At 71.1% G+C, this 55,079-nt stretch carries 53 protein-coding genes and 2 pseudogenes (1 of these 55 running past the window's edge); 36 read left to right on the top strand and 19 right to left on the bottom strand.

Annotation, left to right across the window (positions count from 1 at the left end; genetic code table 11):
* The 7 genes in view from ACFVYL_RS30140 to ACFVYL_RS30110 are tightly spaced (at most 56 nt apart) and all read left to right on the top strand, a layout consistent with a single transcriptional unit that may run on beyond the window.
* On the top strand, positions 1 to 127 hold the 3' end of the coding sequence (locus tag ACFVYL_RS30140; protein WP_389721472.1) for a phage baseplate assembly protein V. Its footprint begins 569 nt before the window's first position; the window shows 127 of its 696 coding nt (coding positions 570-696); its start codon lies off the left edge, out of view; its stop codon occupies positions 125 to 127.
* A gap of 4 nt (positions 128 to 131) precedes the next feature.
* Complete coding sequence (locus ACFVYL_RS30135; protein WP_389721470.1) at positions 132 to 620, top strand: hypothetical protein; 489 nt, start codon at positions 132 to 134, stop codon at positions 618 to 620.
* A gap of 39 nt (positions 621 to 659) precedes the next feature.
* The gene (locus tag ACFVYL_RS30130) at positions 660 to 1,022 is read left to right on the top strand and encodes a GPW/gp25 family protein (protein WP_389721468.1); all 363 of its coding nucleotides are present in this window, start codon (positions 660 to 662) and stop codon (positions 1,020 to 1,022) included.
* 33 nt (positions 1,023 to 1,055) lie between these two features.
* Positions 1,056 to 2,630 (top strand): baseplate J/gp47 family protein, encoded by a 1,575-nt coding sequence (locus ACFVYL_RS30125; protein ID WP_389721466.1) that lies wholly within the window; start codon positions 1,056 to 1,058, stop codon positions 2,628 to 2,630.
* A 6-nt stretch (positions 2,631 to 2,636) separates the two neighbouring features.
* Entirely contained in the window at positions 2,637 to 4,676 is a 2,040-nt protein-coding gene (locus ACFVYL_RS30120; RefSeq protein WP_389721464.1) for a hypothetical protein, read from the top strand.
* 56 nt (positions 4,677 to 4,732) lie between these two features.
* A complete protein-coding gene (locus ACFVYL_RS30115; protein ID WP_389721462.1) occupies positions 4,733 to 6,280 on the top strand; it encodes an IPT/TIG domain-containing protein in 1,548 nt (515 codons plus the stop codon).
* Positions 6,281 to 6,293: 13 nt separating this feature from the next.
* The gene (locus ACFVYL_RS30110) at positions 6,294 to 9,473 is read left to right on the top strand and encodes a hypothetical protein (RefSeq protein WP_389721460.1); all 3,180 of its coding nucleotides are present in this window, start codon (positions 6,294 to 6,296) and stop codon (positions 9,471 to 9,473) included.
* A 44-nt stretch (positions 9,474 to 9,517) separates the two neighbouring features.
* On the opposite strand, the pseudogene ACFVYL_RS30105 reads toward ACFVYL_RS30110, so the two are convergent.
* Positions 9,518 to 9,705, bottom strand: a pseudogene (locus ACFVYL_RS30105) (SAM-dependent methyltransferase); the annotation flags it as partial.
* A gap of 152 nt (positions 9,706 to 9,857) precedes the next feature.
* Between ACFVYL_RS30105 and ACFVYL_RS30100 the strand changes: the two are divergent.
* A complete protein-coding gene (locus tag ACFVYL_RS30100) occupies positions 9,858 to 10,691 on the top strand; it encodes a hypothetical protein (protein WP_389721458.1) in 834 nt (277 codons plus the stop codon).
* Between the two features lie 114 nt (positions 10,692 to 10,805).
* Entirely contained in the window at positions 10,806 to 11,651 is an 846-nt protein-coding gene (locus tag ACFVYL_RS30095; RefSeq protein WP_389721456.1) for a slipin family protein, read from the top strand.
* On the opposite strand, the gene ACFVYL_RS30090 is transcribed toward ACFVYL_RS30095, so the two are convergent.
* Both ACFVYL_RS30090 and ACFVYL_RS30085 read right to left on the bottom strand, forming a co-directional pair.
* Positions 11,559 to 12,077, bottom strand: a complete 519-nt coding sequence (locus tag ACFVYL_RS30090; protein WP_389721454.1) for a GNAT family N-acetyltransferase — start codon at positions 12,075 to 12,077, stop codon at positions 11,559 to 11,561. The genes ACFVYL_RS30095 and ACFVYL_RS30090 overlap by 93 nt on opposite strands.
* 139 nt (positions 12,078 to 12,216) lie before the next feature.
* Positions 12,217 to 12,744, bottom strand: coding sequence for an ArsR/SmtB family transcription factor (locus ACFVYL_RS30085; protein WP_389721452.1), 528 nt, complete (start codon positions 12,742 to 12,744; stop codon positions 12,217 to 12,219).
* A 58-nt stretch (positions 12,745 to 12,802) separates the two neighbouring features.
* On the opposite strand from ACFVYL_RS30085, the gene ACFVYL_RS30080 reads away from it, so the two are divergent.
* On the top strand, positions 12,803 to 13,756 hold the full coding sequence (locus ACFVYL_RS30080; RefSeq protein WP_389721450.1) for a S41 family peptidase: 954 nt from the start codon (positions 12,803 to 12,805) through the stop codon (positions 13,754 to 13,756).
* A 68-nt stretch (positions 13,757 to 13,824) separates the two neighbouring features.
* On the opposite strand, the gene ACFVYL_RS30075 is transcribed toward ACFVYL_RS30080, so the two are convergent.
* A complete protein-coding gene (locus tag ACFVYL_RS30075; RefSeq protein WP_389721448.1) occupies positions 13,825 to 16,620 on the bottom strand; it encodes a hypothetical protein in 2,796 nt (931 codons plus the stop codon).
* 205 nt (positions 16,621 to 16,825) lie between these two features.
* Between ACFVYL_RS30075 and ACFVYL_RS30070 the strand changes: the two genes are divergently transcribed.
* The 3 genes from ACFVYL_RS30070 to ACFVYL_RS30060 all read left to right on the top strand — a co-directional run bounded on the left by ACFVYL_RS30070 (position 16,826) and on the right by ACFVYL_RS30060 (position 18,947).
* On the top strand, positions 16,826 to 17,269 hold the full coding sequence (locus ACFVYL_RS30070; RefSeq protein WP_389721446.1) for a DUF3093 family protein: 444 nt from the start codon (positions 16,826 to 16,828) through the stop codon (positions 17,267 to 17,269).
* 75 nt (positions 17,270 to 17,344) lie between these two features.
* Positions 17,345 to 18,262 (top strand): pyridoxal-phosphate dependent enzyme, encoded by a 918-nt coding sequence (locus ACFVYL_RS30065; protein WP_389721444.1) that lies wholly within the window; start codon positions 17,345 to 17,347, stop codon positions 18,260 to 18,262.
* A 244-nt stretch (positions 18,263 to 18,506) separates the two neighbouring features.
* On the top strand, positions 18,507 to 18,947 hold the full coding sequence (locus tag ACFVYL_RS30060) for a subtilase-type protease inhibitor (RefSeq protein ID WP_389721442.1): 441 nt from the start codon (positions 18,507 to 18,509) through the stop codon (positions 18,945 to 18,947).
* 176 nt (positions 18,948 to 19,123) lie between these two features.
* On the opposite strand, the gene ACFVYL_RS30055 is transcribed toward ACFVYL_RS30060, so the two are convergent.
* From ACFVYL_RS30055 to ACFVYL_RS30045, 3 genes are all read right to left on the bottom strand, one after another.
* Positions 19,124 to 19,546, bottom strand: a complete 423-nt coding sequence (locus ACFVYL_RS30055; protein ID WP_389721440.1) for a hypothetical protein — start codon at positions 19,544 to 19,546, stop codon at positions 19,124 to 19,126.
* 192 nt (positions 19,547 to 19,738) lie between these two features.
* Entirely contained in the window at positions 19,739 to 20,614 is an 876-nt protein-coding gene (locus ACFVYL_RS30050; protein WP_389721554.1) for a TauD/TfdA dioxygenase family protein, read from the bottom strand.
* A 302-nt stretch (positions 20,615 to 20,916) separates the two neighbouring features.
* Positions 20,917 to 21,774 carry an SAM-dependent methyltransferase gene (locus ACFVYL_RS30045; RefSeq protein WP_389721438.1) on the bottom strand — a complete coding sequence of 286 codons (858 nt, stop codon included), beginning with the start codon at positions 21,772 to 21,774 and terminating at the stop codon, positions 20,917 to 20,919.
* A 276-nt stretch (positions 21,775 to 22,050) separates the two neighbouring features.
* On the opposite strand from ACFVYL_RS30045, the gene lpdA reads away from it, so the two are divergent.
* From lpdA to ACFVYL_RS30015, 6 genes are all read left to right on the top strand, one after another.
* On the top strand, positions 22,051 to 23,454 hold the full coding sequence (lpdA, locus tag ACFVYL_RS30040; protein WP_389721436.1) for a dihydrolipoyl dehydrogenase: 1,404 nt from the start codon (positions 22,051 to 22,053) through the stop codon (positions 23,452 to 23,454).
* Positions 23,455 to 23,691: 237 nt separating this feature from the next.
* Complete coding sequence (locus ACFVYL_RS30035) at positions 23,692 to 24,036, top strand: hypothetical protein (RefSeq protein ID WP_389721552.1); 345 nt, start codon at positions 23,692 to 23,694, stop codon at positions 24,034 to 24,036.
* Positions 24,037 to 24,300: 264 nt separating this feature from the next.
* On the top strand, positions 24,301 to 25,830 hold the full coding sequence (locus tag ACFVYL_RS30030; protein WP_389721434.1) for an MFS transporter: 1,530 nt from the start codon (positions 24,301 to 24,303) through the stop codon (positions 25,828 to 25,830).
* Positions 25,831 to 26,005: 175 nt separating this feature from the next.
* The gene (locus tag ACFVYL_RS30025; RefSeq protein ID WP_389721432.1) at positions 26,006 to 26,422 is read left to right on the top strand and encodes a YciI family protein; all 417 of its coding nucleotides are present in this window, start codon (positions 26,006 to 26,008) and stop codon (positions 26,420 to 26,422) included.
* Complete coding sequence (locus tag ACFVYL_RS30020) at positions 26,416 to 27,651, top strand: RNA polymerase sigma factor (protein ID WP_389721430.1); 1,236 nt, start codon at positions 26,416 to 26,418, stop codon at positions 27,649 to 27,651. Before ACFVYL_RS30025 ends, ACFVYL_RS30020 begins: the two co-directional genes overlap by 7 nt.
* Positions 27,652 to 27,821: 170 nt before the next feature.
* Positions 27,822 to 28,577 (top strand): sulfite exporter TauE/SafE family protein, encoded by a 756-nt coding sequence (locus tag ACFVYL_RS30015; protein ID WP_389721428.1) that lies wholly within the window; start codon positions 27,822 to 27,824, stop codon positions 28,575 to 28,577.
* Between the two features lie 39 nt (positions 28,578 to 28,616).
* Here ACFVYL_RS30015 and ACFVYL_RS30010 read toward each other — a convergent pair whose 3' ends face one another.
* Together ACFVYL_RS30010 and ACFVYL_RS30005 are read right to left on the bottom strand one after the other, a co-directional pair.
* Entirely contained in the window at positions 28,617 to 29,819 is a 1,203-nt protein-coding gene (locus ACFVYL_RS30010; RefSeq protein ID WP_389721426.1) for a PP2C family protein-serine/threonine phosphatase, read from the bottom strand.
* Positions 29,816 to 31,423: an ATP-binding protein gene (locus tag ACFVYL_RS30005; protein ID WP_389721424.1), complete on the bottom strand. Its 1,608-nt coding sequence runs from the start codon at positions 31,421 to 31,423 to the stop codon at positions 29,816 to 29,818. The genes ACFVYL_RS30010 and ACFVYL_RS30005 overlap by 4 nt, the downstream gene beginning before the upstream one ends.
* A 106-nt stretch (positions 31,424 to 31,529) precedes the next feature.
* Between ACFVYL_RS30005 and ACFVYL_RS30000 the strand changes: the two genes are divergently transcribed.
* Both ACFVYL_RS30000 and ACFVYL_RS29995 read left to right on the top strand, forming a co-directional pair.
* Entirely contained in the window at positions 31,530 to 32,300 is a 771-nt protein-coding gene (locus tag ACFVYL_RS30000) for a response regulator (protein ID WP_389721422.1), read from the top strand.
* Positions 32,301 to 32,521: 221 nt separating this feature from the next.
* Positions 32,522 to 32,800 (top strand): plasmid mobilization protein, encoded by a 279-nt coding sequence (locus tag ACFVYL_RS29995; protein ID WP_389721420.1) that lies wholly within the window; start codon positions 32,522 to 32,524, stop codon positions 32,798 to 32,800.
* A 16-nt stretch (positions 32,801 to 32,816) separates the two neighbouring features.
* Here the strand turns inward: ACFVYL_RS29995 and asnB are convergent, their stop codons facing one another.
* Together asnB and ACFVYL_RS29985 are read right to left on the bottom strand one after the other, a co-directional pair.
* Positions 32,817 to 34,658: an asparagine synthase (glutamine-hydrolyzing) gene (asnB, locus tag ACFVYL_RS29990; protein WP_389721418.1), complete on the bottom strand. Its 1,842-nt coding sequence runs from the start codon at positions 34,656 to 34,658 to the stop codon at positions 32,817 to 32,819.
* 240 nt (positions 34,659 to 34,898) lie between these two features.
* Complete coding sequence (locus ACFVYL_RS29985; protein WP_389721550.1) at positions 34,899 to 35,474, bottom strand: TetR/AcrR family transcriptional regulator; 576 nt, start codon at positions 35,472 to 35,474, stop codon at positions 34,899 to 34,901.
* 164 nt (positions 35,475 to 35,638) lie between these two features.
* Between ACFVYL_RS29985 and ACFVYL_RS29980 the strand changes: the two genes are divergently transcribed.
* On the top strand, positions 35,639 to 36,583 hold the full coding sequence (locus tag ACFVYL_RS29980; RefSeq protein ID WP_389721416.1) for a DMT family transporter: 945 nt from the start codon (positions 35,639 to 35,641) through the stop codon (positions 36,581 to 36,583).
* On the opposite strand, the gene ACFVYL_RS29975 is transcribed toward ACFVYL_RS29980, so the two are convergent.
* A complete protein-coding gene (locus tag ACFVYL_RS29975; protein WP_389721414.1) occupies positions 36,534 to 36,776 on the bottom strand; it encodes a hypothetical protein in 243 nt (80 codons plus the stop codon). The two genes, ACFVYL_RS29980 and ACFVYL_RS29975, sit on opposite strands and share 50 nt — an antisense overlap.
* A 206-nt stretch (positions 36,777 to 36,982) precedes the next feature.
* On the opposite strand from ACFVYL_RS29975, the gene ACFVYL_RS29970 reads away from it, so the two are divergent.
* The 3 genes from ACFVYL_RS29970 (at position 36,983) to ACFVYL_RS29960 (ending at position 40,397) form a co-directional block, all read left to right on the top strand.
* Positions 36,983 to 37,870 (top strand): Gfo/Idh/MocA family protein, encoded by an 888-nt coding sequence (locus ACFVYL_RS29970; protein WP_389721412.1) that lies wholly within the window; start codon positions 36,983 to 36,985, stop codon positions 37,868 to 37,870.
* Between the two features lie 432 nt (positions 37,871 to 38,302).
* Entirely contained in the window at positions 38,303 to 39,124 is an 822-nt protein-coding gene (locus tag ACFVYL_RS29965) for a helix-turn-helix domain-containing protein (protein ID WP_389721410.1), read from the top strand.
* A 226-nt stretch (positions 39,125 to 39,350) separates the two neighbouring features.
* Entirely contained in the window at positions 39,351 to 40,397 is a 1,047-nt protein-coding gene (locus ACFVYL_RS29960) for a PhlD (protein WP_389721408.1), read from the top strand.
* A 60-nt stretch (positions 40,398 to 40,457) separates the two neighbouring features.
* On the opposite strand, the gene ACFVYL_RS29955 is transcribed toward ACFVYL_RS29960, so the two are convergent.
* Positions 40,458 to 40,655, bottom strand: coding sequence for a hypothetical protein (locus tag ACFVYL_RS29955; protein WP_389721406.1), 198 nt, complete (start codon positions 40,653 to 40,655; stop codon positions 40,458 to 40,460).
* A gap of 318 nt (positions 40,656 to 40,973) precedes the next feature.
* Between ACFVYL_RS29955 and ACFVYL_RS29950 the strand changes: the two genes are divergently transcribed.
* The 3 genes and pseudogenes from ACFVYL_RS29950 to ACFVYL_RS29940 all read left to right on the top strand — a co-directional run bounded on the left by ACFVYL_RS29950 (position 40,974) and on the right by ACFVYL_RS29940 (position 42,468).
* Positions 40,974 to 41,291, top strand: a complete 318-nt coding sequence (locus tag ACFVYL_RS29950) for a hypothetical protein (protein WP_389721404.1) — start codon at positions 40,974 to 40,976, stop codon at positions 41,289 to 41,291.
* Positions 41,292 to 41,377: 86 nt separating this feature from the next.
* Positions 41,378 to 41,494, top strand: a pseudogene (locus ACFVYL_RS29945) (IS5/IS1182 family transposase); the annotation flags it as partial.
* A gap of 185 nt (positions 41,495 to 41,679) precedes the next feature.
* Positions 41,680 to 42,468, top strand: a complete 789-nt coding sequence (locus ACFVYL_RS29940) for a GNAT family N-acetyltransferase (protein ID WP_389721402.1) — start codon at positions 41,680 to 41,682, stop codon at positions 42,466 to 42,468.
* A 33-nt stretch (positions 42,469 to 42,501) separates the two neighbouring features.
* On the opposite strand, the gene ACFVYL_RS29935 is transcribed toward ACFVYL_RS29940, so the two are convergent.
* The 4 genes from ACFVYL_RS29935 to ACFVYL_RS29920 form a co-directional block, all read right to left on the bottom strand.
* Complete coding sequence (locus ACFVYL_RS29935) at positions 42,502 to 43,053, bottom strand: isochorismatase family protein (protein ID WP_389721400.1); 552 nt, start codon at positions 43,051 to 43,053, stop codon at positions 42,502 to 42,504.
* A complete protein-coding gene (locus tag ACFVYL_RS29930) occupies positions 43,034 to 44,479 on the bottom strand; it encodes an MFS transporter (protein WP_389721548.1) in 1,446 nt (481 codons plus the stop codon). The genes ACFVYL_RS29935 and ACFVYL_RS29930 overlap by 20 nt, the downstream gene beginning before the upstream one ends.
* Before the next feature lie 122 nt (positions 44,480 to 44,601).
* Positions 44,602 to 45,045, bottom strand: a complete 444-nt coding sequence (locus tag ACFVYL_RS29925) for a MarR family winged helix-turn-helix transcriptional regulator (protein ID WP_389721398.1) — start codon at positions 45,043 to 45,045, stop codon at positions 44,602 to 44,604.
* A 162-nt stretch (positions 45,046 to 45,207) separates the two neighbouring features.
* Positions 45,208 to 46,434 (bottom strand): acyl-CoA dehydrogenase family protein, encoded by a 1,227-nt coding sequence (locus ACFVYL_RS29920; protein ID WP_389721396.1) that lies wholly within the window; start codon positions 46,432 to 46,434, stop codon positions 45,208 to 45,210.
* Between the two features lie 164 nt (positions 46,435 to 46,598).
* Here ACFVYL_RS29920 and ACFVYL_RS29915 point away from each other — a divergent pair, with 164 nt between their 5' ends.
* Positions 46,599 to 47,243 (top strand): TetR family transcriptional regulator, encoded by a 645-nt coding sequence (locus ACFVYL_RS29915; RefSeq protein WP_150164114.1) that lies wholly within the window; start codon positions 46,599 to 46,601, stop codon positions 47,241 to 47,243.
* Between the two features lie 2 nt (positions 47,244 to 47,245).
* Here the strand turns inward: ACFVYL_RS29915 and def are convergent, their stop codons facing one another.
* A complete protein-coding gene (def, locus tag ACFVYL_RS29910) occupies positions 47,246 to 47,785 on the bottom strand; it encodes a peptide deformylase (protein ID WP_389721394.1) in 540 nt (179 codons plus the stop codon).
* Between the two features lie 152 nt (positions 47,786 to 47,937).
* Between def and ACFVYL_RS29905 the strand changes: the two genes are divergently transcribed.
* The 5 genes from ACFVYL_RS29905 (at position 47,938) to ACFVYL_RS29885 (ending at position 52,444) form a co-directional block, all read left to right on the top strand.
* Positions 47,938 to 49,176 (top strand): MurT ligase domain-containing protein, encoded by a 1,239-nt coding sequence (locus tag ACFVYL_RS29905; RefSeq protein ID WP_384252701.1) that lies wholly within the window; start codon positions 47,938 to 47,940, stop codon positions 49,174 to 49,176.
* A gap of 23 nt (positions 49,177 to 49,199) precedes the next feature.
* Positions 49,200 to 49,928: a type 1 glutamine amidotransferase gene (locus ACFVYL_RS29900; protein WP_389721392.1), complete on the top strand. Its 729-nt coding sequence runs from the start codon at positions 49,200 to 49,202 to the stop codon at positions 49,926 to 49,928.
* Between the two features lie 167 nt (positions 49,929 to 50,095).
* A complete protein-coding gene (locus ACFVYL_RS29895) occupies positions 50,096 to 51,121 on the top strand; it encodes a 6-phosphofructokinase (RefSeq protein WP_389721390.1) in 1,026 nt (341 codons plus the stop codon).
* A gap of 123 nt (positions 51,122 to 51,244) precedes the next feature.
* A complete protein-coding gene (locus ACFVYL_RS29890; protein WP_389721388.1) occupies positions 51,245 to 52,195 on the top strand; it encodes a cytochrome c oxidase assembly protein in 951 nt (316 codons plus the stop codon).
* An 87-nt stretch (positions 52,196 to 52,282) separates the two neighbouring features.
* Entirely contained in the window at positions 52,283 to 52,444 is a 162-nt protein-coding gene (locus ACFVYL_RS29885) for a hypothetical protein (protein WP_389721386.1), read from the top strand.
* Between the two features lie 37 nt (positions 52,445 to 52,481).
* On the opposite strand, the gene ACFVYL_RS29880 is transcribed toward ACFVYL_RS29885, so the two are convergent.
* Entirely contained in the window at positions 52,482 to 52,874 is a 393-nt protein-coding gene (locus ACFVYL_RS29880) for an SSI family serine proteinase inhibitor (RefSeq protein ID WP_389721384.1), read from the bottom strand.
* Positions 52,875 to 53,145: 271 nt separating this feature from the next.
* Between ACFVYL_RS29880 and ACFVYL_RS29875 the strand changes: the two genes are divergently transcribed.
* Positions 53,146 to 53,880 carry a lysophospholipid acyltransferase family protein gene (locus ACFVYL_RS29875; RefSeq protein ID WP_389721382.1) on the top strand — a complete coding sequence of 245 codons (735 nt, stop codon included), beginning with the start codon at positions 53,146 to 53,148 and terminating at the stop codon, positions 53,878 to 53,880.
* A 94-nt stretch (positions 53,881 to 53,974) separates the two neighbouring features.
* Entirely contained in the window at positions 53,975 to 54,988 is a 1,014-nt protein-coding gene (locus ACFVYL_RS29870; protein ID WP_389721546.1) for an NAD-dependent epimerase/dehydratase family protein, read from the top strand.
* The last annotated feature ends 91 nt before the right edge of the window (positions 54,989 to 55,079 follow it).

The raw sequence follows: 55,079 nt of genomic DNA, 5'->3' as shown, positions 1-55,079 counted from the left end.
CACCGGCAACTCTCTCCAGATGTCCGCCGACGCCGTCACCCTCACCGCGAAAACGCCCCTCACCATCAACGCCGCCGGCCAGAGCGTGACGGTGGTCGCCGACAGTATCGATCTGAAGAAGGGCTGAATCGATGGCCAAGAGCATCGCCGTCAAGGGCGACAGCGTGCGGGGCACCGACACGCACAAGGTCTCGGGCACCCTCGAAAACGGCACGACGCCCTACGTGGGCCTCGGGAAGTACGCCTACCAGGGCTCGATCACAAAAGGGCTCAGCGACTTCGTACGGATCAACGGCGTGCCGGTGGCCCTGGTCACCAGCGGCAGCACCCTCGACGCGGGCCAGACCGCGCCGGGCCCCCCACCCGGCGGCCACGCCGGGCCCGCCGGCAGCGACTTCGTGCCCGCCGCGCCCAAACCCCTCGCCACCTCGCTGTCGATCCTCGACATCCCGCTCGGCGGCGGCACACCCGGCGCCAGTGCGGGCAGCGGGCTGCTGACCATCGGCGGCGTCAAGGTACTGCTCGACAAGGACGTGATCGACACGTGCAGCGGCCTGCCCACACCCGGCGAGTCGAAGGTCAGCGCACAGCAGCAGTCGCTGGTGGCCTGCTCCCAGTGACCGGCGTACGAGCGGCGAAGCGAGAGGGAGGGGGCGAGCGTGGCGACAGGGTTCGGATTCCCGTTCGACGTCAACGCGGCCGGTGCCATCGTGCCGGAGCCCGACGAGAGCGCGGAGTTACGCGGCAAGGTCATCCAGGTGCTGTTCACGGCCCCCGGGGAGCGGATCAACCAACCGGAGTTCGGGTGCGGCCTTTTCAACCTGGTCTTCGACCCCGCCAACACGATCCTGGCCGCGGCCGTCGAGTTCACCGTCGGCCAGGCGCTGACCCGGTGGCTGGGAGACGACCTCGTGGTCAGCGGAGTGGACGTACAGGCGCAGGAAGAGACGCTGTCCGTCGAGGTGGCCTACGTACGGCGCCAGGACCTCGCCCGGCAGGCGGTCAGGGTGCAGTTCCGGTGAGCGGGAACGGGAACGGACGAGCGGGGACGCAGCATGGCTGAGATCAAGAGGACGGACGACCGGCCGGTCATCGACTACATGGCCCGCGACTACGAGAGCCTGCTCGCGTCCATGCGCGGGCTGATCCCACAGAAACTGCCGGAGTGGAAGGACTTCGCGGACGAGGCCGACTTCGGCAACGTACTGCTGCAACTGTTCGCGCATCTCGGCGACATCATCAGCTACTACCAGGACCGGGTGGCCAACGAGAGTTTCCTCGGCACCGCCCGCACCCGGCGCAGCGTCATCGAACACCTGCGGCTCATCGGCTACGAACTGGGCACCGCGGCCCCCGCGGCGGCCTCGCTGAGCCTGACCGTGCCCGGCACCGTCACCGCGACGGTCACCGTGGCGCGGGGGGACGCGTTCGCGACCAAGAGCCGGCGCGACAAGCCGAGCGTCAGGTTCGAGTACACCCGCGAGGCGCCGCTCGTCATCGACTTCTCGAAGCTGGCGGCCGACCCGGCGAGCGGCCGGAAGGTCTTCGGGCCGGCGCAGGGCGGCATCCCGGTCGAGGAGGGCCGGCTGATCAGGGACGAGCTGCTCGGCACGTCCGACAACTCGCCGAACCAGCGCTTCCCCCTCGCCCACCCCGGGCTGCTCCTGCGGCCGGCGGGCCCCGCCGCGCAGGCGGGCCGGGACGTGGTGGTGGAGAGCCAGCTCGCGTCGGTGCCCTCCGTGTGGACGCTGCGGGAGAGCCTGGCGTTCAGCCAGGCGGGGCAGCGCGACTACCGGGTGGAGATCGACGACGCCGACCGGGCCACCGTCGTCTTCGGCGACGGCACGTTCGGCGCGATCCCCCCGCAGGCCGCGGCGATCCGGGCCACGTACCGCGTCGGCGGCGGCTCGGCGGGCAACGTGCCCGCGGGCGCGGTGACCACCATCGTCGGTGCGCCCCAGCTCGCGCTGCTCGGCGCGACGGTCAGCAACCCGGCCCCCGCGACCGGCGGCGCGGAGCGCGAGGACATCGCGCACGCCGTGCAGCACGCCCCCGCCGTGTTCCGCTCCCTGCGCCGCGCGGTGACCGCCGCCGACTACGAGGCGCTCGCCCTCAGCTTCAAGGGCGTCGGCAAGGTCCGCGCCGAGGCCACCGGCTGGAACCAGGTGACGCTGCACGTCGCGCCGCAGGGCGGCGGCAAGGTCAGCGACGTGCTGGAGGCCGACCTCAAGGGCTTCTTCGAGGACAAGCGGATGCTCAGCCAGCTCATCGAGGTCTCCGACGTCGACTACGTCCCGATTCGCGTGACGGCCGAGCTGGCGGTCGAGAGTTTCTACGTACGGGAAGACGTCGTCGCCCAGGTCCAGCAGGCCGCCGCCCGCCTGCTGGACTTCGAGCGGGTCGACTTCAACCAGACGGTGTACCTCAGCAAGTTCTACGAGGAGACGCAGGACGTTCCCGGCGTCGTCTTCGTGAACATCACCGAGTTCCGGCGCGGGGACCGGACGGGCGCGCCGGTCGAGCCGCACGGCACCCTCGTGCTCGGCTCGAACGAGGTGCCCGTCGTCCCGCTGGAGCCCGATTACCGCCTCGGCCTGAAGGTCATCGTCCTCGAACAGGGAAGGAGGTGACGGACGGTGCGGCTGACGGACATCACGGCCACCGCCCACCCCTTTGGCAACAGGATCGACCTGAGCTGGCACAACCCCGATCCGGGGCGCGCGCCCGGAACCCGCGTGGTGCGCCGGGAGGGCACCCATCCGACCGGCCCCGACGACGGCCGGCTCATCGCCCACACGATCGGCCCCGACACGCGCACCGTCGACACCGGCATCCGGGGCGGGACGGTCTACTACTACACGCTGTTCCCGTTCAGCGGCTCCCCCGTGCCCACGTACGACCCCGACCCGCACAACCACGCGTCCGCCATGGCCACCTCGCGGTACGACTTCGCGAGTCTGCTCTACGGCATGCTGCCGGCGATCTACCGCCGCTACGACGCCGGCCGCACCCCTGTGGCGGGCAGCGGCCTGCCGGCCGACCGCGACAAGGGGCAGCTCCGCCGCTTCCTGGACCTGCCCGGCGGCGAACTCGACCGGATCTACAGCCTCGTCCGCGCCGGCCTCGATCTCGGCGACCTCGACCGGGTCGACGGCCGGCTGCTGCCGCTCCTCGCGCAGTGGATCGGCTGGCAGACCGATTTCGGGCTGCCGGTGGACGCGCAGCGCAACGAGGTCAGGTTCGCGCCGCGCATCTACCGGACCATCGGCGGGGTGCCCACGCTGGACGCCACCGTGGCCCGGGTCACCGGCTGGACCAGCCGTACCAAGGAGTACGTCCACAACGTGGCGCGCACCAACCAGCCGGAGCGGCTGAACCTGTGGTCCGCGCTGCGCGATGCCTCCGGCGTCTTCGCGCCCGCGGCGCTCGCGTCCGTCAACTTCGCCCATGACGGGCGGCCGGTGGCGCTGCGCGAGGCGGACGGTTCGTCGCTGTTCTTCTTCCACACCCGCCGGCCGCACGGCTGGGACATCTGGATGAAACGGTTCGCGGGCGGGAAGTGGGAGCCCAGCGCCCCGCGGGTGGACCGGCCGGGCATCGACAAGCACCCTTCGGTGGCCGTGCAGGGCGCCGGGATCGTGTGGCTGTTCTGGCAGGGGTACGACCCGGAGCAGCCGCCCGCGGACCGCAAGTGGCGGATCTGGTTCAGCGTGCGGACGGGTCCTGCCACCTGGTCGGCGCCCGCCGTGTTCGGGGACACCGCCACCGAGCGGCGGATGCCCACCGCGGTCGCGGACAACGCCGGCGGGCTGTGGCTGTTCTGGCTGGAGGCGGTGGGCGACGGCTGGGAGCTGCGCTACAACCGCAACGTCGGCGGTGCCTGGCTGCCCGCGCCGCTGACCCTGCCGACGGACGGCGGCCGGCCGCCGCGGGTGGAGGACGACTTGTTCGTCCTGTTCCATCCGACGAGCACGACCCAGCGGCTGTGGCTGTTCTGGGCGCGGCACGAGAGCGGCGGCCCGCCGGGCCAGTCCCGCTGGAGCATCGTGCACCGGGTCAAGGCGGGGCTCGACCCGGCGGTCTCGGACTGGTCCCCGATCCGTGCGCTGCCGAAGGCCGGTGCCGACTACCACGACCGGCAGCCCGCCGCGCTGCTGACCGCCGACGGCAACATCGAGGTGTTCTGGAGTTCGACGCAGAACGGCGGCTGGTCCCTGAGCCGCAACGTCCTCGCCGTGACCCCGCTCACGTGGGGGACCAACCAGCGGATCGGAGACGGGCCGTACGCGCGGCGCGGCCCATACGCCGTGGACACACCGTCCGGCACTCTGTTGGTGCACCGCTCCAACGAGAGCCTGGAGTACGCGAGCGCGGACTACGGTGCGACTCGCACCGTGGATCACCGGTACGCGGGGACGACCACCGTCGACGCCACGGGCGCGGCCAAGCTGGGGCTCCGCGGCCGGTTCGAGGACTTCCAGACGTATACGTACGACGCCGGGACCGGCGGCGTGCGCACCAACGACGACCGCATCGGGCGGGACACCGTCGGCCTGTTCCTCGCGCCGCCGGGCACCGCCGATCCGGACCAGGTCAAGGCGATGGTCTCCCGGCTGGCCGGCGTCCTCGCCGACGCCATGCCGGTCACCGCGCGCCCCGTCTTCATCATTCCGTAGCCATCGAGCAGAGCCATCTCGCCGTACCGGAGCAACGCCGCAGAAGGAGGGGAACCGTGGCGGACTATTCGCAGTCACCGCTGGAACTGCTGCTGGCCAACCAGCAGAAGGGGTACGTGGGCATCCACGTCGAGCAGGGTGTGCCGGTCCTGGACCGGGACCTGAACCTGTTGCAGGACCTGATCTCGGCGACGGTCCGCGCGGTCATCAGCCGCTACGTCGGCAACGGGGCCGCGGCCGGGGCCAACGGCTTCGCCGTGCAGGCGCTGCCCACCGGGCAGAACGGTCAGGACTTCCTCATCGCGGCCGGCGATGCCGGAGGGCCCGGCAGCGCGCTGGTCGGCGGCGTCGAGGTGGTCGTCCCGGCGGCGGTGACGTACAAGAGCCAGCCGGGCCTGCCCGCGCTCACGGCGCCCACGGCGGCGCAGCCCGATCCGCGGACGGACACCGTGTACCTGGACGTCTCGCTGGCCGAGGTGGACGGCACGGTGGACGCGGAGCTGAACAACAGCCGCGACGTGGGCGTCCAGACGTCCGTACGGCTCAAGCCGGTGTGGGTGGTGCGGGTCAGTGAGGGGGACGCGGTGCCGGCGCCGCCGTCCGGACACAGCTTCTACCCGCTGGCCTCCCTCCAGCGGCCCCGGGGGGTGGCGACCATCGAAGCAGCCATGATCGGCGATCTGCGGCAGCGCCGGCTGACCGTCTCCGACATGGAGCGCAGGATGAGCCTGATGGAGCGGACGCTGCTGCTGCCCGCGTTCACGGTCCCGGCGCCCGGGCAGCCGCAGTTCGTGCCCAAGAGCGGCGTCATCGGGCAGCCGGTCACCCTGAACGGCAGCAACTTCGCCGTCGCCCCGGTGACCGTGCGCTTCGGCGACCTGCCCGCGAAGATCGTGGGCGGGGCGTCGTCGACGCAGGTCGTGGCCCGGGTGCCGGGCGGGCTGACCCCCGGGGGTGTCTCCGCGGCCGTCAGGATCACCGTCAGCAACCTGGGCGGCTCGGTGATCAGCGACGACACGTTCACGGCGGACCCCGCGCCGGCGTTCACCGAGCCGACCACCCAGTTCGGCCCGGGCAACGGCACCCCGGGCACGCAGGTGACGCTCAACGGGTTCAACTTCAACGCCGCCGGCACGCAGGTGCGCTTCGCGGCCGTGGCCGCCACGGTGGTCGGCGTGCCGACCGCCACCCGCATGGTCGTCCAGGTGCCGGCAGGCCTGGTGCCCGCGGGCAGCACCAACGCCGACGTCAAGATCACCGTGACCAACCCGGCGGGCAGCATCGTCAGCGACGACCCGTTCCGGGCCGAACTGAACATCCCCGCCCCGACCTTCGCCACCACGCCGCCCCAGTTCTCCCCGAAGTCCGGGGTGGCCGGCCAGCAGCCCATCATCCTCAACGGCAACAACTTCAACTTCACCCCGGTCACGGTCAAGTTCGACACCTTCACCGCGGTGATCATCGGCACGCCCTCCGCCACCCAGATTTCCGTACGGGTGCCCGCAGGGATGACGCCGCCCGGCACCACCAAGGACATGAAGCTCTCGGTCACCACCGCGGGTGGCACCGCCACCAGCACGGACATATTCACGATCAACGGTTAGGAAGGGAATGCTCATGGCGTTCCACGTCTATCCCGATCCGCAGACCGCCGCGCTCACCGTCAACACCGGGTCCCCGGTCTTCGTCGGCATCGACCAGTTGGCCGGGCCGCGCGACCAGGGCGGCTACGCGAAGATGATGTACGTCCGGGTGTGCGCGACGGGCGCCGTCGAACTCCCGACGCTGTTCATCCGGGCGGGACACCCCGACACCCCGGCCACCCCCGGCGACACCGAGGGACCCGCGGTGGAGATCACCGGATTCACCGGCGGGGTGTTCAACAAGACCACGTACCTGGGCGACGTGAAACGCGACGTCGAGGCCGACAACGTGGCCATCATCCGTATGGGGTTCGACCAGGCGGGCACCGCGGAGACCTGGCGGCTGGGTTTCCAGAACAACAACGCGGGTGGCGCGCCCGTCGAGTTCACCTGGGTGGTGGCCGACGCGGCCACCGACACGGCCAAGCCCTGGCTCGACATCTCGCCGGGCACGGTGTCCACCTTCCTCTCCCTCGTCAACAAGTCCGACTCGGACAGCGTGCGGGTGTCCAACAAGGGCACCGCCCCGCTGACCATCGCCACGGCGGGCTCCCTTCCGGCCAGCGGCTTCACGGTCACCTCGCCCCTGCCGCTGACCGTACGCCCCTCCCGCACGGAGACCCTCTCGCTCCGGTTCACCGCGCCCGCCGCGCCCCCGCCGGACAACAAGACCACCCTGACCACGAACATCGTCGTGACACCACCGGACCCCACGGTGGGCACCTCCGCCGGCCACAACCAGCAACTCGCGTTGACCGCCGTCACGCAGAAGCTGGAGGTCGTCCTCCTGCTCGACTCCTCGGGCAGCATGGGCGGCAACCCGGTCGGTGGTCCCCCCGCCACCGTCGCGGAGTCCCGCTGGGGGGAGCTGACCACGGCGGCCAAGGGGTTCCTGCACCTCCTCGGCCTCTTCGCCGACAACGGTGGCCGGTTCGGCATCGCCCGCTTCCCCGCAGTGGGCGCCGGCCCCGCCGGCTTCGACATCGTCCCGATGAAGCAGATCGCGGCCTCCGAGATGGACGAAGCGGGCACCGCCGTCGAGGCCATCGTGCCCACCGGCAGCACCCCGATGGGCGACGGCCTCGACCACGTCCTCGCGCCCGCCACCAGCTACTTCGGCACCGACCCGCTCAGCGTCAACACCAGCCGCCGCTGGCTGATCATGATGAGCGACGGGGCACACAACTCGGGCACGCACAACCCGAAGGAGTTCACCGCACCACCCAACGGCACGGCGCCCACCGGCACCTCGCTCGCCGAGAAGAAGATCACGATGTACGGCATCGGGTACGGCGTCGAGGGGCACACCGACGTCGACCACATCCTGATCAAGACCCTCGCCGACGGCTCGTTCGGCGGCGTCTCGCACAGCGTCACGGAACCGGGGTTCACCCCCACCCAACTCGGCGCGGTCCTGCGCAACGCCCTCAAGGAGGGCCTGACCGACGCCTCCTCCCCCGCCGATCCGCCGGGCGTGTTCGTCTTCGGCGAGCGGGAGATCCGCCACGAGACGGTCATCACCCCGTACGACGACAAGGCCGCCTTCGTCCTGGACTGGAACACCCCCGACGCCAGCAGGCTGCGGCTGGAACTGCTGACCCCGAACTGCGAACTGATCACGCCGGAGAACGCGGGCCAGGGCAGGTTCTCCCAGGTCACCTTCCACGGCGGCACGCGCTCGAACATGTACCTGATCCCCCGGGACTTCCTGCGGGGCGACAGTGGCTCCGAGGGGGCCACCGGCACGTCCGGCACCCGGGGGCGCGACGGCACCTGGCGGCTGCTCGTCAGCTCCGGCGGCGGAGTCATCGGCGCCGCGGACACGACGGGCGCGACGGGCGCGACGAGCGAGGGCGATCCCGACGTCGAGCACTACGTCTACGACGTGCTCACCGACTCGACGCTGCGCCTGGAGGTCAGCCAGGACAAGGGCACCTACTTCGCCGGGGACCCGATCACCGTCACCGGCCGCCTCACCGCCGAAGGCCGGCCGGTGACCGGCGCCGCGGTATCGCTGTCCACCACCGCGCCGGTGCGGTCGACGGACAACCAGATCGCCGCGCTGCGCGTACCCGCCGAGGCGCTGAAGCGCGCCGAGGAGCTGCTCGCCGGCAAGGACGCCACCCCGCTGCTCGTCAGGCAGTTGGGGGCCCAGCTCGCCGGGCTGAACATCGACGGCAGCCGCCGCGAGCACGTCCAGGCGATGAGCGACGCGGACGGCACCGGCAACTACCGGGCCACCGTCACGGACACGTCGGTCCCGAAGCAGTACGTCTTCTACCTGTCCGCCACCGGCATCACCGCCGACGGCACCAGCTTCCACCGCGAGAGCAAGCAGGAGACGCTCGTCATGGTGCGGCCCGAGCCGCAGCACACCCGGATCGACCTCAACCAGACCGGGCCCGGCCAGATCGACGCGACCGTCATCCCGCGGGACCGGTTCGGCAACGTCCTGCTGATCAACCCCGACACGGCCGGCGGCTTCGGCCTCACCGCGCTCGGCGGCAAGCCCGGCGCGCTGACCAGCCGGCTCGACGGCTCGTACACCGGCACGGTGACGTTCGACCCGAAGGTCAACCCCGCCATCGGCCTGCAGTTCGGCGGCGAGGACGTGCTCGTACCGAAGCACACGCCGCCGGTCGGCGACCTGCGGTACGTCAACCGCGTCATCAAGTTCGAGGCAGGCGCGATCAAGGACGCCAACCAGCACGCCGACGCGCGCGCGGTGCTCGGCAGCGTCGTCGACAAGCCCGCGGGAACGTTCGTCTCGCTCGGCGCGGCGGGCCGGCTGGAGGTCGGCATCACCCGCCTGGTCATCCTGGCCGCCGGCGGCGACGACGACGTCACCGTGTTCGTCCGGCCGGACACGGACCTGCGCGCGTACCGGGTGGAGGCGTACGCGGTGGAGCGCCGCGGGTGGGTGGAGCTCGGCGAGTCCATCGGCGTCACCCAGTCGTTCGGGCTGCGCCCGGCCCACCTGAAGTTCACCATCGCCCTGCGCATCACCGACATCAGCGGCCGTACGCGCGACGACGCGTTCGTGGCGCTGGCCACCCCGGGGGTGAGCCTGCGCGGCGTCGGGGCGCTGAAGACGGCCAAGGACCTGCCGTGCCGACCGGACCAGTTGCCCAACTGGTTCCCCTGGGCACGGTAGGCACGGGCCGCCCGCCCCGCGAGGGGCGGGCGGTTCTCCGTCCAGCACACGTCGAGGCCCGCGTCGAAGGGTCCCAGGGGCTTCAGCGCGTCGGCTGTCGCCGCCAGGAACCGGCCAGGCGAACGGAAGGGAGTCCGGTCGAACTTCGGGGCGAGCAGGTCGTATCCGTGCTCGTGGACGAGAACGCCTGAACGGCGAGCTCACGCAGCGTGGGACCCTGGGAGGAGAACATCGGCTCCAGAGCAGTCAGGGGGCGGCCGCGCGGGCCGCCGGGCGGGGTGGTGGCGTGGCCGGATAGCGCCACAAGGTCTATCGGGGGGCGGTACGGGTCCGGTAGAGGTTCACTCCTGCCCCAGACCCGTTCCACGCTCCCGGAGGTGCTCCATGGCCACAGACCGGCACAGGACAAGGACCGCATCGGGCAAGACCCGATTCGACGACATCTACGACCAGCCGGACCCGCGCACCTACTTCAGGACGCTGGCGCCGTACGAGTACGAGATCCCGCAGCACGCCCAGGCGGTCTTCCGCCGCACCCGCGAGCTGCGCGCCCGGCTGGCCGGCAGCGAGGGCCCCGTGACGGTCCTCGACCTGTGCTGCTCGTACGGCATCAACGCGGCGCTGCTCAACCACGAGCTGACCCTCGCCGACCTGTACGCGCACTACACCTCCGAGGAGGCCGCCGCGCTCACGCCGGACGAACTCGTCGAGCGCGACAAGGAGTTCTACGCCTCGCGGCGGCGCCCCGACGCCACCCCGGTGATCGGCCTCGACCTGGCGGCGAACGCCACCCGCTACGCGCTGGACGCGGGACTGCTCGACGAGGCGTATGCCGAGAACCTGGAGCGGCATCCGCCCAGCGCCGGGCTGCGCCGCGCGGTCGCCCGCACGGGTCTGATCACGGTCACCGGCGGTATCGGCTACATATCGCACCGTACGTTCGACGCCCTGCTCGACGCCGCGCGGCAGCCGGTGTGGGTGAGCGCGTTCGTGCTCCGGACGGTGCCCTACCGCCGCATCGCCGACACCCTGGCCGCGCACGGCCTCACCACGGTCACGGACTCCTCGCGCACCTATGTGCAGCGGCTCTTCACCAGTCCCGAGGAGCGTCGCGACGCCGTCCGGCAGGTGATCCTCGCCGGTGAGGATCCCACGGGGTACGAGTCGGACGGGCGGTATCACACCCGGCTGCACGAGTCCCGGCCGCGCACCGACTGATCGATGTCCTGTGGTCGAGCCTCCCCCCGGGCGACCCGAAGGGGGCTCGACCACAGGACATATACGGGCATATCGTGAAAGCAGCGGTCGGCTCAAACCTCAGGGGGTCGCGCCATGGTCCAGGAACTGCTGACAGCGGGCGCCGCGGCCGCCTCGGGCTGTCTGCTGTACGCGATGGCGGCGGCCCGCGTGATCAAGCAGTACGAGCGCGGTGTGGTGTTCCGTCTGGGCCGGCTCTCCGGCCAGGTCCGCGGTCCCGGTTTCACGATGGTGGTCCCCGGTATCGACCGGTTGCGCAAGGTCAACATGCAGATCGTGACGATGCCGGTGCCCGCGCAGGACGGCATCACCCGGGACAACGTCACGGTCCGGGTGGACGCGGTCATCTACTTCAAGGTGGTCGACGCGGCCAACGCCGTCGTGGAGGTGGAGGACTACCGGTTCGCGGTCTCGCAGATGGCGCAGACCTCGCTGCGCTCCATCATCGGCAAGAGCGATCTGGACGACCTGCTGTCCAACCGCGAAAAGCTCAACCAGGGCCTGGAGTTGATGATCGACTCCCCGGCCATCGGCTGGGGCGTACAGATCGACCGCGTCGAGATCAAGGACGTCTCCCTGCCCGAGACGATGAAGCGGTCCATGGCCCGCCAGGCCGAGGCCGACCGCGAGCGGCGGGCCCGCGTCATCAACGCCGACGCCGAACTCCAGGCCTCCAAGAAGCTCGCCGAGGCCGCACACGAGATGTCCGAGGAGCCCGCCGCCCTCCAACTCCGCCTCCTGCAGACCGTGGTGGCCGTCGCCGCCGAGAAGAACTCCACCCTCGTCCTGCCCTTCCCCGTCGAACTGCTCCGCTTCCTGGAACGGGCGTCAGAGCGTCAGGGCGAAGCTGGTCCCCGGAACGCCGCCCAGCCGCACGTCCCCGACCGGCACGAAGCCGGTGCGGGTGAGCACGGCCCGTGAGCCCGGGTTGTCGTGCGTCGTCGCGGCGCGCAGGCCGGTCAGCCCGTACGTGGTGACAGCGAGGTCGCAGACCTGCCGGACGGCCCAGGTGGCGAGCCCCTGGCCGGTGGCCTTCTCCGCGATCCGGTAACCGAGCTCCGCGCAGCCGTCCGCCAGGTCGAGCAGGTTGATCCGCCCGACGATCTCTCCCCCGTCGCCGACCAGCACGTGGAAGCGGCAGACGCCCGCGGCCTGCTCATCCAGGAGGGCGTGGTGGCGCGCGTCGAAGTCGCGGAAGTAGGCGTCGCCGCGGTCGGGGACCGTCGCGGCGAAGTAGGCGCGGTTCGTCTCCTCGAAGGAGAGCAGCGCGGGCGCGTGATCGGGCCGAAGAAGCTGCAGCTCGGGACGGGGTGTCGGGACGGATGCGCGAGAGCCTGGTGCGGACATGGGGGAACCCTACGAATTCCGTCGGCGGGGAGCGACGGAAATTATCGGCAGCACCGACGGCCGGGACGTGCTCCGTCAAGCGGTGCCCGGTGGCCGGACCTGTCCCGTCAGTCGGTGCCCGGTGGCCGCACGTGTCCCGTCAGTCGGTGCCCGGTGGCCGCACGTGCTCGTACAGCGCCACCAGTACGCCGTGCACCGGCTGTTCGCCCTCGTCCTCCTCCGCCTCGTCGACCAACCGGGCGAGGGTCTCGGCGAGTTCGCGGGCCTTGTCGGGGCTGAGGCGCACATGGCGCAGGGACAGGGCCGTCTGCGGTGAGCGCGCCAGCTCCTGGGCCACGGCGCCGAGCATCGCGGCGGTCCCCTCGGCCCGGGGTTCGGCGACGGCCATGCGCCGGGCCACCCGCTGGTAGTACTGCTCCGTGCCGCCCCTGACCTTGCGCGTCTCGGCGACCTGCACGAGCCCGGCGGTGCGCAGCACCTTCAGGTGGTGGGCCACATTGCCCTTGCCCGCGTTCAACGTCGCCGCCAACTGGCTGATGGTGGCCGGGCGATGGCCCAGCATGAAGAGCAGACGCTGGCGCAAGGGGTGGGCCAGTGCGGCGTGCTGCTCGGGTGACTCGATCTCCAGGACCACATCGGGCGGGGACTGCTGGTGCTGCTCGGACATGCATCAAGTGTCCAATGTTCTTGACGCTTTGGGAAGAGGGCTGGTCTACTCCCCTGCCATGACAACCGCCTCGCCTGCCGTGCCCCCTGCCCCGCCCGCCAGAACCCCTGCCGCAGAGCAGTTCGGCGTCGCCTCCGTCGTCGAGGAGACCGCCCGACTCCTCCTGGACCACTACGTCTTCCCCGAGATCGCCGAACAGCTCGCCGCACTGCTGCGGCGCCGCCTGGCCGAGGGCGCGTACGAGGTCACCGCCCCCGCCGAGCTGGCCCCGCTGGTCACGGCGGACCTGCAGTCCCTGAATGGCGACCCGCACCTGCGCCTCAAGCACCACACCGAGCCGGTCCCCGCGGAGCAGGGGGCGGCCGCCCTGGCGGCCATGCGCACCGAGTTCGACTCCTCGCTGGGCGGTGCGCCCCGGGTGGAGTTGCTGCCGGGCAAGCGGGTCGCTCTGCTCGAACTGGCTCCGGCCCTGTTCCCTCTGGCCTGGGCCGCCGAGCCGCTCGGCGCCGCGCTCACCCTGGTCGCGAAGGCCGACGCCCTCATCATCGATCTGCGCGGGAACACCGGCGGAGACCCGGACACGGTCGCCTTCGTGTGCGGCCATCTGCTGGACGAGCGCACCCACCTCAACACGATGCACTGGCGCAGCGGTGAGCGCCTCGAACAGTCCTGGAGTTCCGCGCACGTGCCGGGCGCGCGCTTCGGGGGCAGCAAGCCGCTCTACGTACTCACCAGCGGGCGCACCTTCTCGGCGGCCGAGGAACTCGGCTACGACCTGCAGCAGTTGGGGCGGGCCGTCGTGGTCGGGGAGGCCACCCGCGGCGGGGCGCATCCGCGCGAGGGCTGGACGGTGCATCCGCATTTGGAGGCCACGGTCCCGGTGGGCCGGTCCGTCAACCCCGTATCGGGGACCAACTGGGAAGGCACGGGCGTGCGCCCGGACGTCCCCTGCGCCGCCGACGACGCACTCGACCGGGCGTACGCCCTGGCAGTGGCCCGGCTCGACGGTTGAGTCGTGCGTGGCCCGCGACGGCCGGCCCGGCGGGCGCTCCCGCCGGGCCGGCCGCGCTCGGCGACGCGCTACGAGGCGTCGCGCACCGTTCCGGTGACCACCGGGCCCGGCTGCGGCTCCCACCGCTCGTCGTAGACGGAGAGCCGGCCCTTCAATGACTCGTCCTGCTCGCGCACCGTGTCCTTGACGGTGGGCACGCGTATCTCCGTGCTCTTCTCACCCGCGGCCACGGTGAGGAACAGGCCCTCCTCCTTCACCATCTGCGACAGCGGCCGCTCCGGGCGCGGCGAGACACCGAACTTCTCCTTCACCCAGCGCGGGTCCACGTCCAGGGTGGACAACTCCTTGCCGCCGTCGACCGGCTGGAAGGCGAAGCTCGCCATCACATCCACGTCCACGGGCTCCGACAGCGTCATCCGCCAGATCAGCGGCTTGCCCTCGGTGACCCGGTCCTTGACGGGTTCGAGGGTGACCTTCGGCATGGGGTCGTCGTTCCGTGCCGTCACCCCGCCGCGGTGGGAGCCGACCACCGCGCCGCGCACCGCCTTGACGAGCGCGTCGTGTGCGACATCGGGGCCGTAGCGGGTGTCGCCGCGCACCTCGACCGGCACGTCGATGCGGTCTCCCGGGCGTACCGTCACCGTGCGGTGCTCGGCCTCGCCCGTGCGGGGGTCGGGCACGAACACCCGTACCTGGCCGCTGCCCTTGCCCGAGACGGACATCGGCACGCGGTAGGTGCGCACTCCCCGGTCGCCTTCCTTGACGGTCAGGCGGCCGACGTCGACGCGCGGCAGCTCGGCCGCCTTCACCGCGGGCGTGCCCGGGCGCCAGCCCCAGGCGTCCATCAGCCACGCCTTGCCGGAGCCGGTGCGCGGGGTGAGTTCGAGGGTCTTCACGTGCTTGAGGTCGAGCTTGCCGCGGACCGCCGCCGACAGCGGCACCCGCACCTCACGCCCCCAGTAGGAAGAGGTACGGTCGCTGCCCGGCAGCCCGTCGACGCGGACCCGGCCGAGCCCGGCCCGCTTTCCCGAGGCGTCGACGAGGGACACGTCGAGGCGGGTCCCGGTGGTGTTGGGCGGCACGATCACCCGCAGCGCCACATCCTTGGCACCCGCGAGGGAGACCGGACGCCCGGGGCTCACTCGCACCGGCACACCCGCCCGCGACCAGCGCATGGCCACGGCGTCACGGCCCGGTTCCGGCGAGACCTCCCAGCGGGCGAAGTGCGGCGAGGACCCGGACGTCCGGGGTGACAGGCAGGCGCGCGCCGGATCCGCGGGCACCTGGTCGCACAGCCGGGCGCCCTTGACCTCGGTCTTGGAGTCCGGCAGCAGGGCCCGCGTGCGGTGCGCGCCGACGGCATGGGTCAGCACCCGGGCGGGGCCTGCCGAGGGGGCACGCCGGTCGGAGCCGTCGAGAAGGGGGCGCACCCGGTCGTCGCCCGCGACGAACAGCCGGGCCGCCGCGGCTATGTAGGTGGCTCCCGCGGTCTGCTGCTGGGGAGCGGTCAGCCGCGTCCTGGTGCCCTTCGAGCAGACCGGGTCGGCCGGCCCGTCGGAGAAGAAGTCGTCGTCGGCGGGTGCCGTCGACTGGCCCGGGGTCCACTCGCTGTTGAAGAAGTTGTGGTTGGCGCCGACCATGTACACCGCGCTGTGCAGGGCGGCGCCGCGGCTGACGCCGCGCGTTCCGTCGACGTAGATCTCGCCCTGCAGGTCGGAGACGTCACCGTCGCAGCCCGGCAGGATCGTCATGGAGGGTACGTCGGGGGCCGGGTTCTGTCCGAAGACGGTGGGGCCTATCAGGACGTTGCCGCGTATCTTCCAGCGGACCGGCCCGCGGTACCCGTCCTGGTCGGCGGGCGGCCGGTACAGGCTGTCGAGGGCTGCGCGGTTGACGCCCTCGCCGCCCCGCGAGTGTCCGACGAGCAGGACACGGGACAGGTCGGCCGGTGCGACGGCGCGCACCGCGGCCGGAGCGGTGGACCGCTTGTCGGCCCACTGCGCCCAGCGGGCGAGGTGGAGTCGCACCAGTGAGGAGCGGGCCTGCGCGCCACCGTCCTCGGCGGCGTCGTCCTGTCCGTTGATGCCGTTGGCGGCGATGGACACGGTGACGTACCCCTGCGAGGCGAGGAGTTTCTGGGCCCGCAGGTAACCCGCGTGGCTCGGCACCGGTTTCGTGCCTCCCGTGCAGGGCCACCCCATCCCCTGCCCGTCCCCGGCGCCGTAGCAGGTGTAGTGGCGGCCGTGCAGGAAGAGGGCGAGCGGCCGCTTCCCCGGCGCGTCGACGGGGCCGACCACGTTGGCCCGCATCTCCACCGGGGCGGGGAAGCCGGGAAGCCGTACCGACTTGAGCGTGTAGTCGCCGGTGACGGTGCGGTAGCGGCCAGGCACTCCGGGGTCGACCTTGTTCGCGGGGGGCGTCGCGGGCCGTGCGGCCGGAGCGGGCCGCGGGCCGCGCGCGTTCGCCTCGGCACCGGCCTCGTCCAGGCGGCGTCCGGCGGCAAGGACCTTCAGTTGCTTGCCGGAGCCGAGGCGCGCGCCGTGCAGCGGCAGCCGGAACGAGCGCCGGTCCTGCGCGGCCACGGGCCGGCCGAGGAGCTTGTCGCCGGAGTAGAACTCGACGCGCGCGTCCCCCATGGGGACGGGGTCGGGCGAGGCCCACACGAGTTGGTTCCCGGCGCCCTCACCCGCCAGCCGCCACCCCTGCGGCAGGCCCTTGCCGTCGTCGCCCGCCGACGCGGGCGCGGGGGGTGGCGCGGGTACCGGCGGATCGGCGGTCGGCCCGGCATGCGCTGCGCCCGGCGAGACCGCCGCGAGCGCGAACACCGCCAAAGCCGTGGTCGCCACACGTGCGACACGTCTCAACGTGGTCCTCCTCGTCATCACTCACATCAGGGCACGCTTTCGAACTCGCGTGCCCCGCCTACTCCTTCGATGACGGGAATCGATGGTCAGGAGTTGCCTCTCGGCACACGGCTACCGCAAGAGACGGGTGGTAGCCATGAGATGGGGCACTTCTCATGGGAACCCCCCGTTGGGCGGGGCCCGCCCTGCCTGCCAGGATGCGGTCATGCACATCTACGAAGAGCGGCTCAGCGTGCCCCGCTCCTGGTGGGGGCTGATCGCGCTGGGCGGAGCCGGGCTGGGGATCGGGGCGATCCCCTTCGGCGTGATCGTCGCGGTGACGGCGGCCACGGTCGGTATCGCGGTCTCCGCCGCGCTCGTGCACGCCCACGGAAACGTGCGCATCCTCGTCACGCCGGGCACCCTCGTGATCGGCAAGCGCGCCATCCCCATCGAGGCGCTCGGCGCGACGGAGATCCTCGACGAACGGGAGGCCTTCGAGTGGCGCACGGTCAGGGCGAATCCGTACGCGCTGCTGCTCCTGCGCTCCTACGTCCCGACCGCGCTCCGCATCGAGCTGCGGAACTCCTGGGGAGGCGCGCCGTATGTCTATGTGTCGACACGTCAGCCCATGAACCTGGCCGCCGTGCTGGCGTTCTCCCGCGGCTGACCGGCGCCTACCGGCCTCCGCCGGAGAACGGCACATCACTGGACCGGAGTGCGGCCTGGCCCGCACGCTGGTCCGGTGATCTATCCAGAGACCGACTCCGAGGCCGGATCCACCTCCCCCCTCCCCTGGTACACACGCCCCGCCGCTCGCGCGTGGACCTGCGCCCCTCCCCCGGCAGACGCCCAGCACTTCCACACCTCACTGCCGGAGTACGCGCCCACTCCCCTGCATGAACTCCCCTTCCTCGCCCGGGAGTTCACGGTGGCGAGGGTCTTCGTCAAGGACGAGTCGACGCGGCTCGGCCTGCCCGCCTTCAAGGCGCTCGGCGCGTCATGGGCGATCCACCGGATCCTGGCGCGCGAGCCGAACGGCGGGCGGGACACCGGCGACCGGCCCGTGCGCCTCGTCACCGCCACCGACGGCAATCACGGCCGGGCGGTGGCGCGGTCCGCCCGGCGCCTCGGACGGCAAGCACACGTCTTCGTCCCGGACGGCGTGCATCCCGCCGCGGTGGCGGCCATCGAGCGGGAGGGCGCCGAGGTCACGACCGTGGCCGGACCGTACGACGCGGCGGTGCGCGCGGCGCGGGCCGCGGCCGAGGCACCCGACGCGGTGCTCGTCCAGGACATGGCGTGGGACGGGTACGAGGAGATCCCGGCGTGGATCGTCGCGGGCTACGCGACCCTGTTCGCCGAGGTGGACGCCCAACTCGACGCGGCCGGCGCGCAGTCGCCCTCCTTGGTCGCCGTCCCGGTGGGAGTGGGTTCGCTCGCCCAGGCCGCCGTCACGCACTACCGCGGCGGGCGGACGGCGGGCTCCGCACCCGGCGAGGCCCCTGCGCGCGGTGCTCACCGGCCGGGGCGGCGACGAGCGCCGCACCTCTCTGGGGATCGCCCCCGAGGCGACCCTCGTACTCATCAGCACCGAGGGCACCGACGCCAATCCACAGCGGCTTCACCGATGATTTCCGGTCGATGCGGATCGTCGAAGTAAGAACCAATTTTCCATTTACGCAGGTCAGAAGTTGGTTCCGACTTATACCAATCGCCAAAGTCCATATGCTGGACAGGTGGCGCGAGGCCCTCGCCACTGCTCCTGAGCTGCCCGAACGCCCGTACGGGAACCGCTCAGCGGACCGGCGCATCCGGAAATCGACCATCCACATGGCATTCACTCTCCGCACAGGCAAGACTCCTCAGCGCAGTCACCAACCGCATCGATCGAAGGAGAGTCCACCATGCGTCGCACCCTCAAGGCCGTAGGAGCTGCCGCAGCCGCGGCGACCTGCGTCCTCGCCGCGACAGCAGGCACCGCGCAGGCCGAGGCCCCGAAGACGAGGAGCCTCCACGCGCCGTCCGTCCTGGTGTTGTCGGTCGGCCAGGGCGAGGACGCCGACTCCGCCACGGTGGAGCGCGCCGTGACGCTCACCTGCGCGCCGCGCCCGTCCGGAAGCCACCCCGCGCCGGCGGCCGCCTGCGCCGAACTGAGCAAGGTGAACGGCCAGTTCGCCATGCTCGTCGGCAGCACGACCGACGCCATCTGCACCAAGGAATGGCGGCCCGTCACGGTCGCCGTCACCGGCGTCTGGAACGGCAAGCACGTCAGCTGGTCCGAGACCTTCGCGAACCAGTGTGAGATGAAGGCTGGTCTCATGGAGGGCGCAGCACTGTCCTTCTGACAGATCAGGCCCTGAAACCACACTCAGGGGAGTCCCGGTGACCTTTCGTGGGGGAAGGCTGCCGGGACGCGGGGCGGCCCCCGGTGTCGGGCGACACCGGGGGCCGTAGTGTTTTCACCCAGCCGCAGCGCGGCCGCCGTCCGGGGCAGGTTCGGGATGTGCGGGCGGCTCGACGTCTACGACGTGGCCTGAGCTCTCGGCGCCCGGCTCTCCCGGCCCTGCTCGGCGAGTCTGCTCAGCACCCGGGTGCGCAGCAGTTCGTACTCCTCGCGGCAGCGGCGGATCTCCGGGGGCCGGGTGACCGGAACGCCGTCCGTCACGGTCTCGCCCGGCAGGAACTGCCCGCGGGTGAGGTCGATCTCGAAGCCCGACGCCAGGCGGTTCCACCAGTGGTAACCCGTCCGCTCACCACCGACGTGGACCTCACCGAGTATCAGCTCGCCGCCCAGCAGATCGTTCAGGACGAGAGCGGTGACGCCGCACTGGTCCCGCTCCGGGTTGTCCGCCGGCCATGTCTCGCCGGAGCCGGGGTCGGCGGTGTCCGCGCCCCAACTGTCGCGCAGCGCCCTCTCGATGTCGGTGAGTCGCAGTGGTGTCATGCCGTTCACCCTCGCACCCACCGCTGACAATCACGCGTCGTCCCAGGTCACGACGGGCCGCACCTGCGCAGGGGCGCCCCGCCCGGCTCGCCCTTCACGCTCATATCAGTAGGACTCCTCCGGTCAAGAGGCGCTCGGCAGGCGGGAGCCGGACCGCGGGCGAGGGAGCCGCGCCCGCGGTCCGGGAGGGCCTCAGTAGGGGCGGTCGCCCGCGATGGCGACGCGCTCCGCGACCCGGCGGTGCGGGGCGTAGTCGTCGACGGCGTAGTGCTGCGTGGCGCGGTTGTCCCAGAAGGCGATGTCGCCCTGCTGCCAGTGGAACCGCACCTGGTACTCCGGCACGTGGGCCTGCCGTACGAGGTAGCCGAGCAGACGGTCGCTCTCCTCGCGGTCCATGCCGACGATGTGCGTGGTGAAGGAGGTGTTGACGAAGAGCATCCGCCGCCCGGTCTCCGGGTGCGTACGCACCACGGGGTGGGTGACCGGCGGGAAGCGGTCCTGGAGCGGAGCGAGCTTCTCGGGACCGTAGAACCGGGTGAAGCCGGGGATGAAGTCGTGCACCGCGTGCGCGCCGTCGATGCGGGCCTTGACGGTGTCGGGGAGGTTGTCGTAGGCGGCCGCCATGTCCGCCCACATCGTGTCCCCGCCGAACGGCGGCACCTCGTGCAGCTGCAACACCGCGCCCAGCGCGGGGCGTTCGCGGAAGGTGACGTCCGCGTGCCAGACGTTCTCGTAGGTGGGGATGGCGCTGCCGCCCTTGTCGAACCGGACGACGTCGTCGGCCGAGCCGCGCGCGAGCAGGGGGTTGGTCTCCAGGTCGCCCCAGTTGAGGGCGAAGGCGCGCTGCTGCTCGGAGGTGATGCGGGCGCCGCGGAAGAAGAGGACCTTCCACTCCAGGAGTGCGCGGTTCAGCTCGTCACGCAGGGCGGGCGTCAGCGGGCGCGCGAGGTCGGCGCCGCGGATCTCGGCGCCGATGACGCGGCCCAGCGGTACGACGTCGAAGAGCTCGTAAGGGTGCTCCTGCCAGCCATCGGGCAGGCGGCGCAGGGTGCGGCGGCCCTCGTACATGCCGTCGGCGGGTATGCGGGCTTCGCGCAGGGAGTGGGCAGCGGGGAACTGCGGTGCGGCGGTCATGGGGTCTGATCCTTCGGAGTGCGGGAACGGGCGGTCGGAGCGGACTCCGTACATCTGCGGTCGGAGCGGACTCCGTACAGCTAGCGGCCCGATCGCTCGCACCCGCGCCGCCAGGGGACGTCGAACGTCCGTACCGCGGCGGTCAGGTGCTGGATCATGGTCGTCATTGTGGGGTGCCGGCCGCCCCCGGTCAACCGCCCGGGGGCAGCCGCCGGGGCGACCGGCTCGCCGCCGGTTCAGCCCCGCGGTTTGCGCAGCACTCCCCCGTACTCGTAGATCCCCTTGCTGGAAGCGGTCACGCCGAGATACGGCTCCAGGTCCGGGTCGACCGGGGCGAGTGGCGGCTGGTCGGGGTCGGGGCGCCAGTCGACGAGGTTCACCACGCCGGGCTCCACGGGCTCAAGCCCCTCGAGCAGGACGTCGACTTCGGCGGGCGTGCGGGTCTGCCAGGGCACGCCGCCCCCGGTGATGTGCTCGGTCATCGCCGCGCCGCGCTCGGGGTCGTCGGCGACGACCTGCGAGAAGCTCACGTGGCTGCCGGGCGCCGCGCGGTCGATGATCGTCCGCAGGATGCGGGACGGCTCGTCGGCGTCGGTGAGGTGGTGCCCCACGGAGAGGAAGAGCACGGCGACCGGCTCGTCGAAGTCGATGAGGCGCGCCACGTCGGGGTGGTCCAGGATCGCCTCCTGGTCGCGCATGTCGCCCATGATGACCGTCGTGGAGGAGTCGTCGGCGAGCAGGGCGCGGCCGTGTGCGAGGACGATCGGGTCGACGTCCACATAGACGACGCGGGCGTCGGGGGCGAAGCGCTGGGCGACCTGGTGGACATTGTTGTCGGTGGGCAGTCCGCAGCCCATGTCGATGAACTGGCGGATACCCGCCTCACGCGTCAGATAGCGCACCGCGCGGAAGAGGAATTCGCGATTCTGTCGGCAGATGTCGACGACCTCGGGGAACGAGGGCACGGTGGAGAGCATGAACTGCCGGTCCACCTCGTAGTTGTCCTTGCCGCCCAGCATCCAGCCGTACCCTCGCGCCGAGGTCGGGACGTCGTAAGGAATGGACATCGCCTCGGCCTGATTCTCACTCTCCACAGCGCGTTCTCCACCTCTCCCGTGGCATTTACGGAACGTGTTCTCGGTCGCGACACTAGCCCGTGATCCACGTTCGGGTGAACGAACTGTCGAATCTCCAACACACTTAGGGGTACGGGGGGTTGGGGCCCCTACGGGTGACGTTCCGGCCTGGGTCACCGGTGCGGACTGTGGCGTGCCCCACCCGCCGCCCGTCCGGGCGCCCGCATGGCGGATGATCGTGGCAGAGAGCCATCCGCACCACTGGATTCGTACCACCCAGAGAGGACCTCCCCCATGGAAGACCGCTTCGACGTCGTCGTGCTCGGAGCAGGACCCGGCGGCTACGTAGCCGCCATCCGCGCCGCCCAGCTGGGCAAGCGGGTGGCAGTCGTCGAGGAGAAGTACTGGGGCGGTGTCTGCCTCAACGTCGGCTGCATCCCGACCAAGGCGCTGCTGCGCAACGCCGAGCTGGCCCACCTCTTCACGCACGAGCAGAAGACGTACGGCATCAAGGTCGACGGGCAGGTGTCCTTCGACTACGGCGAGGCGTTCAGCCGCAGCCGTACCGTCGCGGACGGCCGGGTCAAGGGCGTCCACTTCCTGATGAAGAAGAACGGCATCACGGAGTTCGACGGCCGGGGCACGTTCTTGGACGCCAACACCCTGCAGGTGGCGAAGTCCGACGGCACGACCACCACGATCGGCTTCGACAACTGCATCATCGCCACCGGAGCCACCCCCCGCCTGCTGCCCGGCACGAGCCGCAGCGAGCGCGTGGTGACGTACGAGGAGCAGATCCTCGCCGACACCCTGCCGCGCTCCATCGTCATCGCGGGCGCGGGCGCGATCGGCATCGAATTCGCGTACGTCCTGCACAACTACGGCGTGAAGGTCACGATCGTCGAGTTCCTTGACCGGGTCGCGCCGCTGGAGGACGCGGACGTCTCCAAGGAACTGGCCAAGCAGTACCGCAAGCTCGGCATCGACGTACTGACCTCCACGCGCGTGGAGTCGATCGACGAATCGGGTGAGCAGGTCAAGGTCACCGTCACCGGCAAGGACGGCAAGCAGCAGATCCTGGAGGCCGACAAGGTCCTGCAGGCCATCGGCTTCGCGCCGAACGTCGGCGGCTTCGGCCTGGAGGCGACGGGTGTGGCGCTCACCGAGCGCGGCGCGATCGACGTCGACGGCCGCTGCCGCACGAACGTCCCGCACATCTACGCCATCGGCGACGTCACCGCGAAGCTGATGCTGGCGCACACCGCCGAGGCCATGGGTGTCGTGGCCGCGGAGACCCTCGCGGACGCCGAGACGATGGAACTCGACTACCCGATGATCCCGCGCGCGACCTACTCGCAGCCGCAGATCGCCAGCTTCGGCTGGACAGAGGCGCAGGCCAAGGAGAAGGGCTTCGACGTCAAGGTCGCGAAGTTCCCCTTCCAGGCGAACGGCAAGGCGCACGGGCTCGGCGACACCGTCGGCTTCGTCAAGATCATCAGCGATAACCAGTACGGCGAGATCATCGGCGCCCACCTGATCGGCCCCGACGTGACCGAGTTGCTGCCCGAGCTCACCTTGGCCCAGCAGTGGGACCTGACCGTCCACGAGGTGGCGCGCAACGTCCACGCGCACCCGACGCTGGGCGAGGCCGTCAAGGAAGCGGTGCACGGCCTGGCCGGCCACATGATCAACTTCTGACGTCCGCCGGGCGCCCCGCCACGGCCCCGAGCCACCTCACATCCGGTGGCCCCCGTGGCGGGAGCGCCCGGCCCCGCCGGTCCTGCGCAGAACACGACTGATGTGCCTCGCGAACAGACCCTCAGGGCGACCTCGCTGTTCTTCCAGCAGACCGGCAGCCGGCCCGGGCCGATGCTCACGCTCCCCGCAATCATGTAGGTGTTCGCGGTCGCGCTCGGTACGGACTACAACATCCTCATGGTGTCGCGGCTGCGCGAGGAGGCCCGCGAGGGCCGGAACCCGCACGACACCGTGGCACGGCGATACGCCGCTCGGGACCGACGATCGTTCGGCGGGCGTGATCCTCTCAGCGGGCGCGATCCTCGCGGGGACGTTCGAGACGCTGATGCCCGTGGGGGCCTTCGCGACGCTGATGCCCGCGGGCAATTCGACGCTCCCCCCAGAGGGGCTTCTCGCTCTCCTTCGGCATCGCCGTCGCCCTCCCGTGCCACCTTCCGACTTGCATTCAGAGCGAAAGTGTGGACACATCTCCGACCCTCCCTTCGCATTCTTTGCTCACAGCCAGAACGAGAATGCAAGTGAAATCGATAAAGCCCGCGAAAGTCGTAGCCTAGGAAACGACGGGAAAAGTCAAGTCCGCCGACGACTTCGGTGAGGGCTCGCCAATCTAGGCATCTACCAGCGGCTATTGGGTGTTAGGGTTTCCTCTCGTCCCGGGCCGGGCCGTCCTTTCACGCTTCTTCACAGCGGTTCGCCATGGCCCCTCGCACCGAAATGGAAGCGGCACTTCCATGCCTGTTCTCCATTCCGGTGATACGTGTCCAAGCCTCGTTCTGGAGCTCTTTCATGTCTGCTGACAGCACAGCTGTCACCGCCCCCGTACCGGCGGACGCCCCCGGTGCCGCGCCCGGCGGCCGGCACCTCGGCCTGGCCCTCTTCGTGATCGCCGCGGCCCAGCTGATGGTGGTGCTCGACGGCACGATCACCAACATCGCCCTGCCCAGCATCCAGACCGCCCTCGGCGTCTCCGACGCCAACCTGGCCTGGATCGTCAACTCCTACGCACTGGCCTTCGGCGGGCTGCTGCTTCTCGGCGGCCGGGCCGGAGACCTCTTCGGCCGGCGGCGGATGTTCCAGGTGGGCATCGCCCTGTTCACCCTGGCCTCCCTGCTCGGCGGCCTCGCCCCGAACGAGGGCCTGCTCATCGGCGCCCGCATCCTGCAGGGTGTCGGCGCGGCGATCGCGGCGCCCAGCGCCCTCTCCCTGATCGCCACGACCTTCCCCGAGGGCAAGCCGCGCAACAAGGCGATGGGGGTCTACGCCGCGATGGCGGGCATCGGCGCCACCGTCGGCCTGCTCCTTGGCGGCGTCCTCACCGACGCCCTCGACTGGCGGTGGGTGTTCTTCGTGAACATCCCCATCGGCCTGGCCGTGCTCGCCGGGACCAGGACGCTCGTCGAGGCCGAACGCCACCGCGGCCGCCTCGACCTCCCCGGCACCATCACCGGCACCGGTGGCCTCATAGCCCTCGTGTACGGCATCACCCGCGGTGGCGAGCACGGCTGGACCGACAGCCTGACCCTGTCCTGCTTCGCCGTCGCCGCCGTCCTGCTCAGCGCCTTCCTGCTCGTCCAGAGCCGCACCGCGGACCCGATGATGCCGCTGCGGCTCTTCAAGGACCGCAACCGCTCGGGGTCGTACGCCACGATGCTGTTCATCGGCGCCGGCATGATGGCCACCTTCTACTTCCTCACCCTCTACATGCAGCTGATCCTGGGCTACAGCGCGGTCAAGACCGGATTCGCCAACCTGCCGTTCAGCCTCGGCATGGGTGTCGCGGCCGCACTCAGCGCCAAGCTGGTCACCCGCCTCGCGCCCAGGGCGATCGCCGGTCCCGGCCTGCTGGTAGCGGCCGTGGGCATGTTCTGGTTCGCCACGCTCACCCCCGACTCGTCCTACGCCGGGCACCTGATGCCGGCGATGTTCGTGACCGCGCTCGGTCTCGGGATGGGCTTCGTGCCGATGACGCTGGGCGCGGTCAGCGGTGTCGACGACCAGGAGACGGGCATCGCGTCCGCGCTCCTGAACACCGCCCAGCAGATCGGCGGCGCCCTCGGCCTCGCCGTGCTGGCCACCGTCTCCACGTCGGCGGCCAACGACCGGCTCCCCGACGCGGCCGCCTCGTTCTACCGGGGCCTGGCCACCGATGACCACGGCCTGGTGGCCAAGGCGGCCGAGGCGCTGACCCACGGCTACACCCTGGCCTTCGTCGGTGCGGGCATCATGTTCCTGGCCGGCCTCGCCGTCACCGTGCTCGCCATCACCGCCGGCAAGCAGGAGACCACCGAGGGCGCGGCCCCCGTACACATTGGCTGAACCCGCCGCAGGGAGGATTTCGCCGCCGTCCGTCGAGAGGATTTGTGCGTCAGTCCCTTCCGCCGCCCTGTCCCGGAACTTTCTTCCCGAGGGCTGTCGAGAACGCGCAGTCCGCTCCGACGTCCCCTGTGAAAGTCACCCCCGAGGAGTGACGGCGCAACTGAGGAGCGAAGCCATGAAGTATCTGGTGATGGTCCAGGGATCGCAGGCCGACTACGAGGCGATGACGGGCAAGCCCTCCGAGGGCCGCCCGGCCTGGAGCGAGAAGGAACTGCAGGCGATGTTCGCCTTCATGGGCGAGATCACCAACGACCTCGCCGAGTCCGGTGAGCTCGTCGACGCGCAAGGCCTCACCGAGCCCGCCCAGACCCGGTTCGTCAGCGCGGACAAGGACGGCAGGCCCGTGATCACGGACGGCCCCTACGGCGAGACGAAGGAAGTGCTCGCCGGGTACTGGCTGGTCGACTGCGAGAGCCTGGAACGAGTCACGGAGATCGCCCAACGCGTCACGCGGTGCCCCGGACCCGAGGGGCTCGTCGAACCGCCCGTCGTGATCCGTCCCGTCCAGGACTCCTCGGGAGGCGAATGTTGAGACGTACGACCGAGGCCGAGGACCTGCTGCGGCTGCACGCCCCGCAGGTCCTCGGCGCGCTCGTACGCCGGTACGGACACTTCGACGCCGCCGAGGACGCCGTACAGGAGGCGCTGCTCGCCGCGGCCCGGCAGTGGCCGGAACAGGGCCTTCCCGACAATCCGCGGGGCTGGCTGATCAAGGTCGCCTCGCGCCGCCTGACGGACCAGCTGCGCGCCGACGAGGCACGGCGGCGGCGCGAGCAGGACGCCGCGCTGCTCACGCCCAGGGACGCCTTCACCGCTCCCCCACCGGGCGAGAGCCGCGCCCCGGCCGACGACGACACCCTCAGCCTGCTGTTCCTGTGCTGCCACCCGGAGCTGACCGCCGCCGCACAGGTCGCCCTGACGCTGCGCGCCGTCGGCGGCCTCACCACGGCCGAGATCGCCCGCGCGCATCTGGTGCCGGAGGCGACCATGGCCCAGCGGATCAGCAGGGCCAAGGGGAAGATCAGGGGCACGCCCTTCAAGCAGCCCGGCCCCGAGGACCGCGACGCGCAGCTCGCGGCCGTCCTCCAGGTGCTCTACCTGATCTTCAACGAGGGATACACGGCCACGGTCGGCGACGCGCTGCACCGCGCGGACCTCGCCCGGGAGGCCATCCGCCTGACGCGCTCCGTGCGCCGCCTGCTCCCCCACGAGGCGGCGGTGACCGGCCTGTTGGCGCTGATGCTGCTCACCGAGGCGCGCTCGGCCGCGCGGACCGGGCCGCACGGCGAGCTGATCCCGCTCGACAAGCAGGACCGCGGCCGCTGGGACCGGCGGGCGATCACCGAGGGAACGGCCCTGGTCGAGGAGGCGCTCTCCCAAGGCCCGCCGGGCGTCTACCAGTTGCAGGCGGTGATCGCGGCGCTGCACGACGAGGCCCCGAGCGCGGAGGCCACCGACTGGCCCCAGATCCTCGCCCTGTACGACCACCTCGTGCGCCGCACCCCCGAGCCCATGGCCGCGCTCGGCCGGGTCGTCGCCTGTGCGATGGTGTACGGGCCACAGGCCGGGCTCGACCAACTGGCCGCGCTGGAACGCCACCTGACCGGCCATTACCGGCTGGCGGCCGTGCGGGCCCATCTGCTGGAGAAGGCGGGCGACACCGAAGGCGCCCGCGCCGCCTACCGGTTGGCGGCCCAGGGCACCCTCAGCGGCCCCGAGGCCCGCTACCTGCGGACACGCGCCGCCAGGCTGTCCTCCTGAGCGATTCAAAGCCGCGCCTTGGAGGGATGCAAGGAAACCCTAGGATTGACTTGGGTTTTCACCGTGCACCAAGATCGCTTCCAGTACGGGCGGCTGCCCGGCGACGGGTGTCCGCCCGGGGGCCACGGCTCCCGGAGAGCGGCCCGGTGACGCGGCAGGAAAGGTGACGTGTGGAAGCGCTCGAAATGGTGGCTGTCGGAGCCGCCGGTGTCGCGGCCGGCGGACTCAACGCGGTGGTCGGGTCGGGCACCCTCATCACCTTCCCCACCCTGCTGGCCTTCGGCCTCCCGCCGGTGCTCGCCAACGTGTCCAACAACCTCGGCCTGGTGCCGGGCACCCTGAGCGCCGCGTACGGCTACCGCCGGGAGATGAAGGGACAGTTCAGGCGCCTGGTGCGGTTCGGCACGGCCTCCCTCATCGGCGGTCTCACCGGCGCGCTGCTCCTGCTGCGGCTGCCCGCCGACGCCTTCCAGGCGGTGGTCCCGGTCCTCATCCTGACCGCGTGCCTGCTGGTCCTCCTGCAGCCCCGCCTAGCCCGCAGGCTCAAGGGCCGCGAGAACGGCGGGAAGAAGGACGGCGGCATACCGATGTGGTGCGGGGTGCTCGCCACGGGCATCTACGGCGGCTACTTCGGCGCCGCCCAAGGAGTGCTGCTCATGGGCCTGTTCGGTGCCTTCCTCCTGGACGACCTGCAGCGCCTGAACGCCGCGAAGAACGTGCTCGCCTCCCTCGTGAACGGCGTCGCCGCGATCCTCTTCATCGTCGTCGCGGACATCGACTGGACGGCCGCCGGCCTGATCGCCCTCGGTTCGACGGTGGGCGGCCTGGTGGGCGCGCGCTTCGGCCGGAAGCTGCCGCCGGTGGCGATGCGCGCGTTCATCGTCGTGGTGGGGGTCACGGCCTCGGTGATCATGATCGTGCGCTGAACCATAAGCCGTCGGCCTCCTTTCAGGACGCCGCCTCCTTCAAGACCGGTGCGTGCCGCCCCAGTCGAGGCGCAGCACGGCCAGGTCGTCGGAGTGCCGTCCGGCGTTCAGGGCGTTCGTCTCCTTGATGAGGAGGTCGAGGTGGGTGGCCGGGTCCGTCGGCGGCAGGCTGTCCATCAGGGCGAGCAGATTCTCGACGCCGAGCCGATCGCCCTGTGTCCCGTTGTGCCCTTCGGTGAGGCCGTCCGTGTAGACGGTCAGCGCCCCTTCGGGCGGCAGGGAGACGACGGTGGAGGGCCAGCCGCGCAGGCCGGGAGCGATGCCCAGGGCGATGCCGTGCGCGACGGTCAGCTGCTCGGTTCCCCCGGCCGTGGTGAGGAGGGGTTCGTGGTGGCCTGCGAGGTGCAGGGTGACCGTGCCCGCGTCCTGGTCGAGGGTGAGGAGGGTGCAGGTGGCGAAGAGAGGGTGCCTGCCGCGTTCGGCGATCAGGATGCGTTCCATCAGGTGCAGGAGATCGTCGCCGCGGTGTCCGCCGAGTATGAGGGAACGCCAGGCGATGCGCAGGCAGACCCCGAGTGCGGCGGCGTCGGGGCCGTGTCCGCTGACGTCGCCGACGACGGCGTGGAGCAGCCCGTCGTCCCCCTCGACCACGTCGAGGAAGTCCCCGCCGAGCAGGGTCATGGCGGCGCCGGGCAGATAGCGCGTGGTCACTCGCACCGTGGACGTGTCGAGCATCGGCTGGGGCAGGAGGCCGCGTTCCAGGCGGGCGTTCTCCTCGGCCCGGAACTGGGCGGCCTGCGCCTCGGCGTTGGCGCGTTCGGTCCTGCTCCGGTAGACGGCGTAGCGCACCGTCCGGCGCAGCAGGTCCGCCTCGACCTTGCCCTTGACGAGATAGTCCTGGGCCCCGGCGGCCATCGCGTCGGCGCCCGCCTGGGCCTCCGACATCCCGGTCAGGACGATCACCGCGGTGCGGGGGGCCGTGCCGCGGACGGAGACGAGCGCGTCTATGCCCGAGACGTCCGGCAGGTGCAGGTCGAGGAGGATGCAGTCGACCGGCCCCGCGGCCAGTGCGGTGCGGGCCTCGGCCAGCGTGGCGCGCGTGGTCAACTCGAAGCGCAGCCCCGTGTCGTGGAGGAGCTCCTCGACCAGCAGGGCGTCGCCCGCGTCGTCCTCGATGAGGAGGATGCGGAACAACGGCTCCTCGACGGCCATGGGCGGACCTGCCGTGGCGGCTGCGCTCATCGTGCCTGCTCCAGGTCGGAGCGGCTGGCCTCCGGCAGATCGAAGAGGCCTGGGGCCTCCGCCGGTTCGGGTGCCAGCGTGAAGACGATGCGCGCCCCGCCGCGGTGGTCCGCGTCGATGGAGATGGTGCCGCCATGGAACTCGACGATCTTCTTGCACATCGCGAGGCCGATCCCGCTGCCGCTGTAGGCGTCCTTGGTGTGCAGCCGCTGGAAGATCACGAAGACCTTCTCTGCGTACTCCGGTTCGATGCCGATGCCGTTGTCGGTGACGGTGAAGGCCCACAGGTCGCCTTCGCGGGCCGCCGTGACGTGGATGCGCGGCGCGGTGCCGGGGCGGCGGAACTTGACCGCGTTGCCGATGAGGTTCTGCCAGAGCATGCCCATCTGGGTGGGGTCTGCGACCAGGGCGGGCAGCGGGTCGTGGGTGATCTCCGCCCCGGACTCCTCGATGCCGACGCTCAGTGCGGACAGGGTCTGTTCGAGGACCTTCTCCAGGTCGACCCTCTGGTGGGCGTTGTGCATCCGTCCGACCCGGGAGAAGTCGAGCAGGTCGTTGATGAGGATCTGCATGCGGTTGGCGCCGTCGACGGCGAAGTCGATGTACTGGTCGGCCCGTGCGTCGAGCTGTCCACCGTACCGGCGCTGGAGGAGCTGGGTGAAGCTGGAGACCTTGCGCAGCGGTTCCTGCAGGTCGTGCGAGGCCACGTAGGCGAACTGCTCCAGCTCGGCGTTGGAGCGCTGGAGGTCCGCGGTCTGCGCGTCGAGGCGCAGGCGAGCCTCCTCCGCGAAGGCCAGCTCCCGCACCAGCCGCCTGCGCATGAAGTCGATCTCGCCGCTCAGCCGCCGCAGGTCGGCGGGTCCTGTCGGGGTGATGGGATGCTCGAAGTCGCCGCCGGCGATGAGGCGGGCGTCGGTGCCGAGTTGCTCAAGCGGCCGGTTGATGCCTCGCCGCAGCCCTTCGAAGACCAGGGCCGCTAGGACGAGGATGAGTACCGCGATGCTGGTGAACACCCAGTTCCGCAGGGACAGTGTGGCCATCAGGTCGTCCCTGGCCCGCTGGCGGTCCGCGCGCAGATGTTCCTGCTGGCTGCTCAGCGCCGCCCGTACGGCGTCGAAGGCCTTCTTGCCCTCCGCCGCCCGTTCGGTGGCCAGGTCGGAGGGGGCGCCGGGCGGCTCGGCGGCGATCGGGCGGGCGATCCTCCTCTGCCACGTCGCCGCGGCGGCCTGAACGGCCCGAAGATCGTCCATCCTGGCCGAGTCGCCGTCTATCAGTGCGGAGAGGCGCCTGCTCTCCGTACGCTGCCGGGCGAGCCCCTGCTTGTAGGGGGTGATGAACTCCGGGGCGCCGGTGAGCCCGTAGCCGCGGATCCCTGTCTCCTGGTTGAGCAGGGCCGACTCCAGGCGGATCGAGCGGGTCACCGCGGGGGACCGCACGTCCACGAGGTCGTCGCTGATCGTCTGGCTCCTGCCGAGGACCCAGGCGCCGGCCGCCCCGAGCAGGGCCAGCACCGCCAACGACGCTGCCACGCCTACGCGAAGCCAGCGCCGGGTCGTCCACGCAGAAAGCCCGCGCGCAGTCGTCGGTCTCTCCTCGCCGGTCATCGTGTGGGCTCCTCCATGGTCCGGCCGCTCTCGATCGCGGCCAGGACACTCTAGAGGTCGACAACCGTTGTTGTCGCGACCGCACTTGGGACCTATGGTGCGGGGTATGCCAGGCAACGACTTCGTGCTGAGGACCGGTGCGCGGGAAACGGCCGCCATCGTGGAGGCGGCGGTCGACGATGTTGCGCGGCGACTTGTACACCATCTGCTTGACGGCCCGCCGGACCCGGCACCGGACGACCCGGCGCAAGCTCTGGCGCTGCTCCACCTGTTGGACCAGGCCCGCCGGGCCACGGAGCGGCTCCAGCGCGAGGCGGCCGCGACCGCGGCTCGCGCGGGCGCGGGCTACCCGCAGCTCGGTGCCGCCTGCGGCATGACACGTCAGGGCGCCCGGCGCCGCTGGCCGGGGCTTTTCCAGTACTCCAACGAACGACCAACGGAGCATCCGATGATGACCACCCCCAGCCGTCCCTTCGACGTTCTGCTCGTCGAGGACGACATCGCCGATGCCATGCTGATCCAAGAGGCACTCTGCGAGCGTGGGGCCCGCAACCTGGTCCAGGTCCCCGACGGAGTCGCCGCCCTGGAACACCTGCGGGATCCGGGCACCCCGCGGCCCGACCTCATCGTCCTGGACCTGAACATGCCCCGCATGAACGGTCGCGACCTGCTGAAGGTCCTCAAGTCCGATGAGGATCTGCGCGCCATTCCCGTGGTGGTCCTCACCACGTCCGCCGCCCCGGACGACGTGACGGGCGCCTACAGCAGTCACGCCAACGCGTACGTGACCAAGCCCGTCAACCTCGAGGAATTCGAGCAGGCCGTCCAGAGCATCGACGCCTTCTACCTCGACACCGCCACCCGGCTCCGCCCCTGATCCCGCCCGCCCGGCGTTACCCGGCTCACACTCGCGGCCCCCTCACCTGGGCACCCCTTCCCATGGTTTACTATTGAACATGTTGTGGTCCCGACCGAGATTCCCCCGTCCGGTCGGGGCCACACTCCATTCATGAGGGCCTCTTCCCCTGTTTTCACGCCTTCGAGGGCGAATATGCCAACCGCACCGCGTCACACACGCCCGGGCGGCATCATGCGTCCATGGACGGTGCCAAGCCTGTGCAGGTCTTGTTCACGCCTGACGAGTACGCCGCGATTCTGCGTCACGCGGATCAGCTCGGGATGCCGGTAGCCGAGTTCATCCGCCGCGCCGTGACCGTCCGGACCGAGGAACGGCCCGGCCCGTGCCAGTCGTCCGACACCCGGCGCGGAGCGGCCGTGCCGCCGGTCAAGCGCGGCCTCGGCCCGAGCGGGACCCCCGCGCTCCAGCGGTTCCTCGACACCATCGCCGCCTCCGCGGAGCCGGACGACGGACGGTGAGGGACCCCCGGAAGGCTCAGGTGAGAACGATCTCCGGCTCGTACAGGTCGAGCCAGAGCGCCAGGTCGAGCGTCCGCTCCAGGTCGCGCCGGGAGGCCTGGGTGATCTGCGGCGCCTCGCGCTCGGCGGCCCGCTCCGCCCGCTCCCGGTCCACCAGCGCGAAGACCGGGTGGCCGGGCCGGGCGAGCAGGTCCTTGACGTGCTTCTGGAGAGCGACCGCGTACTGCGGGTCCTGCGTCGAGGGGTACGGGCTCTTCACCCGGTCATAGACCGACTGAGGCAGCACATCGGCCGTCGCCTCGCGCAGCAGGCTCTTCTCCCTGCCGTCGAAGGACTTCAGCGACCAGGGGGCGTTGTACACGTACTCCACGAGACGGTGATCGCAGAAGGGCACCCGCACCTCGAGGCCGACGGCCATGCTCGCCCGGTCCTTGCGGTCGAGCAGGATGCGGACGAACCGGGTCAGGTGCAGATAGCAGATCGTCCGCATCCGGAACTCGAACTCGCTCTCGCCGTCCAGGCGCTGGATGTCGGCGACGGCCCGCGCGTAGCTGTCCTCGACATAGCGGGGCAGGTCGAGCGCCTCCTTCACCTCGGGGCGCAGGACCCCGGAGTCGTCGCCGAAGTGGTCGGCGAACTTCACCAGCCAGGGAAAGGTGTCGGCCGAACGCGCCGCCTCGTCGAAGAACTGGAGATAGCCGCCGAAGACCTCGTCCGCCGACTCACCGGAGAGCGCGACCGTGGAGTGCTCGCGGATGGCGCGGAACAGCAGGTAGAGGGAGGCGTCCATGTCGCCGAACCCCATGGGGATGTCCCGGGCGCGGATCATCTTGGCGCGCACGTCGGGGTCGGCGAGGGCGTACGAGTCCAGGACGATGTCGCGGTGCTCGGTGCCCGCCGCCTTCGCCACGTCGTGCACGTACGGGGTGTCGGGCGTGCCGCGCAGTTCGTCGGCGACGAAGTTGTCCGCCTGGCCGACGAAGTCGACGGCGAAGCTGCGTACCGTCTCGCCCGCCTCCGCCAGCTGCCGCGCCGCCAGCGCCGTCATCGCCGAGGAGTCGAGGCCGCCGGAGAGCAGCGTGCAGCGCGGCACGTCCGAGACGAGCTGGCGGCGCACGATGTCCTCCAGGAGCTCCCGCACCTTCGCCACGGACGTGTCGCGGTCGTCGGTGTGCGGCCGCGTCCGCAGGGTCCAGTAGACCTGCCGGCGCAGGCCCGAGCGGTCGACCGTCACGACGGTGCCGGGCTCGACCTCGCGCATGCCGTCCCACACGGCGTGGCCTGGCGTCTTGACGGTGGCGAACAGCTCCCGCAGCCCGTCCAGGGTGACCCGACGGCGGGCCAGCGGGTTGGCGAGGATCGCCTTGGGCTCGGAGCCGAACAGGACGCCGTCGGAGGTCTCGTAGCAGTAGAAGGGCTTGATGCCCATACGGTCGCGGATCATGACGAGCTTGTCGTCGCGGGCGTCCCAGATCGCGAAGGCGTACATGCCGTTGAGCCGCTCGGCGAGGGCCTCGCCCCATTCGAGGTAGCCACGCAGCACGACTTCGGTGTCCGACTCGGTGGTGAACCGGTGGCCGCGGGCGGTCAGTTCGCTGCGGAGCTCGGTGTAGTTGTACGTCTCTCCGGAGTAGACCAGGGCGACGGTACCGGTCGGCGTCTCGACCGTCATGGGCTGGCGCCCGCCGGGCAGGTCGATGATGGCCAGCCGGCGGTGCCCGAGGGCGGCGGGGCCGCCGGTCCAGGTGCCGCGGTCGTCGGGGCCGCGGCAGGACATCGTCTCCGTCATGGCGTCCAGGGTGGTGGACTCGGCCGTCAGATCACGGTCGAAGGAGACCCAGCCGGTGATGCCGCACATGCGTTTTCCTTCCGCTCGGCGCACTAGATGTATCTAGCACCTACCTGTGCAGCGTGCTCCCGCGACCGCGTACGGTCAACGCCCTCCGCGACGCAGCCCTTACGTCCACCCCAGCGGTTTCAGCCGCTCTTTACCAAGACCGGCAGACGTGCCGTGACGGCGTCCAGTCCGGTCCGGTCGACTGACGCCGGGGCGGCACGCCTCACGGAACGAAGCATTCCGGCCACGGGCAAAAACTTGTCAACGATCCCCTGGCGCCCACTCCTCGGCACCGCGCAGCAGCGCCTCCGCGTCCGCCCGCGCCTGATCGAGGGCGCCGGGGAAAATATGCAGGCCGTGCGCCACCAGGCCACCTTCGTGCAGCAGCATCAGCGTCCGGCCCAGCCGGGTCGCCCCGCTCGGGGCGACCTTCTCGGCGAGGCCGGTGAAGAGTGCGAGCATCCAGGCCTTCTGGCCGGTGATGACCGCGTACGCGGGGTGGGCGGGGTCGCTGATCTCGGCGTGCGCGTTGACCATCCCGCACCCCTTGGCGAGCCGCCCCTCCGCCCAGTCCCGAGCGGCGTCGAAGACCGCCAGGATCTGGGCGTACGGCGTGGCGGCGGCCTCCACATACGGGGCGAGGAAGGCCCGCCAGCGCTCGTCCCGGTCGGCGAGGTACTCGACGACGATCTGCTCCTTGGAGCCGAACCGGTCATAGAGGGTCTTCTTCGTCACCCCGGCCTCGGCGGCGATCAGATCCACGCCGACGGCATGGATGCCCCGCTCGTAGAAGAGCCGCCCAGCCGCGTCGAGGGCGCGCCGCGCCCCCGGAGTCATGGTGATGCGCCGCGGCGCCGCGAGAGCGCCATCCGTCCCGCGCCCGTTCTCGGTCACTTCAGTCATAACCCCATAGTAAACCGATCTGTATACTCGGTCGCCAGGTAGACAGATCGGTTTACTCGCCCGCCTCTCGGGCGCGGCTCGCACGACGGGAGGAATCCATGAACGTCCTGCTCTCGACCGCCTTCGTGCTGACCTGGAGCTCCGGGTTCATCGGGGCCAAACTGGGCGCGGGCAGCGCGTCCGCGGTGACCGTGCTGATGTGGCGCTTCCTGCCGCTGGCCGTCGCCCTCGGGCTCGTCGCACTGCTCTGGGCCCGGGCCTCCTGGCGGGGCCTGACAGCGCGCGACGTGGGCCGGCAGGCGGCCGTGGGAGCGCTGTCGCAGAGCGGCTACCTGCTCACCGTGTACTACGCCATCCAACTCGGCGTCTCCAGCGGTACCACCGCCCTGATCGACGGCACCCAGCCCCTGGTGGCGGGCGCCCTCGCCGGGCCGCTGCTCGGCCACTACGTCTCCCGCACCCAGTGGGTCGGCCTCGGCCTCGGTGTGACCGGAGTCGTCATCGTCACCGCGGCCGACTTCTCGGGCGGCGGCGACGCCCCGTGGTGGGCCTACGCGGTGCCGTTCCTCGGCATGTTCTCGCTGGTCGCCGCGACGTTCCTGGACCGGTGCGCGACCCGCGCGGTCGCCCCTTCCGTGTCCCTGACGGTCCACTGCGTCACGAGTGCCGTCGTCTTCACGGGGCTCGCGCTGGCGTCCGGCGCCGCGACGCCCCCCGCCGAGACGTCCTTCTGGGCGGCGATCGGCTGGCTGGTGGCGCTCTCCACGTTCGGGGGCTACGGCCTGTACTGGCTGATCCTGCGCCGCTCCGGAGTGACCCAGGTCAATACGCTGATGTTCCTCATGGCGCCGGTGACGGCCCTGTGGGGTGCCCTGATGTTCGGTGAGCCGTTCGGCCCGCAGACGGCGACCGGACTCGCCGTCGGCCTCGCGGCCGTGGTGGTCGTGCGGCGCGGCGCCCGGTCCCGCCGGGCCGCCGCACCGGCGGCACGGTCTACGGAGGTGTCAGGAAAGCCTGCACCGCCGGTGCGTACCGGCCGGTGATCTCGCCGATCTCGGCACCCCGCACGTGCGGGCCGCGGGCGATGCCGTACACCACGCTGAGTCCGAGCAGCATGCCCACGGCGAGTTCGGCCCGAGGTGCCGCGCTCGCCGTGGGCCCGTTCGATCCCGCCATGGCCACGGCGAGACGGGCGCGCGGGCCCCTCGCGTCACCCGGTACCGGAACGTTCCCCATGACGTGTCCCCCGCCCGCCTGAGGTGAATTCGAATTCACCGTCGTGGGTGAATGGGCATTCATCCCGAGGAATTCGGAATACGTCCGGCGCGTGTGCGGCCCGCCGCCCGCCGCCCGCCTGGATGGTGCCCGTCAACCGCCCTGCCGGACAAGGTGGTTACCGCCGGGCAGGTCCGCGCCGGGCGGTGTCGGTCATACTGCCGCCCATGAACCGACTCCGCATCGGCCTGGTGGGCACGGGCCCCTGGGCCACCGCCACGCACGCCCCCGCGCTGGCCCGGCACCCCGGCGTCGACCTCAGCGGGGTCTGGGGCCGCCGCCCCGAGGCGGCTGCCTCGCTCGCCGCCGCGCACGGCACGACGGCGTACCCGGACGTGGACCAGCTGTTCGCCGCGAGTGACGCCGTGGCGTTCGCGGTTCCGCCCGATGTGCAGGCGCCGCTCGCCGCGCGCGCCGCGGCGGCCGGCTGCCATCTGCTGCTCGACAAACCGGTGGCCACGACGACGCGTGGGGCACGCGATCTGGTGGCGGCGGTCGAGCGTGCCGGGGTGGCGTCCGTCGTCTTCTTCACGCTGCGCTACGCCGCCGTCAGCGCGGCCTGGGTGACGGAACAGGCCACCACGGGCGGCTGGTTCACCGGCCGCGCCGACTGGTACGGCTCGTTCTACGCCCCGGACGGCGGTGCGGAGTTCGCCTCCCCGTGGCGGGCGAGCCGGGGAGGACTGTGGGACGTCGGCCCGCACGCCCTGTCGATGCTGATCCCCGTCCTTGGCGACGTGACCGCTGTGACCGCGGCGTCCGGCCCCGGTGACACGGTCCACCTGATCCTGCGGCACACCGGCGGGGCGTCCAGCACGGCGACGCTGAGCCTCACGGCGCCGGCCAAGTGCGCGGGGCTGACCGTGGAGTTGCGCGGTGCGAGCGGGACGGTCGTGCTGCCGACGTGGGAGGAGTCGGGCGACGCGTTCCGGACGGCCGTCGACGAACTCGCCGTGCGCGCGGACAGCGGCCGGGCACATCCGTGCGACGTGCGGTTCGGCCTGCGGGTCACGGAGATCCTGGCGCGGGCGGAGGAGCAGATCACGGCCACGTGAACGCCCGGAACAACCACGGGCGGTCGGTACCGTGGCCGCTACGTAATGGCGAGTGACGGCACCGACCGCAGCCGGTGGCCCTATGAAACCGGCGCGGGAAGAAGAGCTGTGCGGTCCCGCACTGCTCTGATTCCGACCACGCAGACCGGAATACGAACAGTTGTCCCACACGCTTCCCACAGCGGCCCGATAGGCCTAGGGGGTACCCAATGCCGGGGAATTTCAGCCATTCTCAAACGCCCCGGACAAGATGCCCCGCTGTTGTGCACGGGTGCCGCCCGACGATCAAACCTGCAGGTCGGTGACCCCGCACGCTCCATCATGCCTGAGCGACTGATCGTTTTCTTCGGGCAATGTTTACTCCCAAAGCCGATGTGAATATTTAGACTGATCACGCTCCAACTCGGCGTGCACCAAGAGGGATTACCCACCATGAACAAGACGGCGCTCCGCGCTCTGCTCCGCGAACGACGCGCCCTCATAGCCCCGGAGGCACACGGCTTCGCCCGCCCGACAGGCCAGGGCCGGCGGGCACCCGGCCTGTCCCAGCACCAGGTCGATCAGTTGCTGCACCGCACGTTCGGCACGTACCACCGTCTCGAATCCGGCAATTACCCCAACCCGCCGACCTCACTCCTCCGCGACGTCGCCCGCCTGTTCGGGCTCAACGAACAGGAATGGGTGTCCCTCTGCCGTTACGCGCTGCTGCAGGACCCGCCCGGCCCTCTCCACCTGTCCTCCGGCAAGGAGGTGCCCGGAGTCTGGCAGGAGGCCGTCGACGGGATAGGACACATGGCGTACGTGACCGACGCCTCCTGGGAAATGCTCGCCTACAACGCCGCGTTCGCGGGCATGTTCCCGGGCGGCAGGGTCCCCGGCAACACCCTGCGCTGGATGCTCCTCGACCCGCACGGCCGCGACGCCCTGATGAACTGGCACCACGCCTGGGCGCCGATGGTGCTGCCGCAGCTGCGCGCGGCGCTCGCCACCCGGCCGGACGACGACATCCTGCGGCAGATCGAGAAGGAGATCCTCGCCGACCCGCAGACCGCCGACCTCTACACCGCGGGCACCTCGCTCCCCCACCCCGACGGCGACGAGCGCCCCCTGCGGCACGCTCTGGAGGGGCCCGGCTGGGTCACCATGTGCGCGGCACAGCCTCTGACGGCGCCCGGCTCCCGGCTGATGATCCTCGTGTTCCACCCCGGCGAGGTGCGGACCCAGTCGCCCGCGCCCAGCCTCCGCTCCGAGTGAGAACCGGTTCGACCCGCGGTCCGCGCTCCGGGTGACACCCCGGACCAAGGACGGGCCTCGCCCTCATCTGCGCGCGCCTTCGCACATCACCGCACGTCACCGCGGTCCACTCGTACGAACATTCGACGGTACGGCGCTCAAGAGGTCGGTTCTCAACAGGGCACTCCCGCCCCAGTGAAGTACTTTGGCCACACCCCGCCCTTCTGCGTTCCTGGGGAGTCGCCCCATGACTGCTCACGTACTCAGCCCCCACACCGTCCTCGGTGACCACAAGGTCACCACGGCCGAGATAGCCGACGACGTGAGCGCGCACCACGCCGATCACCCGCGCCTGCGCGCGCTGCTCCGCGTCATCGGCAACTGCGGGGTGCAGAACCGCTACTTCACGCGCCCCCTCGACTCCCCCACCGTGGCCGGCACGGCCGACGTCGAAGAGCGTGTCCGCACCGCCTTCGACGACGCGCTCACCATGGCCGAGCGCGCCGCGACCCTGGCCCTGGACGCCGCCGGGCTCACCGCACCGGACATCGACGCGGTCGTCACCACGCACACCACGAGCTGGGCCGTCCCCAATCTGGACATCCACCTCGTCTCGCGCCTCGGCCTCCGCCCCGACCTGTGCCGCGTCGCGCTCACCTCGGTGGCGTGCCCGGGCGGCACGCAGGCCCTCGTCCGGGCCGCCGACCTCATCGCGGCACGGCCGGACAGCAAGGTCCTCGTGGTGGCCGCCGAGGTCCTCTCCAGCATCTATCACCACAGCGACACCGGCATCGAGTCGATGATCTACAAGGCGCTGTTCGGCGACGGGGCCGCCGCGACCGTCGTCACGGACACCCCGCTGGGACCCGGACTCGCCATCGACGACACCTTCGAATACGTGCTGCCGGACAGTCTCGAACGGCAGCGCGGCCGGATGGCCGCCGACGGCATCCACTTCGACTCCACGAAGCAGGTCCTTGCCGCGGTCACCGACGTGATGCCCCGCCTGCAGGAGTGGCTCGGACCGCGCCGCCTCGACTTCGCCGTCCTCCACCCCGGCAGCACCCGCATCATCGCCGACACCGTGGCCGCCCTGCGCCTGGACGACCACGCCGCACGGCACTCCCTCGACACCCTCCGTCACGAGGGAAACCTCGGCGGCGTGAGCATCCTGCGCGTCCTGGAGCGCACCCACACCGATCCGCCGGCCGAAGGCGATGACGGCGCCGTCATCGCCTTCGGCCCCGGATTCGCCACGGCGGCGCTGCGCTGCCACTGGCAGAGCCAGGGCTAGGCCGTTCCTTCCCGTCCTGACGGGCGGTCCTCGTTCTCACCGGGGGTGTCGGCCGCGTCTTCAGAGGTCGGACCTCCTGGTCAACTCCTGAATGCAGTGCACCAGGAACAGCAGGGACAGTATTCCGACGGTGAACAGTCCCTGGAAGCCGAGGATGCGGCAGTCGAGCGGGAGATCACCGCTCAGCAGCGCGGCGAAGGCGCCGTAGCAGCCGAGCCCGCAACCCATGGATGCCAGGAGAACGTCATGCCAGGTCACCGGCCACCGGGACCTGCGCCCCAGCCGTGAAGGCCGCCCGCGGTGTCTGACCGTGGGAGCTTTCTCGTACGTCGTCGGCCTGCGGTGAAGGGGTACATGCGCTGCTCCTCGCGGGCTGCCATCCGCCAGGGCCGACGGCCGTCCGGGCCACCTGGCTTCCCACGCCCCGCGGCCCGACCTCCGGACTCCGGTTGTGTGGATCTCCGCAAGCATCGCGAACGGATGCCAGGCCTGCACCACCGATTGCTAGCTTTGCGCGGTGGTCCGACCTCCCGTCGGACCACGACCAGTTCGAAGTCCACCGATCTGGAGGGGCCCATGAACAAGGCGAAGAAGTGGCTCGGCACGTCAGGACTCGTGTTGGCCACGATGCTGGGAACTACCGTCACCCTGGCACCCCAGGCCCAGGCAGCGGAAAACTGCCGAGCCTGGACCGCGGACAACGGACACCGGGCCGTCGGCCTCTGCCAGTCCGGCAGCGGGGAGTTCCGGGTCCGCGGTGTCTGCGCCGCGCTCCAGGGCAGCGCACCGTTCTACGGAACCAAGGGGCACCGCAACGGCACCACCGAGCAGGCGTCCATCTGGGACTGCGGCTCGGGCGGCTGGGCCGAGAACCTGTGGGTCGAGACCCTCTGACCGGCAGCCCGCCGACTCCGTGAGCGCGGGACCCCCTCACCCGGGGCCCCGCGCGCCGGACGGGGGCTAAGTCGTTGCCTTCAGACTACGAGCAGCGCAACACCGTCGAACGCCGCATCAACCGCTTGAAGCTGTGGCGCGGCATCGACACCCGCCATGGGAAGACCGGGCCCGCCTACTTGGCCGGACCCCACGGACGAAGCCGTGCTACGACGAGGTACGTAGCGGTCCGCTGCCACACCGCACTCGCAGGCCAGCCACCCTTCACCCGCGTCAACAACCCTGCGGACCAATACACCTAGGGCCCAGAGCCTGCGCCGGGGGCCCGCCTGCCCCGCTCCGCCGAAATCCCGTTGCCGCCCGCCCGCCGCCCTGCTGAGGTGACCGCATGAATCATGAAGCGGTACTGGCCGCGTACGACCGGCAGTTGCGCCACGACGCGGGGAGCGAGGGCGCGGGCACGCGGGTCGAGCGGACCGGCGGTGTCGTACGGGTGACCGGCTCGGCCCACGACTGGAACGGCGTCCTGTGGGCGGACATCGACGTGACGACGGCCGACCCCGTGATCGCGGCGCAGGTGCGCCACTACACCGACGCGGGGCGGGAGTTCGAGTGGAAGCTGCACTCCTACGACCGGCCCGCTGACCTCGCCGAGCGGCTCCTCGCCGCCGGGTTCGAGGCCGAGCCGCTGGAGACCGTCATGGTCGCCGAGGCCGACACCCTGCTCGACGACCCCGGTCTGCCCGACGGCATCCGGCTGCTCCCGGTGACCGACGCGGCGGGCGTGCGGCTCATGGCCGAGGCACACCTGGCCGCCTTCGGAGCGGACGACGCGGCGCTCAGCGAACACCTCGCCCGGCGTGTGCTCGACCGGCTCACCCAGACGCCGGACGAGATCGTCGCGGTCGTCGCCATGGCCGGGGACCGGCCGGTGTGCGGCGCACGGATGGAGTTCCGCCCGGGCACCGACTTCGCCGGTCTCTGGGGCGGCGGCACCGATCCGCAGTGGCGCGGCAAGGGGATCTACCGGGCGATGGTGGCCCACCGCGCCCGGCTCGCCGTCGCCCGCGGCTATCGCTATCTGCAGGTCGACGCCTCGGACGACAGCCGTCCGATCCTGGACCGGCTCGGCTTCGCCACGCTCTGCACGACCACGCCGTACGTGTACCGGCCCTAAGGCGGGACCGCGCCGACCGCCGGGAGCGACCGCTCAGCCGAGCAGCTTGGCGATGGCCTCCGCCGTGTCCGTCTCGCCGAGCCTCGGGAAGACCTTCTCCACGCTGTTGCGGTGGGCGTCGGCGTCCATGTCGGTCACGGCGTCCACGGCGACGGTGACGTGGTAGCCGTGCTCGTGCGCCGCGCGCGCGGTCGACTCCACCCCGATGCTCGTCGCGATGCCTGCGACCACGACCTGGGTGACGCCCCTGCGGCGCAGTTGCAGGTCGAGATCGGTGCCGTAGAAGGCGCCCCACTGCTGCTTGGTGACGACGATGTCGTCGTCGGCCTGCCGCAGTCCGGGCACGAGGTCCGCCCAGTCCGCGGGCACCTCGCCGCCGCGCGTGGGGGCCTCGGTACGGCCCGGGGCGCCTCCGGTCACCCGTACCAGGACCACGGGCAGGCCGCGCTCACGGAAGGCGTCGGCGAGGCCGGCGGCCCGTTCGACGATCTCCTGCGAGGGATGGGCAGTGGGCAGGGCGGTGATGCCCTTCTGGAGGTCGACGAGGACGAGGGCGGTGGTGGGGTCAAGAACGGTGGCGGTCATGGGAGTTGTGCCTTTCTGCGCCTGTGTGGGCTGTACTGCCCGTGGTGTCTGTGCCTGTGTTGGCTGTAGTGCCCGCGGTGTCTGTGCCTGCGTCGGCTGTCCTTGTGATGCGAGTCCGCAGTGCGCGGTCCGTGACGGTCATGACGATGAGGGCCAGCGCCAGGGCGCCGCCGACCGCGGCCATGAGGTGGAGCCCTCTGTCGTCGGCCCGCTGCCCGTAGGCGAGGCCGATCAGTCCGGAGGCCGTGATGGCGCCGAGGTACTGGGCGGTGCGCTGGAGGCCCGCCGCCGCCCCGATGGCGTCGGCGGGCGCGTACTGCTGCACGGCCGCCTGGTTGCCGGTGCCCATGAGCCCCTGCGGGATGCCGAAACAGGCACCGGCCAGGAGCAGCACGACCAGCGGCGTGGCACCCGTCGTGCCGAGCAGCAGCGCACTGCCGACGGCCAGGAGCACCGCGGCGACGGTGAGCGGTGCGCGGATGCCCTTCGTGCGCGCGCCGATCAGCGAACAGGCCAGCGCGGCGAGGGACATCGGCAGCATGACGAGTCCGGTGTGCAGCGACGAGTAGCCGCGCTCTTCTTCCAGCCACTGTGTGAAGCCGTACATCACGCAGTACACGACGAGGTAGCTCAGTCCGTGCCGCAGGTAGGTGCGGGCGAGCGCGTGGTTGGCGCCCAGCATGCGCAGGTCGATGAAGGGGCTCGGGTGGCGCAGCTGCCACCGGGTGAGCACGGCGGCGAGCAGGAGGGCGGGGGCGAGCAGCCACCACATCGGGTGGCGCAGGTCGAGCAGGAAGACGAGGAGGCAGCTGAGCGCGCCGGTGAAGAGCAGTATCCCGAGTGGATCGAGCGCGCCGGCCCGGCCACCGCCCTCGGCCCGTTCCCTGCCGACACCGGCAGCGCTCCCCCGGCCCGCCCGTTCCTTGCCGGGTGCGTCCTTGGGGATCCAGCGCAGGGCGCTGCCGTACGCGAGGAGCGCGACCGGCACGTTGACGGCGAAGATGCCGCGCCAGCCCGCGGTCGCGGTGAGGAGTCCGCCGAGCGTCGGCCCCACCGCCGCGCTGCCGAGCGCCGCGAAGGAGAGGCGCCCGAGGACGGGGCGCGGGGTGGGCCGGCCGAGCCTCGCGGACTCGGCGCGCAGGACGGCCATCGCCGCCGGGTACGCGGCGGACGTGCCGATGCCGAGCAGCAGCCGGGAGACGAGGAGCCAGCCGAAGCCGGGGGCGAGCGCTCCGACGAGACCTGACGCGACGACGACCAGGAGCCCGCCGAGGAAGACGCGGCGCGGTCCGACGCCGTCGGCGAGGCGGCCGAGGACGGGCTGGGCGACGGCGCTCGCGAGGTAGAGCACGGAGACGAGCCAGGCGGTGCCGGCGGCGCCGACGCCGAAGTCGTATCCGATCGCCACAAGGCCGGTGGAGATCATCGTGGTGTTGAGCGGGTTGAGCAGGGAGCCGAGGAGCAGGGGCGCGGTGAGCCGCGCTCCAAAACCGGGCCGCTCATCCCCCGCCGGCTTCCTCCACCCGGCCCACCTGGCCCTCGCCGCCCTCACTTCTGCACCAATCGCTCCAGCAGCTCGACCGCGTCGGCGAGCCGACGGCGCTCGGCCGGGTCGAGTTCCTCGGCGACGGCCTCCGACAGCCAGCCCTGCTTGGCGGCCCGCCCGTCGGCGAGGGTGCTGCGACCCTTGTCGGTCAGGGAGAGCACGGACTGCCGCCCGTCGTTCGGGTCGGGGGTCCGCCCGATCAGCTCCATGGACTCCAGCGCGCCCACGGTCATCCGCATCGACTGGGGCCGCACGAGCTCCGCCCGCGCGAGGCCCGCGGTGGTCGCCGGGCCCTCGCGGTCGAGCCGGGAGAGCACGGAACGCTGCGAGGGGCTGAGGCCACTTCCGGGCGAGGCCCCGCGCAGCCTCCGCACCAGGCGTCCGACGACGTTTGTGAGATCGGCGGCGATGTCCTGCGGCGTGGGGTCGTCACGGTGTCCACTCATGCCACCACAGTACGAGTTAGACAGGCAGGCTTGCAAATTTACCTGCCTATCCGCTCCCCCGGAACGCGAAAACCCGCCCTCGCCACAGGGGCGGGAGCGGATATTTCACGCACGACGTTTCACGCATGATGTTTCGCGCATGCGGATGCGGATGCGGATACGTCAGCGGATCGGCATCCCCGACAGCGTCCGCGCGATGACGAGACGCTGGATCTCGCTCGTACCCTCGAAGATCGTGTAGATCGCGGCATCGCGGTGCATGCGCTCCACCGGGTACTCGCGGGTGAAGCCGTTGCCGCCGAGGATCTGCACGGCCTGCGCGGTGACCTTCTTGGCGACCTCGCTCGCGTACAGCTTCGACATGGAGCCCTCGGCCGACTCGAACTTCTTGCCGGTGGTGGCCATCCAGGAGGCGCGCCACACCAGGAGGCGGGCGGCGTCGATCTGGGTGCGCATGTCGGCGAGCTGGAAGGCGACGCCCTGGTTGTCGATGATCGGACGGCCGAACTGGGTACGCGTCTTGGCGTACTCCAGCGCCTCTTCGTACGCGGCACGCGCCGTGCCCACGGCCATGGCGCCGACCGCCGGGCGGGACGCCTCGAACGTGGCCATCGCGGCGTTCTTCACCCGCTCGCCGCCCGACTTGGCGCGCTCCCGCGCACGGGCCATGCGCTCGTCCAGCTTCTCCTTGCCGCCGAGCAGGCAGTGCCCGGGGACGCGGACATCCTCAAGGACGACCTCGGCGGTGTGCGAGGCGCGGATGCCGTGCTTCTTGAACTTCTGCCCCTGGGACAGGCCGGGGGTGGCCGGCGGGACGATGAAGGAGGCGTGCCCCTTGGAGCCGAGCTCCGGGTCCACGACCGCCACGACGACGTGGACGTTGGCTATGCCGCCGTTGGTCGCCCAGGTCTTCGTGCCGTTGAGGACCCACTCGTCCTTGGCCTCGTCGTAGACGGCGCGGGTCCGCATGGCCGCCACATCGGATCCGGCGTCGGGCTCGGAGGAGCAGAAGGCGGCGACCTTCACGTCGTTCACGTCGCCGTACATCTGCGGGATCCAGGTCCCGATCTGCTCCTCGGTGCCGTTGGCGAGCACACCGACGGCGGCCAGGCCCGTCCCCATGATGGACAGGCCGATGCCGGCGTCACCCCAGAAGATCTCCTCGGTCGCCATCGGGATGCCGAGGCCCGAGGGGTCGAAGAACTGCTGGGCATAGAAATCCAGCGAGTAGATCCCGAGCTTCGCCGCTTCCTGGATGATGGGCCACGGGGTCTCTTCGCGCTCGTCCCACTCGGCGGCCGCGGGGCGGATCACATCGGCGGCGAACCCGTGGAGCCAGTCCCGGACCTCCTTCTGTTCGTCGTTGAGCTCCATGGTGAACTCGGCCATGACCCCTCCAGGACCTGCGATCAACTGCGGCGTTACTTGCGGTAACCGCAGTCTGTTACCGGCCAGTAGTCCATGTCAACTCCCGGCAGCCCGTTCGATACGCGTCGGCTGGCGGGTGTTACGTTGCGCGTGCGTCACCGATACAGCACGGGCGGGGAGAAACGATGGAGACCACGCAGCGGACCGATCAGCAACGGTCCGCGGAGCACCGACGGCGCGAGTTGCTCGAGGCCGCGGACCGGGTCGTGCTCCGCGACGGCCCCGGCGCGTCGATGAACGCCATCGCCGCCGAGGCGGGCATCACCAAGCCGATCCTCTACCGCCACTTCGGCGACAAGGGCGGGCTGTACGCCGCGCTCGCCAAGCGGCACACCGACGCGCTCCTCGAAGCGCTGCGCGCCGCGCTCGACGCCCCCGCCGAACGCAGGGAGCGCGTCGAGGCCACCCTCGACACCTACCTCGCGGCGATCGAGGCACGCCCCCAGGTCTACCGCTTCCTGATGCATCCGTCGGAGGCCCCCTCCCCGGGCGAGCAGGGCTTCGACGTCGGCCTGCACTCCGCTCCCTTGCTCCGGCGCCTCGGCGAGGAGCTCGCCGAGGTCATCGAGGAACGCGTCGACCTCGGCCCGGAGAGCGCACAGCTCGCCCGCGTGTGGGGACACGGCATCGTCGGCATGATGCACGCGGCCGGGGACTGGTGGCTCGGCGAACGGCCGTGCCCGCGCGCGCAGTTGGTGCGCAGCCTCGCCGACCTGCTGTGGGGACGCCTCGCCGCGGCGGGCAATCGCGTCGGCGGCCCCGGGTTCTGACCTCAGACGTTCCAGGGGGCCTTGGCGGCGGCCCGCAGCACCCTGCGGCGCCGCCAGCCCGTCACGCGGTCGGTGTAGACGCCGCCTTCCACGTGGTCGTACTCATGCTGCAGGCAGCGGGCGAACCAGCCCGTCCCGTGCACCCGGACCGGCTCCCCGCGCAGGTCGACGCCTTCGACCACGGCGTGGTCGAAGCGCGGCGTGCCCGCCTCCAGACCGGGCAGCGACAGACAGCCCTCCGGGCCCCGCACGGTCACTCCATCGGCTTCGACGAGCGTCGGATTGACCACATGTCCGAGGTGGCGGACGTCGTCGTCGTCCGGGCAGTCGTACACGAACAGCCGCAGGCCCACGCCGATCTGGTTCGCGGCGAGTCCCACGCCCCGTGCCGCGTACATCGTCGCGAACATGTCCTCGACGAGGCGCGCGAGTTCGGGGCCGAAGTCGGTGACCTCCTCGCACGCCGCGTGCAGCACGGGGTCACCGAGCAGGGTCAGAGGTCTTACGCGCCCCGAGGCGCCCGGGATCGTGCCGTGTCGCATGGCGGCAAGAGTACGGTCCAGGGGACGGAGCGGCACCGCCGAGGTGCCGAGGTGGTGCCGTGATTCGGGCTTGCCAGTGGATCTCGATAGGCTGAGCAACGAATCGATGCCGGGGGCAGGCGCGGCGCCGTACGCAAGGAGGATCTCGACAGATGTCAGGCAACACGGACCCGCTGTCGCCGCGGGCCAAGCTGGCCGTGACGGCGGGCAAGGCGGCCGCGGCGGTGTCGCGCGCGGCGGGCCGCGGCAGCGGATCGGTGATCGGCGGCAAGGTCGCGCTCAAGCTCGACCCCGAGCTGCTCGGACGGCTCGCCACGCACCTGGACGTCGTCCTCGTGTCGGCCACCAACGGCAAGACGACCACCACGCGTCTGATCGCCGAGGCGCTCCGGGCCAGCGGCCCGGTCGTCTCGAACGCGCTGGGCGCGAACATGCCCGCCGGAATCACCTCCGCCCTCGCGGGCGGCTCCGACGCGCGGTTCGGGGTGATCGAGGTTGACGAGAAGTACCTCGCGGGCGTCGCCCGTGACGTCGACCCGAAGGCGATCGCGCTGCTCAACCTCTCGCGCGACCAGCTGGACCGCGCCGCGGAGACCCGCATGCTCGCCGAGCACTGGCGCGAGGGCCTGGCCGGTTCCAAGGCCGTGGTCATCGCCAACGCCGACGACCCGCTGGTCGTCTGGGCGGCCTCCTCCTCGCCGAACGTGGTGTGGGTGGCCGCGGGCCAGGAGTGGAAGGACGACGCCTGGTCGTGCCCCTCCTGCGGTGGCGTCATGCAGCGCCCCGGGGACGACTGGTTCTGCGGCGAGTGCGGCTTCCGCCGTCCGGCGCCCAGCTGGGTGCTCTCCGGCGACCACGTCCTCGACCCGCACGGCTCGGCCTGGCCGATCCACCTCCAGCTGCCCGGCCGCGCGAACAAGGCCAACGCCGCGTCGTCGGCCGCCGTCGCCGCCGTCTTCGGAGTGCCCCCGCAGGTCGCCCTGGAACGCATGTACCAGGTGCAGGCCGTCGCCGGACGCTACGACGTGGTGCAGTTCCAGGGCCGCGATCTGCGCCTGCTGCTCGCGAAGAACCCCGCGGGCTGGCTCGAGACGTTCTCGCTGATCGACCCGCCGCCGACCCCGGTCATCCTCTCCGTGAACGCCCGCGGCGCGGACGGCACGGACACCTCCTGGCTGTGGGACGTCGACTACACCCGCCTCGCCGGTCACCCGATCTTCGTACTCGGCGACCGCAAGCTGGACCTCGCCGTGCGCCTGGAGGTCGCGAACCTGGACTTCCGGGTCTGCGAGAGCCTCGACGAAGCGGTGCAGCTCGCCCCGCCCGGACGCATCGAGACCATCGCGAACTACACCGCGTTCCAGGACCTGCGCCGCCGCGTCGGCAACTGACCCGCCCGGATAAGGACATGAGCATGAGCGACAACAGCCTGCGGCTGGTGTGGGTCTACCCCGACCTGCTGAGCACGTACGGAGACCAGGGCAACGCCCTGGTCGTGGAGCGCCGCGCCCACCAGCGCGGCCTCCAGGTCGAGCGCTACGACGTGCGCAGCGACCAGCCGGTGCCCACCTCCGGCGACATTTACCTGATCGGCGGCGGCGAGGACCGCCCGCAGCGCCTCGCGGCCGAGCGGCTGCGCCGCGACGGCGGCCTGCAGCGGGCCGTGGGCAACGGCGCGATCGTCTTCTCGGTCTGCGCCGGCTACCAGATCCTCGGCAACGAATTCATCAACGACCTCGGCCAGCGCGAGCCCGGCCTCGGCCTGCTCGACGTGGTCTCCACCCGCGGCGAGGGCGACCGGTGCGTCGGCGACGTCCTGGGCGACATCGACCCGCAGCTGGGCCTGCCCCCGCTGACCGGTTTCGAGAACCACCAGGGCATCACGCACATCGGCCCGTCCGCGCGGCCGTTGGCGCGCGTCACGCTCGGCCGCGGCAACGGCACGGGCGACGGCACCGAGGGCGCGTACAACGGCACCGTCTTCGGTACCTACATGCACGGCCCCGTCCTCGCCCGCAACCCGCTGATCGCGGACCTGCTCCTGAAGCTGGCCCTCGACGTGAACGCGCTGCCGCCCACGGACGACCGGTGGTACGAGGCGCTGCGCGCCGAGCGCATCGCCGCCGCCAAGGAGCCCGCGTAGCACCCCGGCACGGAGCCCGCCTGACGCCCCGCCCGCACATGTGAGCGGGGCAGTCCAGCCCTCGGACGCCTGATGCGGCCCGGCCCCCCGCCGCCTATAGGGTGGCGGGGATCCAGCCGGACGACGTGGTCCGGTCATCGACCCACGTTGCAAAGGTATTCCGGGCCATGCGCATTGGTGTCCTGACCTCCGGCGGCGACTGCCCCGGCCTGAACGCCGTCATCCGTTCCGTCGTGCACCGCGCGGTGGCGGACCACGGTGACGAGGTCATCGGCTTCCTCGACGGCTGGAAAGGCCTCCTGGAATGCGACTACCGCAAGCTCGACCTCGACGCGGTGGGCGGCATCCTCGCCCGCGGCGGAACGATTCTCGGCTCCTCGCGCGTACAGCCCGCGCACCTGCGGGACGGCGTGGAGCGCGCCAAGGGACACGTCGCCGAACTCGGCCTCGACGCGATCATCCCGATCGGCGGTGAAGGCACCCTCAAGGCGGCCCGGCTGCTGTCCGACGCGGGTCTGCCCATCGTCGGGGTGCCCAAGACCATCGACAACGACATCGCGGTCACCGACGTCACCTTCGGCTTCGACACGGCCGTCGGCGTCGCCACCGAGGCCCTGGACCGCCTCAAGACGACCGCGGAATCGCACCAGCGCGTCCTGATCGTGGAGGTCATGGGCCGGCACACCGGCTGGATCGCCCTGCACTCGGGCATGGCCGCCGGCGCGCACGCCATCGTCGTCCCGGAGCGCCCCTTCGACATCGAGGAACTGGCGAAGAAGGTCGGCGAACGCTTCTCCGCGGGCAAGAAGTTCGCGATCGTCGTGGCCGCCGAAGGCGCCAAGCCCCGTGAGGGCTCCATGGAGTTCGACGTGGGCGCCAAGGACATCTACGGCCACGAGCGGTTCGCGGGCATCGCCCGGCAGCTCTCCCTCGAACTGGAGGCCCGCCTCGGCAAGGAGGCCCGGCCGGTCATCCTCGGCCACGTCCAGCGCGGCGGCACCCCGACCGCGTACGACCGCGTCCTCGCGACCCGCTTCGGCTGGCACGCGGTCGAGGCCGTGCACCGCGGCGAGTTCGGCAGGATGACGGCCCTGCGCGGCACGGACATCACGATGGTGCCGCTGGCCGAGGCGGTCGAGACGCTGAAGACCGTGCCCGAGGAGCGCTACGCCGAGGCGGAGTGCGTGCTCTAGCTGTAGTGCCCTGTGCGGTTGCCCCCATCGCACTACTTGCCCCCGGTCGTGTCAGCGGCCGGGGGCAGTTCTACTCTGGTGCCGACACACGTCGCACAATCCGCACGAATCAGGAGCCACTGGATGGATCACAGCGGGCACGGCATGAACATGGATCTGCCGCCGTTCACGCTGGGTCGAGGCCTGGAACTCTCCGCCGACCCCTTCTTCCTCATCGGCTGCCTGGTGGCCCTCGCCCTGTACGGGTGGGGCGTCGCGCGGCTCGTGCGACGCGGTGACAAGTGGCCGGTGGGCCGCACGATCTCGTTCGTGATCGGCATTCTCACCGTGCTGCTCGTCATGTGCACCAAGCTCAACGACTACGGCATGGTCATGTTCAGCGTGCACATGTCCCAGCACATGGTGATCAGCATGCTGTCGCCGATCCTGCTGCTGCTCGGCGCGCCGATCACGCTGGCGCTGCGGGCGCTGCCGGTGGCGGCGCGCGGCCACAAGGGCCCGCGCGAGTGGCTGCTCGCGCTGCTGCAGAGCCGGTACGTCAAGATCATCACGCACCCCGCGTTCACGATCCCGCTGTTCATCGCGAGCCTGTACGCGCTCTACTTCACGCCGCTCTTCGACACCTTGATGGGCTCCAAGGCGGGCCACATCGGGATGATGGTGCACTTCCTCGCCGTCGGCCTGGTCTTCTTCTGGCCGATCATGGGCGTCGACCCGGGGCCGCACCGGCCCGGCTACATCTTCCGGATGCTTGAGCTCTTCGCGGGCATGCCGTTCCACGCGTTCTTCGGCATCGCGCTGATGATGGCGACCCAGCCGATGATCGGCACCTACATGCACCCGCCCGCCTCACTGGGCATCGACGCGCTCTCCGACCAGGAGGCGGCCGGCGGCATCGCGTGGGCCTTCAGCGAGATCCCGTCCGTGGTGGTTCTGGTGGCCCTGCTCTTCCAGTGGCGGCGCTCCGAGGACCGTGAGGCACGGCGCAAGGACCGTGCCGCGGACCGGGACGGCGACAAGGAGCTCGAGGAGTACAACGCCTATCTGGCCTCACTGGCCGCTCGCGGACGCTAGCGCCGGAGGGCCTTTCCGGGTCACGATGGCCTTTGGACCGCGGTCTCGGCGCGACGTCGCCGCAGGCTGCCGGGAGGAGGCTGTGCGATGCCCAGTTCCACGAAGACCATGGGCGGGTTCACCATCGGAGGCCTTGTCATGGTGACGGCCTACACAGTGACGCTCGGAAGCAACGGCTGGCTGTGGTTCGGCTGGGTGGTGGTAGGTCTGCTCACCCTGGCCATGGTCCTGTCACGAGGCACCCCCTGAGGCCCGCCGCAAACGCCCTCCCGGGGCGTCGCTCCGCTCAGAAGCGGAACACGTGACCGGTCTCCGCGTCCATGGCGCAGACGTTGGGGTACGTCTTGTGCCAGCCGACCGCCCGGCCCTCGTACGTGCCGGTGGCGGTCGCGGTGACTGGCTCGAACTCCTTCGTGCACGCGTGCGGGTCCCGCGGCAGCGCGTCGAAGTCACCCCGCGCCCGAGTGATCGCCGCACAGGCTTCGGCCGCCCGCGGGTGGTGCCCGGAGGGCTCGGGCGCGCACCGCAGCAGCACGCCGCGGATCCAGGTGTTCTGGGCGCCCGAGACGGTGAGGAGGAGACCGCGCTGCGGAGCCGGAGCCGGGGCCGCGTCCGCCGCCTGGGCGGGGACGGCCGTGCCGAGGGCGATCAGGGCGGCCGCGAGGGGCAAGGAGCGCATGGGGACCTCCGGGGTGAGGGTGTCGTCGGGCGAGCCGGTGCCGGTGGCTCCGCCGTTGCCGATAGCACTGCCGGGAGCCGGTGACGTTCCGTGGCGTGCATCGGGGGCGCCGGGCAGAGGCCAGGGCACCCCTCGTACGCGCCACCGGTCAAGCCACCGCGCCGACCGGTCCCCCGCGCGGGCGCACACAAGGGTCCGAACGGGCTCTCGCGTCCGCGCTGTCGGTTGGCTACTGTGCGTCGGCACCGGGACCAGGGGGAAGGCTGCAGTCATGTTCTACCTACTGCTCAAGCACGTGCTCCTCGGCCCGCTGCTCCGGCTGATGTTCCGGCCAAGGATCGAGGGGTTGGAACATGTGCCCGACAACGGAGCGGCGATCGTCGCGGGCAATCATCTGTCGTTCTCCGATCACTTCCTGATGCCCGCGATCATCAAGCGCCGCATCACCTTCCTCGCGAAGGCCGAATACTTCACGGGACCCGGCATCAAGGGCCGGCTGACCGCCGCCTTCTTCCACAGCGCGGGGCAGATCCCGGTGGACCGGTCCGGCAAGGAGGCGGGCCAGGCGGCGATCCGCGAGGGCCTCGGCGTGCTGCGCAAGGGCGAGCTGCTCGGCATCTATCCGGAGGGCACCCGCTCGCACGACGGACGGCTGTACAAGGGGAAGGTCGGCGTCGCGGCGATGGCGCTCAAGGCGCAGGTGCCGGTGGTCCCGTGCGCCATGATCGGCACGTTCGAGGCGCAGCCGCCCGGCCAGAAGCTCCCGAACCTGAAGCGGGTGACGATCCGCTTCGGCGAGCCCCTCGACTTCTCCCGTTACGTCGGCATGGACAACGAGAAGGCCGTGCTGCGTGCGGTCACCGACGAGATCATGTACGCGATCCTCGGGCTCTCCGGCCAGGAGTACGTCGACAAGTACGCGGCGGTCGTGAAGGCGGAGGAGGCCGAGCGGGCCGCGGCGGGCACCAGGGAGCAGCGCAAGTTCCCGAGGATGCCGCTGAGCTGACACGTCTCCCGCTCCGCACGGATCCCTCTGCCGAGAGCAGATATCGTTCCGGCGGCCGCCCGCGGGACCGTACGGTCCGATCATGAAGAACGCGATGGTGATCGGTGCGACAGGACAGATCGGGCGGGTGGCCGTGCGGGCGCTCGCCGAGGACGGCTGGGCGGTGACGGCGGCGTCGCGGGGAGCGGGCCGCGACGAACGGTGGGCCGAGGACGTACGAGTGGTACGCCTCGACCGGGAGGACGACGCGGCGCTCGCCGACGCACTCGGCGACGGCATGGACCTGGTGGTCGACGTGGCGGCCTTCACCACCGCGCACGCCCGGCAGTACGCCACCCTCGCCGACCGGATCGGGTCGGCCGTGGTGATCTCCAGCGGGGCGGTGTACGAGGACGAGCGGGGCCGCAGCTTCGACACCCAGGACCAGCCCGACGGCTTCCCCCGCTACCCCCTGCCGATCCCAGAGACCCACCGCACGGTGGCGCCCGGCGACTCGACGTACGGCACCCGCAAGATCGCGCTGGAGCATGAGCTGCTGGCGCTCGGCGAGCGGCTGCCGGTCACGATGGTGCGGGCCGGAGCGATCCACGGACCGCACAGCCGCGGGCCGCGCGAACTGTACTTCGTGAAGCGGAACCTGGACGGTCGGCGCACCCGCGTCCTCGCGCACGGGGGCCTCAGCCGCTTCCACCCGGTGAGCGTCCACAACATCGCGGAACTCGTACGGCTCGCCGGCGCCCGCCCCGGCTCCCGGGTGCTCAACGCGGGCGATCCGGACGCTCCCACAGTGGCGGAGATCGGTGCGGCGATCGACTCCGTGATGGGGGTGGAGGTCGAGACGGTGACTGTACCGGGTGAGGCTCCCGCCCCGAACGTCGGCGTCACGCCCTGGTCCACGCCGCACCCGGTGGTGTACGACATGTCGGCCGCGGAGCGGGAGTTGGGCTACCGCCCGGTGACCACGTACGCCGACTCCCTCGAAGAGACCGTCCGTTGGCTCACGCAGCGGCTGGAGGGGCGGGACTGGCGCGGGGCCTTCCCGGAGATGTCCGCGGACCTCTTCGACTACGCGTCGGAGGACGCGTGGCTGGCGAGCCGCAAACCCTGAGACCGAGACCCTGATCCTGATCCTGATCCTGAGATCGTCGAACGCGCGGTCGGGGGGGGGATGGGGTGAGAGTGGGCGGGGGCCGACCGCA

The organism is Streptomyces sp. NPDC058308 (assembly GCF_042880275.1).
Taxonomy (GTDB): domain Bacteria; phylum Actinomycetota; class Actinomycetes; order Streptomycetales; family Streptomycetaceae; genus Streptomyces.
Note: the sequence above shows the minus strand (reverse complement) of the source record. Positions and strands in the feature narration are given on the sequence as shown.

Coding starts and splice junctions, on each gene's coding strand:
- ACFVYL_RS30030 (WP_389721434.1), top strand. CDS start 24,301: ATGTCTGCTGACAGCACAGCTGTCACCGCCCCCGTACCGGCGGACGCC.
- ACFVYL_RS29965 (WP_389721410.1), top strand. CDS start 38,303: ATGAACAAGACGGCGCTCCGCGCTCTGCTCCGCGAACGACGCGCCCTC.
- ACFVYL_RS29875 (WP_389721382.1), top strand. CDS start 53,146: ATGTTCTACCTACTGCTCAAGCACGTGCTCCTCGGCCCGCTGCTCCGG.
- ACFVYL_RS30090 (WP_389721454.1), bottom strand. CDS start 12,077: ATGTCCGCACCAGGCTCTCGCGCATCCGTCCCGACACCCCGTCCCGAG.
- ACFVYL_RS29870 (WP_389721546.1), top strand. CDS start 53,975: ATGGTGATCGGTGCGACAGGACAGATCGGGCGGGTGGCCGTGCGGGCG.
- ACFVYL_RS30110 (WP_389721460.1), top strand. CDS start 6,294: ATGGCGTTCCACGTCTATCCCGATCCGCAGACCGCCGCGCTCACCGTC.
- ACFVYL_RS29880 (WP_389721384.1), bottom strand. CDS start 52,874: ATGCGCTCCTTGCCCCTCGCGGCCGCCCTGATCGCCCTCGGCACGGCC.
- ACFVYL_RS30020 (WP_389721430.1), top strand. CDS start 26,416: ATGTTGAGACGTACGACCGAGGCCGAGGACCTGCTGCGGCTGCACGCC.
- asnB (WP_389721418.1), bottom strand. CDS start 34,658: ATGTGCGGCATCACCGGCTGGGTCTCCTTCGACCGTGATCTGACGGCC.
- ACFVYL_RS29975 (WP_389721414.1), bottom strand. CDS start 36,776: ATGGGGAACGTTCCGGTACCGGGTGACGCGAGGGGCCCGCGCGCCCGT.
- ACFVYL_RS29930 (WP_389721548.1), bottom strand. CDS start 44,479: ATGATCTCCACCGGCCTTGTGGCGATCGGATACGACTTCGGCGTCGGC.
- ACFVYL_RS29940 (WP_389721402.1), top strand. CDS start 41,680: ATGAATCATGAAGCGGTACTGGCCGCGTACGACCGGCAGTTGCGCCAC.
- lpdA (WP_389721436.1), top strand. CDS start 22,051: ATGGAAGACCGCTTCGACGTCGTCGTGCTCGGAGCAGGACCCGGCGGC.
- ACFVYL_RS29980 (WP_389721416.1), top strand. CDS start 35,639: ATGAACGTCCTGCTCTCGACCGCCTTCGTGCTGACCTGGAGCTCCGGG.
- ACFVYL_RS29900 (WP_389721392.1), top strand. CDS start 49,200: ATGAGCGACAACAGCCTGCGGCTGGTGTGGGTCTACCCCGACCTGCTG.
- ACFVYL_RS29885 (WP_389721386.1), top strand. CDS start 52,283: ATGCCCAGTTCCACGAAGACCATGGGCGGGTTCACCATCGGAGGCCTT.
- ACFVYL_RS30005 (WP_389721424.1), bottom strand. CDS start 31,423: ATGACCGGCGAGGAGAGACCGACGACTGCGCGCGGGCTTTCTGCGTGG.
- ACFVYL_RS30050 (WP_389721554.1), bottom strand. CDS start 20,614: ATGTACGAGGGCCGCCGCACCCTGCGCCGCCTGCCCGATGGCTGGCAG.
- ACFVYL_RS30080 (WP_389721450.1), top strand. CDS start 12,803: ATGACAACCGCCTCGCCTGCCGTGCCCCCTGCCCCGCCCGCCAGAACC.
- ACFVYL_RS29995 (WP_389721420.1), top strand. CDS start 32,522: ATGGACGGTGCCAAGCCTGTGCAGGTCTTGTTCACGCCTGACGAGTAC.
- ACFVYL_RS30125 (WP_389721466.1), top strand. CDS start 1,056: ATGGCTGAGATCAAGAGGACGGACGACCGGCCGGTCATCGACTACATG.
- def (WP_389721394.1), bottom strand. CDS start 47,785: ATGCGACACGGCACGATCCCGGGCGCCTCGGGGCGCGTAAGACCTCTG.
- ACFVYL_RS29920 (WP_389721396.1), bottom strand. CDS start 46,434: ATGGCCGAGTTCACCATGGAGCTCAACGACGAACAGAAGGAGGTCCGG.
- ACFVYL_RS30000 (WP_389721422.1), top strand. CDS start 31,530: ATGCCAGGCAACGACTTCGTGCTGAGGACCGGTGCGCGGGAAACGGCC.
- ACFVYL_RS30010 (WP_389721426.1), bottom strand. CDS start 29,819: ATGAGCGCAGCCGCCACGGCAGGTCCGCCCATGGCCGTCGAGGAGCCG.
- ACFVYL_RS29985 (WP_389721550.1), bottom strand. CDS start 35,474: ATGACTCCGGGGGCGCGGCGCGCCCTCGACGCGGCTGGGCGGCTCTTC.
- ACFVYL_RS29950 (WP_389721404.1), top strand. CDS start 40,974: ATGAACAAGGCGAAGAAGTGGCTCGGCACGTCAGGACTCGTGTTGGCC.
- ACFVYL_RS29915 (WP_150164114.1), top strand. CDS start 46,599: ATGGAGACCACGCAGCGGACCGATCAGCAACGGTCCGCGGAGCACCGA.
- ACFVYL_RS30060 (WP_389721442.1), top strand. CDS start 18,507: ATGCGTCGCACCCTCAAGGCCGTAGGAGCTGCCGCAGCCGCGGCGACC.
- ACFVYL_RS30100 (WP_389721458.1), top strand. CDS start 9,858: ATGGCCACAGACCGGCACAGGACAAGGACCGCATCGGGCAAGACCCGA.
- ACFVYL_RS29905 (WP_384252701.1), top strand. CDS start 47,938: ATGTCAGGCAACACGGACCCGCTGTCGCCGCGGGCCAAGCTGGCCGTG.
- ACFVYL_RS30055 (WP_389721440.1), bottom strand. CDS start 19,546: ATGACACCACTGCGACTCACCGACATCGAGAGGGCGCTGCGCGACAGT.
- ACFVYL_RS29935 (WP_389721400.1), bottom strand. CDS start 43,053: ATGACCGCCACCGTTCTTGACCCCACCACCGCCCTCGTCCTCGTCGAC.
- ACFVYL_RS29895 (WP_389721390.1), top strand. CDS start 50,096: ATGCGCATTGGTGTCCTGACCTCCGGCGGCGACTGCCCCGGCCTGAAC.
- ACFVYL_RS29970 (WP_389721412.1), top strand. CDS start 36,983: ATGAACCGACTCCGCATCGGCCTGGTGGGCACGGGCCCCTGGGCCACC.
- ACFVYL_RS30085 (WP_389721452.1), bottom strand. CDS start 12,744: ATGTCCGAGCAGCACCAGCAGTCCCCGCCCGATGTGGTCCTGGAGATC.
- ACFVYL_RS29925 (WP_389721398.1), bottom strand. CDS start 45,045: ATGAGTGGACACCGTGACGACCCCACGCCGCAGGACATCGCCGCCGAT.
- ACFVYL_RS30035 (WP_389721552.1), top strand. CDS start 23,692: ATGGTGTCGCGGCTGCGCGAGGAGGCCCGCGAGGGCCGGAACCCGCAC.
- ACFVYL_RS30135 (WP_389721470.1), top strand. CDS start 132: ATGGCCAAGAGCATCGCCGTCAAGGGCGACAGCGTGCGGGGCACCGAC.
- ACFVYL_RS30070 (WP_389721446.1), top strand. CDS start 16,826: ATGCACATCTACGAAGAGCGGCTCAGCGTGCCCCGCTCCTGGTGGGGG.
- ACFVYL_RS29890 (WP_389721388.1), top strand. CDS start 51,245: ATGGATCACAGCGGGCACGGCATGAACATGGATCTGCCGCCGTTCACG.
- ACFVYL_RS30025 (WP_389721432.1), top strand. CDS start 26,006: ATGAAGTATCTGGTGATGGTCCAGGGATCGCAGGCCGACTACGAGGCG.
- ACFVYL_RS29960 (WP_389721408.1), top strand. CDS start 39,351: ATGACTGCTCACGTACTCAGCCCCCACACCGTCCTCGGTGACCACAAG.
- ACFVYL_RS30095 (WP_389721456.1), top strand. CDS start 10,806: ATGGTCCAGGAACTGCTGACAGCGGGCGCCGCGGCCGCCTCGGGCTGT.